Origin of the sequence: Paracoccus sp. MKU1 (assembly GCF_001447385.1) — a bacterium.
In the GTDB taxonomy this organism is placed as follows: Bacteria; Pseudomonadota; Alphaproteobacteria; order Rhodobacterales; family Rhodobacteraceae; genus Paracoccus.
Window position 1 is genome coordinate 1 of sequence record NZ_LLWQ01000154.1, and the last position, 55391, is coordinate 55391.

Below are 55391 nucleotides of genomic sequence, written 5' to 3' on the forward strand. Positions count from 1 at the left end.
AGGGGATAAAGGTCTGCATCCCGGGCCGGAAGTCTCGCAAGAAGGCGGTGAAATACGACAAGAGGCGCTACAAACGGCGCAACCGCATCGAGATCATGTTCGGCCGCCTGAAGGATTGGCCAATCGTCGGGAAAACAGTCCCCCGGACTGTTTTCTGATCCTCCTCATACGTCGCGACCCGATACGACCGGTGCCCGGAAACCTTCTTCTCTGCGATCATGCTAGCCGCAACCGTCTTGTTCTGGCCGTGAAACTCAATGAGCCTGGACGCTAATGCCTTCACCAGGATTGAAACGCGGCAACTTTGAAGCGTGACGGACATAGCGCTCCGGATCATCGGCAAACAGATTGAATACTTCGAAGCCCGTCTCTTCGATCACTTCTTGCGCGACAATCGTCCTGTGGCAGGTCTCCGGATCACGCTCGAAACAAAGCAGACAGGTTGGTGCAGACTGCACGAAATCTACCAAATCCCGCAGCGATTCCTGTGCAGCTGATGTTTCGATGTGCGCGCCATAGATGGCCCTAAAGCGGTCGAATTCTCCGGCCCGAGCGGCTTCACGCCCAGGCTTGGGATCACCCAGCGCGATGAAATGCGAATACTCGATGCCTTCCTCGGCCAGCCGCGATGCCAGCTTGGTCTTGGAAAAACCGGCCTTGCGTGACACGGCAACAGCGCGCACATCGGCCAACTTTTCGACCCCGACCGCCTTCAGTGTGCGGACGAACCGATCAATGTCCGTGCCTTCGTAGCCTACCGTGAATACAACGCTCATGCCTGCCTCATTTTCTGGAACCGTAGCATGTGACGGTTCGGACAGGAATCCCTTGATTCACTCGGGATTTAAGCAGCCCTGATCGACCGTGAGCATTCGCTTCTGCGCATCCCAGGCCTCCGGCAAAGGCTGCCGCAATGCTTCGAGCGTCAGGTGGCGCGGCTGGCGGCCTTCCAGGATAGCTTCCACGACATCCGGGGCAAGCTGGGCGAGCCGCATCGTTCGGGTCAGATATGGGGCGGCAATGCCTTCGTGTTCGGCCAGTTCGGCAATGGTGGCGAACTCCCCTGGGGGTATTCTCTGGTGAGCAGCTCACAGAATGGGTAGCGGATCGCTTACGCCGGTATCGAGCCGGGGAGGATCTTACGCTCGCCGATCTGGAAATTCCCGGCCTGAGTCCGGCCAAAATGGCCAGCAGGTAAAGACCTGACACCACCGCGCCCGGCCCCGGTCGGGCGCCTCCATCCCTTCATCCCATCTTCAACCGGCGCGAGGGCGCATCTGCATGGACACGGCCTATTCGATCAACCGGCACTGGTCGGATCGCTTCATCCCCGAGATCCGCCGCATCGTCGGTGCGCATCTCTTGCGGGTCGCGCCGGATTACCTCGATACCCGCCATGCCACCGATCTGCTGATGCTGGACGGCCGGGACATGCGTATTGCCGCCAGGGTGCGGCGCCATGGCTACGCCGGCCGCTATCCCTACGACTTCACCATCCGCTCGCGCCTGCCCTCGGGCAATCCGACCGAACTGGCCAAGATTGTGAACGGCGAGGGAGACTGGCTGTTCTACGGCCATGCCAATGCGGCCGGGACGGGCTTTGACCTGTGGTGGCTGCTGGACCTACGGGCGTTCCGGGCCGGGCTGATCCGCCACGCTTCGAACGGTTATCCCATTTCCTCGGGCGACCGGGTGAACACGGACGGCACCTGCTTCAAGTGGTTCGATATCCGGTCCTTTCCCAAGGAGCCGCCGCTGGTGCTGGCGACCTCGGGGCCGCGCAGCGCCGGGCCGTCGCCCTGGCATGCCTGACCGCTGACTTCTCGGCCCAACCCGGAAAGGGGGTGAACAAGAGCACATTGGCCGAAGCGAGCCCTCGCATCATGCGGGGGCTTTCGCTTGGGCCGGCGGTGACGCGCGATGCCCGGCGCTGTGGGGCTCGGTGCCCCTGCGGACAGCAGCCCGCAGGGGATGTCGCATCATCCGAGTAGCCAGTAAGCGCCAAGGGCAATGGCGCAGAAACCGACAAGCATGATGCACCAGTTCAGCAGCACGGTCTTGCCGGATTGGATCTCTCCGGCTGCCGGCGGCGCTGCGTGCTCGGGCGGCGTGTCGTCGGTCTTTGGTTTTTCGGCAAACGGCCTCCGGCACACGGCCGGTTCATCCTTGGGGAAGTTCATCTGTCGTCCTTCGTGAACGCAAGGGTCATGATCTGCCAGCCCGGTTCCGGGGGCAGAGCGAGGTCAGGCGGTCATGCGGAAGAACGGAGGCGCGCGGGCGCAGGGTGCGAGTCTGCCGGCGCAGACCCCGATTTGCGGTTGATAGGCATAGGTGACCAGTGCCGCGATACGCGGCAGCGGAGGCGGGGGTTCCGACGGCGGCAGCGCAGTTGCGGCCAGCGGGCGGATCTGCACCGCATCCTTGCGGGCGATCAGGTCGCGTCCATGGATTGCCGCCAGGGTCGGCGTCGGCGTGGTCAGCTGCTTGGACTGGCTGGCCGCTGCGGTGACCTGTGGTCCCGGCAACATGACGACCAGCAGGGCCAGCAGCAGGGCCAGCCATAGCCTTGCCGCATGCGATGGGTTCACCGTTTCAGGGGCCTGCGGGTCCGTCATGCTCCGACTGATCCATGTATTCTGGTGGGTGCACAAGGGCTGGAGCCGCCTCTCGGAAAGAATCGCAACCGAATAGCAGCAGATTGCGATTTCTGGCCGTCGCGAAAACCCAGCCAGAGAGCCCTTTCTGACGACTCGAGGGCCGAGAATCGCGGAATAGCGAAAATCGCAGGAGGACGCATGTCGGCCGCTACCGCTTTTTTAGTCGCCCTACCTGTGTCCAAGATGGACGCGATGGATAGCGACCTGGGTTTCGTGATGGTGACGCCCCATACATCTCTGAGTGGGCGTCTCGGCTCAGCCGCACGGCTCCCAGCGACAGATCGCGCGCGTGGGGCAGAGGCTGGCTCCAATCCATCCCAGCGCGTGGCGTATCCGCATCACTCACGACCGCAATCGGTAGCAGTCAACCGCAAACATAAAGGCGGGCGTGATGGCGGGTATGTCGCCTAATTAGAAATTTTTCATATAAATATCAATGGGGTGTGGCGGAGAGGGTGGGATTCGAACCCACGGAACCCGTGAAGGCTCAACGGTTTTCGAGACCGCCCCGTTCGACCACTCCGGCACCTCTCCGCGCTTTCGGGTGGTGGCGGCGATTTAGACGGGCGGGGGTTGAAGCGCAAGGGGCTTCGCGCGAAAACCGCGAAAAATTTGTCGCTTGGGTGGATCATGACAGGAACAGGCAAGGCCGGACGGATCGAAAGCATCAAAAGACCAGGCTCATGCCGCTGCTGATCGGGCCGCTCGCCCATCCGCTGATGCGTGCCCGCCTCGCTCCGGAGGCGGTCGAGGCCGAGCCGCTGCAAGGCAGGCTCATCGGCGGCGGCCTGGCCGGGATCGCATCCGATGGCTGGCCGCGGCTTGCCGCAGGCGAGGACGAGTTGCCGCTTTGGCGGACGGATTGGACGCCCGCCCTGCGCCGCTATGCCGAGATCTTCGGGCTGGTGCCGCAGAACCACCGTGCCGGGGAGTTGCTGGGCCTGGGCGAGCCGGCCAGCGACGCGCCCCGATGGCAGCCGGAGCTCGCCGCTGCCATGGCCGATTGGCTGCTGGGCCTGCCCAGGCACCGCCCGGTGGAAGCGATCCGCCGGCGCCTGCCGATGATCGCCAGTTGGGTGGCCTCGCGCCAGCGCGCCGGAGCCGAGACCGAGCACCTGCCGCATGTCGGCCCCGCCGCCATCGACCGGATCAGGATCGATTCGGTCGAGGAACCCTATGCCGAGTATTTCTCGGTCGAGGCGATCCGGCTCAGCCAGCACCGGAACGATGGCGGCTGGACCGAGCCGCTGCTGCGGGCGGTCTTCGTCTCGGGCGATGCGACGGTGGTGCTGCCCTGGGATCCGCTGCGCGACCGGGTCATGCTGATCGACCAGCTGCGGGCCGGGCCGCTGGCGCGCGGTGATGCGCAGCCCTGGCTCTACGAGACCGTGGCCGGCCGCGTCGATGCGGGCGAGACGCCGGAACAGGCCGCGCGCCGCGAGGCGGTCGAGGAAACCGGCATCACGCTTTCGCGCTTGTTCCCGGCGCCGCACAATTATCCCAGCCCCGGGGCGATGGCGGAATATCTCTATCTCTATGTCGGCATCGCCGACCTGCCCGACGATAGCGCGGGACTGGGCGGTCTGGCGACCGAGGACGAGGACATCCGTTCGCATCTGATCCCGCGGGCCGAGTTGACCCGCATGGCGCTGGCGGGCGAGATCCGCAACGGGCCGCTGCTGAACCTGGCGCTTTGGCTGGAGCTGCGCCATCAGGACATCCGGCGCGAATTGGGGCAGGGCACGTAGACCGCCCTGCCGGGGTTGCCGCCATCGGGCGGCGGCGTGTAAACCGGGCGGGAACATCCTGCGAAAGGCCAAGCCCATGCGCATCTGCCCCGACCTCGCCTCTGCCATCGGAAACACGCCCCTGATCCGGCTGCGCCGTGCCTCGGAAGAGACCGGCTGCGAGATCCTGGGCAAGGCCGAGTTCATGAATCCGGGCCAGTCGGTCAAGGATCGCGCCGCGCTCTACATCATCCAGGACGCGGTGGCGCGGGGCGAGCTGCGTCCGGGCGGCACCATCGTCGAGGGCACGGCCGGCAATACCGGCATCGGCCTGGCGCTGGTCGGCGCCTCGATGGGCTTCCGTTCGGTCATCGTCATCCCCGAGACGCAGAGCCAGGAGAAAAAGGACATGCTGCGTCTGGCCGGGGCCGAATTGGTCGAGGTGCCTGCCGCGCCCTACAAGAACCCCAACAACTACGTGCGCTATTCCGGCCGGCTGGCCGAGGAACTGGCGCGGACCGAGCCGAACGGCGCCATCTGGGCCAATCAGTTCGACAATGTCGCCAATCGCGCGGCGCATCTGGAAACCACCGGCCCCGAGATCTGGGAGCAGACCGGCGGCAAGGTGGACGGCTTCATCTGCGCGGTCGGCTCGGGCGGGACGCTGGCGGGGGTCGCCATGGCGCTGCAACCCAAGGGCGTCAAGATGGGCCTGGCCGATCCCGAAGGCGCGGCGCTCTACAGTTTCTATACCGAGGGCAAGTTCGAGGCACCGGGCTCGTCCATCACCGAGGGCATCGGCCAGGGCCGCATCACCGCGAACCTGGAAGGCTTCACCCCGGACTTCGCCTATCGCATCTCGGATGCCGAGGCGCTGCCGGTGATCTTCGACCTGCTGGAACATGAGGGGCTTTGCCTCGGCGGCTCCTCTGGGGTGAACGTGGCCGGCGCGATCCGCATGGCGAAGGACATGGGCCCCGGTCACACCATCGTGACGGTGCTTTGCGACTATGGCACGCGTTACCAGACCAAGCTTTTCAACCCCGAGTTCCTGCGGGCCAAGGGCTTGCCGGTGCCGGAATGGATGACGCGCAAGCCGGCGGACCTGCCCGAGGTCTATCAGGACTGACCGAACCATGCCCCGTCTTGCCGCGCTGCCCCGGCTCGCCTCGCTGATCTTCGTGCTGTTCCTGGCACTGAACCTGCCGGCCCTTGCCCAGCAAGAGCAGGAGGCGCCGGATTTCGCCGCCTGGAACAAGCTGGCCGAGCAGGCCGAGCAGATCCTGGAATCCGGCTCGGCCAATGATGCGCGGTTGCAGACCATCCGCGAGGAGGTGGTGAAATGGCGCGAGCGGCTGAAGGCGGGGCAGGGCGTCAACGCCACCCGCATCGCCACGCTCAAGGACCAGATCGCCGCGCTGGGGCCGCCCCCGGCCGAGGGCCAGACCGAACCCGAGGAAATCGCCGCCCGCCGCAAGGAGTTGAACGAGCAGCTTTCCACCCTTCAGGCCCCGGGCTTGCAGGCCGTCGAGGCCTATGGCCGCGCCGATGGCATCGTCGCCCAGATCGACCAGACCCTGCGCGCCCGCCAGACCTTTGCGCTGATCCGCAAGACGCCGACTCCGCTGAACCCGGCGAACTGGGGCCCGGCCATGGCCGAAGCGGCCCATGTCGCCGGACAGATCTATGCCGAGGCGCGGGCGCGCTGGGACAGCACCGGCGGCCTGTCCGGCTTTACCCAGCGGCTGCCGCTGATCGGGGGCTTCCTGCTGGTGGCGCTGCTGTTGCTGTCGCGCGGGCGGCGCTGGATCGATTCCCTGCCGTCGCGGCTGTCGGCACGAGCCAGCGAGCGGTCGCGGGCGGCGCTGATCTTCGGCGTCTCGCTGGGCCAGATCGCCATCCCGCTGATCGGCGTGATCCTGTTCGGGGCGGCGCTGGCCTCGACCGACCTGCTCGACGACTGGGGCCTGCCGCTTCTGCGTTCGGTGCCGGCGGCGGGGCTGTCCTTCTTTGGCGGCATCTGGCTGGCGCGCCGGTTGTTCCCGGCGCCCGATACCGCTGTCGAACCGCCGCTGCCGCTGGACGAGGAACGCCGCGCCAGGGCGCGCTTTCGCGCCACGCTGCTGGCCTCGGCCCTGGCGCTGCACCAGCTTGTCGCCCGTTCGATCCTGCCGCTTTCCGGCTTCAACAGCCAGAATGACAGCGATACCGTCCCGCAGCGCCTCAGCGAGGCTTCTGCCGGGGTCTGGCATTTCCTGCTGATCCTGTTCGGTGCCTTCTGCCTGTTCCGGCTGTGCAACCTGCTGCGCGGGCTGCGCCCGGCCGAAAACTCGGATACGCCCGATTACCGCATCCGCGTGGTAAGCTTCCTCGCCATGGTCGGGCGGATGGTGGCGCTGGTCGCGCCGGTCCTGGTGGCAGCGGGCTATGTCACGGCGGGCAACGCGCTGCTCTGGGCGCTGGTGCTGACGCTGGCGCTGGTCGGGCTGCTGATCATCCTGCAGGATTTCATCGCCGATCTTTACGCCCTGGCCAAGGGCGGCGACCAGTCGGCACGCGATGCGCTGATGCCGGTGCTGATCGGTTTTGCGCTGATCCTGCTGTCGCTGCCGCTTTTCGCGCTGATCTGGGGTGCGCGCGGCAGCGACCTGGTCGAGGCCTGGACCAAGGTGCAGCAGGGCTTTTCCATAGGTGGCGTGCGGCTGTCGCCCATGGCGCTCCTGACTTTCCTGATCGTCTTTGCCGTCGGTTATTTCCTGACCAATTTCGTGCAGGGCGCCTTCCGCAGCTCGATCCTGCCCAAGACGAAACTGGACGCGGGCGGGCAGAATGCGGTCGCCTCGATGATCGGCTATGTCGGACTGGCGCTGGCGGCGGTCTTTGCCGTGACCTCGGCGGGGATCGACCTGACCTCGCTAGCCTTCGTCGCCGGTGCGTTGTCGGTCGGCATCGGTTTCGGCATGCAGCAGGTGGTGTCGAACTTCGTCTCGGGCATCATCCTGCTGGTCGAGCGGCCCATCGCCGTCGGCGACTGGATCGAGGTCGGCGGCCAGCAGGGCGTCGTCAAGAAGATGGCGGTGCGTGCCACCCAGATCCAGACCTTCGACCGCACCCAGGTGATCGTGCCGAACTCGAACCTGATCACCCAGCCGGTGACCAACTGGACGCGCGGCAGCCTGGCGGGCCGCATCATCGTGCCGGTCACCGTCGCGCATGGTTCGGACAGCCGCCAGGTCGCCGAGCTGCTGCGCGGGATCGCCGAGGACCAGCCGACGGTGCTGATCAATCCGGCGCCCGCCGTGCTGTTGCGCAGCATCACCGCCGACGGGCTGAACTTCGAGTTGCGCGCGGTGCTTTCGGACATCAACGGCGGGGCCGGGGTCTCGTCCGAGATCAACCACCAGATCCTCGAGCGTTTCGCGGCGGCCGGTGTCGTCCTGCCCGGCAGCACCCGCCCTTCGCGCGACATCTTCCTGCATGGCGAGGCCGAGGTGCCCGAGCCTGCGCCGAAGACCGCGCCCCTCGCGGCGGCCGATCCGCACAAGACCACGCCGCAGGAGGCCGAGCCGCATGACGGCGGCGAATTCGGCCCCGCCGCCACGCAGGGCGACGACGGCGAGGATGGAAACCGCGCATGACCACGCCCGACGAGCCGCGCTTCCTGGCCGCCATCCCCGTCCTGCGCAGCTTCGACGAGACCAAGGCGCGGGAGTTCTACTGTGGCTTCCTGGGCTTCTCGGTCACCTTCGAGCACCGTTTCGCGCCCGGCCTGCCGCTTTACTTCGAGGTCGAGCGCGCCGGGCTGCGGCTGCACCTGTCCGAGCATCACGGCGATGCCTGTCCCGGCGCCACCGTCTTCGTGCCGATGCGCGGTGTCGCGGCCTTCCATGCCGGGCTGAGCGCGCGGCGTTATGCCTTCAACCGGCCGGGCCTTGAAGAGTTGCCCTGGGGCGTGCAAGTCGAGGTGATCGACCCCTTCGGCAACCGCATCCGCTTCTGCGAAAGACCGGGCGAAGGTTAACGGCGCAGGCCGCTGGCCGGCTCCTGCTCGGGCAGGCCCTCTTGCGACAGCATGATCGCCACCGGGCGCAGCCAGGGGATCTGGGCGCAGACGATCATGATCGCCACCATGATCGGCACCGCCAGGAAGGTTCCGGCGATGCCCCAGACCACGCCCCAGAAGGCCAGCGACAGCACGATCCCGAACGAGGACAGCCGCAGCGTCTGGCCCAGCAGCATCGGGTCGAAGACATTGCCGATGATGAACTGCACCGCCACGGTCAGCCCGCCCACGGTCAGCGTCACCGTCGGATCGCCGGTCTGCGCCAGCACCATGGCGATGGTGATGACCGTGGCCGCGATCGAGCCCAGCGTCGGGATGAAGTTCAGGATGAAGGTCAGCATGGCCACCGCCCCGGCCAGATCCAGCCCCTGCACCCGGAAGATCGCCCAGATCAGCGCCGCCGTGGCCGCGCTGATCGCTGCCTTGACCACCAGATAGCGGTTCACCCGGCGCATGATCTTGTGCACCGTCTCCAGCACCTGCCGGGCTTGGTCCGGGTCGCCGGTCAGCCGCTCGATCTTGATCGGGAACCAGATCCGCTCGCTGAACATGAAGCCGACGAAGGTCAGGATCAGCACCGAGCCCGAGATCAGGTTCGAGGCCTGCGCCGCGGCCGAGCGTATCCAGCCCGCGAAATCGATGCTGGCCATGAAGGTGCTGATCGCCTCCTGCACGTTCGGCCCCCAGCGCTGGCTGAGCCGCGCCAGCGCCGCCTGCGCCCGGTCGGCATAGGCGATCGAGATCGAGACCACCTCGTTCACCTGCGCCACCACCGCCGTCGCCGCCCAGAGCAGGCCGATGGCGATGGCGATCAGCGCCAGCGTGGTTGCCAGCCAGTTCGGCACCTTCAGCCGCGCGAAGGCAGAGATCGCGTCGCTGGTCAGCGAGAAGATGATGATGGCCAGCACCAGGCAGATCAGGATGAAGCGCGCCTGCACCAGCAGGAACAGGATCAGGCCAAAGGCGATCACGCCCAGAAAGCCGGTCTGCAACCGCTCGCTCAGATGCGAGTCCCGCCCGTCCAATCGCGTCCCCTCATGCTGCTGTCGTGGCCGGGTCGCGATCTGCGCCTCCCGGCCATGTCTCAGGCTTCGGCCTCATCCTCGCCATTCTCGGCGATGCGGGCAACAGAAACCACCTCCTCGCCCGGCGCGGTGTTGAAGACGCGCACGCCGCCGGCGGAACGCGAGCGGAAGCTGATGCCGTCGACCGGCACCCGGATCGACTGGCCGGTCGAGGTGGCCAGCATGATCTGGTCGTCGCGGTCCACCGGGAAGCTGGCGACCAGCGGCCCGCCGCGCATCGCCTTGTCCATGGCCATGACGCCCTGGCCGCCGCGGCCGCGCACCGGATAGTCATGCGACGAGCTGATCTTGCCGGCGCCGCGCGCGGTGATGGTCAGGATCAGGTCCTCGGCCGCCGACATCTCGGCATAGCGTTCCTGGCTGATCGCGGCCTCGGCGACGTTGTCCTCGTCCTCGTCGGCCTCGGCGCCGTCGTCCAGCGCGCCCTCGACGGCGCGGCGCATCTTCAGATAGGCGGCGCGCTCGCCCGCATCGGCCTCGAAATGCCGGATGACCGACATGCTGACCACGCGGTCGCCGGTGGCCAGGCGGATACCACGCACCCCGGTCGAATCGCGGCCCTTGAACACCCGCACGTCGGTGGTCGAGAAGCGGATCGCCCGGCCGGCGGCGGTGACCAGCATCACGTCGTCATTCTCGGTCGCCATGCGGGCGCCGATCAGCTCGACCCCCTCGGGCAGCTTCATGGCGATCTTGCCGTTGCGCATGACATTGGCGAAATCCGACAGCGCGTTGCGGCGCACGTCGCCCTCCGAGGTCGCGAAGATCACCTGGTAGTCGTCCCATTCGCTTTGCGGCGCATCCACCGGCATCAGCGCGGCGATGGAGACGCCGGGCTGGATCGGCAGGATGTTGACGATGGCCTTGCCCTTGGCGGTCCGCCCGCCCAGCGGCAGCCGCCAGGTCTTCATCCGATAGACCATGCCGTCGGTGGTGAAGAACAGCAGCTCGGTATGGGTATTGGCGACGAACAGCGTCGTCACCACGTCGTCCTCTTTCGTGGCCATGCCGGACAGGCCCTTGCCGCCGCGCCGCTGGGCGCGGAATTCGGCCAGCGCCGTGCGCTTGATATAGCCGCCCGAGGTGATGGTGACGACCATGTCCTCGCGCTCGATCAGGTCCTCGTCGTCCAGCTCGCCCGCCCAATCGGTGATCTCGGTCCGGCGCGGCACCGCGAACTGGCTTTTCACCTCGCGCAACTCGTCCGAGATGATGCCCATGATCCGCTCGCGCGAGGCGAGGATGGCCAGGAATTCCCGGATGGAATCGGCCAACGTCTTGAGCTCGTCGGTCACCTCCTGCACGCCCAGCTGGGTCAGGCGTTGCAGGCGCAGCTCCAGGATGGCGCGGGCCTGGGTCTCGGACAGGTTATAGGTGCCGTCCTCGTTCACCGGATGCAGCGGATCGTCGATCAGCTTCAGATATTCCACGATCTCATGCGCCGGCCAGCGCCGGGTCATCAGCCGCTCGCGCGCCTCGGCGGCATCGGCCGAGCTGCGGATCGTCGCCACCACCTCGTCGACATTCGAGACCGCGACGGCAAGGCCGCAGAGCACATGCGCGCGCTCGCGCGCCTTGCGCAGCTCATAGGCGGTGCGGCGGGCGACGACCTCTTCGCGGAAGGTGATGAAATGCGTCAGGAAGTCGCGCAGCGTCAACTGCTCGGGCCGGCCGCCGTTCAGCGCCAGCATGTTGGCGCCGAAGCTGGTCTGCATGGGGGTAAAGCGGAACAGCTGGTTCAGCACCACCTCGGCGGTGGCGTCGCGCTTCAGCTCGATCACCACCCGCACGCCGACGCGGTCGGATTCGTCCTGCACATGGGCGATGCCCTCGATGCGCTTTTCCTTGGCGAGTTCCGCGATCTTCTCGACGAGGCTGGCCTTGTTCACCTGGAAGGGGATTTCGTCCAGGATGATGGCCTGACGGCCGGCGCGGGTCTCCTCGATCCGGGTCTTGGCCCGCACGATGATGCTGCCGCGCCCTTCCAGATAGGCCTTGCGCGCGCCCGAGCGGCCCAGGATGATGCCGCCGGTGGGGAAGTCGGGTCCGGGCACGATTTCCAGCAGCCGCTCGGTCGGCAGGTCGGGGTTCTCGATCAGCGCCAGCGTGGCCTCCACCACTTCGCCCAGGTTGTGCGGCGGGATGTTGGTGGCCATGCCGACGGCGATGCCGCCGGCGCCGTTGACCAGCATGTTCGGGAAACGCGCCGGCAATACGGTCGGCTCGCGGTCCTTGCCGTCATAGTTGTCCTGGAAATCGACGGTGTCCTTGTCGATATCCATCAGCAGATAGGCCGAGGGCTTGTCCATCCGCACCTCGGTATAGCGCATGGCCGCCGGGTTGTCGCCGTCCATGCTGCCGAAGTTGCCCTGGCCGTCCAGCAGCGGCAGCGACATCGAGAAGGGCTGCGCCATGCGCACCAGCGCGTCATAGATCGAGGCGTCGCCATGCGGGTGATATTTACCCATCGTGTCGCCGACCGGGCGGGCCGACTTGCGATAGGGCTTGTCATGGGTGTTGCCGGTTTCGTGCATGGCGAACAGCACTCGGCGATGCACCGGCTTCAGTCCGTCGCGCAGATCCGGGATGGCCCGGCTGACGATGACCGACATGGCATAGTCGAGATAGGACGAGCGCATCTCATGCGCGATGTCGATCACCGGGCCGTCGTGATGCATCACGGCGCGTTCCGATCCGCCGTTCTCGGGGGTCTCGTCGTCGTTTTCAGGGATGTCAGCCACGGGGAAAACCTCAAGATCTTGTTGGGCATGGGTCTATCCCATACCCGCCTTGGGTGCAATCTTGACGGGCCGGTGCGTGGCGGGAAATCCGGCCTCAGGCCAGCCCGGCCTCGCGCCGGCGACCGCGGACCGAGGCCAGCCACAGCGCCGCAAGCCCGGCCGACAGGATGGCGTTCCAGCCGGCCATCGAGATGCCGAACAGGCTCCAGGCCACCTCGTCGCAGCGCACCACCGGGGCCTGCTCCAGCGCCGCCATCAGGTCCTGCGTGGACATGCTGGCCAGCCCCGACACGCCGCCCGAGCAATGCTGCGGCCCCTGCCAGATCTGCAATTCGACCCCGGCGTGATAGATGGCAAGGCCGGTGGCGCAAAGCGCGGCGATCAGCCCCAGCGCCGCCAGCCAGCGCCGCCAGCCCAGCCACCAGATCAGCCCGCCGATGATCGCGGCGACCAGATGCGGCCAGCGTTGCAGGATGCAGAGTTCGCAGGGCGCATAGCCGAGGCTCTGGAAGGTCAGCGCGGCAACCAGCAGCGCGGCGGAACCCGCGCCGGCGGTCACGGCGATATGCTTGCTCGAAAATCCGTTCATGGGCTTTCGGTTAGGACTGCGCGCGGCGGCCGGCAAGTGCCAATCGCGTGATCTCAACGCGGCTTCCAGGTGACGACACGGTAAAGGTAGATCACCACCACCGCGATCACCACCAGCTTGGACAGCGGATCGACGTAATCCGCGACCAGCGCATAGTTTTCATGCAGCATCAGCCCGGCAAAGGTCAGCACTCCGGTCCAGAGCGCGCTGCCGATCACGGTATAGAGCAGGAATTTCCACATCGGCATGCGCGCCAGCCCGGCGGGGACCGAGATCAGCGTGCGAATGGCCGGGATCATGCGGCCGAAGAACACCGCCAGGGCGCCGTGGCGCTGGAACCAGTCATGCGCCGCGTCGATATCCGAGGGCGAGAGGGTGAGCAGCCGGCCATGGCGCGCGGCGAAGCGCTTGAGCCGCTCCTCGCCGAACCAGAGGCCGATGTAATACCACATCAGCGTGCCCAGGACCGAGCCGATGGTGCCGACCAGGATGGTCAGCGTCAGCGACAGCCGGCCGCTGCCGGCCAGGAAGCCGGCAAGCGGCATGATCACCTCGGAGGGGATGGGCGGAAAGACGTTCTCGGCCACCATCAGCATCAGCACGCCGAGATAGCCCCAGCTCTCGATCGTCGAAACCACCCAGTCGAACATGCCTGCCCCTTTCGTTTCGGATCCTGCTGCGGGTTGGGGCCGGAACTGTCAAGCCTGCGCGGGTGTTGCGCCCTGCCGGGGTTGCGGTAACCTTGGCGTGAGGCGTCGGATCGCGGCGGGGAGGGTGGCGCAATGGAATGGCGGGGCAGACGCGGCAGCCGGAATGTCGAGGACCGGCGCGGCATGGGCCGGGCGGCGGGCGCGGGCGGCATGGGGCTGGTCGGCGTCCTGGTGGTCCTGGCGGTGGGCTATTTCTTCGGCATCGACATCTCGCCCATCGTCGGCGCCATCGACGATGGCGGCCAGCAAGGCGAGCCGCGCCAGCTGACGCAGGAAGAGCAGGAGATCGGCCAGTTCGTCTCGGTGGTGCTGGCCGATACCGAGGAGGTCTGGGCCGGCGTGCTGCCCGACCAGGCCGGCATGCGCTATCAGGACCCGGGGCTGGTGCTGTTCTCGGGTGCGGTGCAATCGGCCTGCGGCGGCGCCTCGGCGGCGATGGGGCCGTTCTATTGCCCGGGCGACCGCAAGGTCTATCTGGATACGGATTTCTTCCGGGTCATGGCCGGCAAGATGGGGGCGGGCGGCGATTTCGCCTATGCCTATGTCATCGCGCATGAGGTCGGGCATCACGTGCAGAACCTGCTGGGCACGCTTGGCGAGGTGAACGGGCTGCGCGCCCGGGTCGGCCAGCGCGATTCGAACCGGCTCTCGGTGCTGACCGAATTGCAGGCGGATTGCTATGCCGGGATCTGGGCGCGCCAGGCGAGCGAGCAGTTCGGCAGCATCGAGGAGGGCGATATCGACGAGGCGATCAACGCCGCCGCCGCGGTGGGCGACGACACGCTGATGGAAAGCGCCGGCCGGGCGGTGGTGCCCGACGCCTTCACCCATGGCTCGGCCGCCGAGCGCCAGACCTGGTTCAAGCGCGGCTTCGTCTCGGGGCAGATGGGGCAATGCGATACGTTCGGCGCGGCTGGGATGTAGGGCGGCCGCGGCGGTGCGATTGGCGCGGCCGCAGGAGTTTTGCAGAACGAAGACGCGCGGCGGTGTCCGAATCGGACAGGCCGGCGCGTACGGTGCGGGCGCGGGAGTATTTGGGAAACGGTGAATGGGCAGGGCGGCGCCCCGGGCGAGCCGCCGGCACCGGGGCGGCGGCTTACGGGCGTTGCAGTTGGAGGCCGCGCGGGCGTTCCATGGTGGCCCAGTCGGGCCAGAGGCCGAAATGTTCGAGCCCGGCGAGCAGCAGCCCCAGCGCGATGATGCCGAGCACCAGCTTGACCGTCCTGGCGCTAGGCGGGTTTCGCGCCCAGCGGGAGGCCCGGATCAGCCAGATGAGGTTGTTCATGCGCCCGTTCCTTTGCTAGTGCTGCCCCGAAACCGAATACGCCCCGGGACGACCTCTTGCCTCAGCACAGCGACAGCCGAATCCTGCCCTATACCGCCGACCAGATGTATGCGCTGGTGGCCGATATCGAAAGATATCCCGAGTTCCTGCCCTGGAACACCGCGGCCCGCATCCGCTCGCGCCGGCCCGGTGCCTCGGGCAGCGAGGTGATCGAGGCCGACCTGGTCATCAGCTTCAAGGTCTTCCGCGAGCGATTCGGCTCGCGCGTGACGCTGTGGCCCGAGACCAGGCGCATCGACACCGAATATCTCGATGGCCCCTTCAAGTATCTGCGCAGCGGCTGGAGTTTCGCCGATCTGCCGGAGGGCGGCTGCAAGGTCGATTTCTTCGTCGATTTCGAGTTCCGCAACGCCATTCTGGGCAAGGTGATCGGCGTGGTCTTCGGCGAGGCGATGATGCGCATCGTCCGCGCCTTCGAGGAGCGGGCCAGGGCGCTTTACGGCGCCTGACGCGCGGCCTGCCAGATCGTCTGATCCAGTGCCAGCGCCGCGCGCAGCCGCGCCTCGGCCTCCGGCGGCAGGTCCGTCGCGGCGGCGGGCGAGACATTGCTGCGCCGCAGGCTGATCGTGGTGCCCAGCCGCCGCGACAGGAAGTCGGTCAGCGCCGGCATCGCCTCGTAGCGGAAGATGTGATCGACGGCGATCTTGCCGTCGGGGCCGGCCAGGAACTCGGATTGCCGGCCCAGCCGGGCATAGGCCGGGCGGTCGCCGGGGCGCAGGTAGTCGTCCACGAAACGCGCGAAGCTGATCCGGGCGGTGCTGTTCGGATGGCCGATCAGCTCGTCCCGGGCGCGGAAGCGATACCAGCTGCGCAGCCAGTCCAGCGGCTCGCGGATCACCGCCACGGTTTCGAAGTCCGGTTCGCCCAGCGGGGCGAGCAGCGGCCGGATGCGGTGGAGATATTGCCGCAGGTTCAGGTGCTTGATCTCGGGGCGCGAGCGGAAGGCGATCTCGGCCCTGGGCGCCAGGGCCTGCTCCAGCGCGGTGGTCCCGGTCTTGGGCACCGACAGCAGCACGATGCGGGGCTGGAGAAAGATCAGCATGAGTAAGCCATGAATGCGGGCATACCGCCGATTAGCGGCCCGCACCCGGGCTGGCAAGGCGGGCCGCCGTCCGGCCCGCCCGCTGCGGCATCAGATCACGCCGAAGGCGCGCATCGGCTCGGCCACGCGGATGAAGCCGGCGATGTTGGCGCCGATGACGTAATCGCCCGGGGCGCCGAATTCCTCGGCCGTGCTGTAGCAGCTGTCATGGATGTCGCGCATGATCTCGGCCAGCTTCGCCTCGGTCTTTTCGAAGGTCCAGCGGTCGCGCGAGGCGTTCTGCTGCATCTCCAGCGCCGAGGTGGCGACGCCGCCGGCATTCGCTGCCTTGCCGGGGCCGAACTTGACGCCGGCCTGCTGGAAGGCGCGGATCGCCTCGGGTGTGCAGGGCATGTTCGCGCCCTCGCCGACCGCCGTGACGCCGTTCTTGACCAGCTTGGTCGCGTCCTTGCCGGTCAGCTCGTTCTGCGTGGCCGAGGGCATGGCGACCTCGCAGGCCACGTCCCAGATCGAGCCCTCGCCGGATTTCACGAAATAGGCGCCGTTGCCTTCGCCCTTCATGCGGACATATTGCGAAATGCGGCCGCGGCGCACTTCCTTGACCTCCTTGAGAAGATCGAGGTCGATCCCGGCTTCGTCCACGATATAGCCCGAGCTGTCCGAGCAGGCGAGGACCTTGCCGCCGAACTCCTGCACCTTCTCGATGGTGTAGATGGCGACATTGCCCGAGCCCGAGACCACGACGGTCTTGCCGTCGAAATCGGTGCCGCCGGTCTTCAGCATGGCCTGGGTGAAATAGGTGTTGCCGTAGCCGGTCGCTTCCTTGCGGGCCAGCGAGCCGCCGTAGAACAGCCCTTTGCCGGTCAGCACGCCCGCCTCGTAGCGGTTGGTCAGGCGCTTGTACTGGCCGAACATGTAGCCGATCTCGCGCGCGCCGACGCCGATATCGCCGGCCGGGACGTCGGTATATTCGCCCAGGTGGCGATAAAGCTCGGTCATGAAGCTCTGGCAAAAGCGCATGATCTCGCCGTCCGAGCGGCCCTTGGGATCGAAGTCCGAGCCGCCCTTGCCGCCGCCGATCGGCAGGCCGGTCAGCGCGTTTTTGAAGATCTGCTCGAAGCCGAGGAACTTGATGATGCCCACGTTCACCGACGGGTGGAAGCGCAGCCCGCCCTTGTAGGGGCCCATGGCCGAGGAGAACTGCACCCGGAAGCCGCGGTTGATCTGCACGCGGCCCTTGTCGTCGGTCCACGGCACGCGGAAGATGATCTGGCGTTCGGGCTCGCAGATGCGCTCGATCAGCGCGTCTTCCAGGTAGTCGGGGCGCTTGGCGACGACGCGGCCAAGGCTTTCCAGCACCTCGCGCACGGCCTGATGGAATTCGGGCTCGCCCGCGTTGCGGCGGACCACCTCCTCATAGATGGGGGCAAGTTTGTCGTCGATCTGCGGCATGTCGCGGAATCCTTCCCTTGGGGTCGGACGGCTCCTTAGCCCATGGTTCAGGCAGTTTGAATGGGCAAAGAGCAATATTTGGGCAAAATGCCGCAGTTTTCGGCGGAATGCCAAGATCGCCAGCGGGAAATTCATGAAAATCAGCGGCTAGCGCGATCTTTTTCTGCCCGTTCCGGGGGCAGCAAGCGGCTGCGGCAAAAAAAGACCGCCCGGCGCCTCCACTCGCCGGGCGGTCCGAATGCGCTGCGGTCGGGGTCAGCGGCGCCCCGCCTCCAGCGCGTCCTCGAAGGTGCGCAGGCCGGTGAGGGGCGCCTGGACCAGCACCGCCATGTTGCCGGGCTTGTGCTGGTTGCGCAGCATCTTCAGATGCGCCTGCGGGACTTCGGCCCAGGGAAAGACCTCGGACATGCAGGGATCGATGCGGCGCTCCAGCATCAGCTTGTTGGCTGCCGAGGCCTGCTTCAGATGCGCGAAATGGCTGCCTTGCAGGCGCTTCTGGTGCATCCACATGTAGCGCACGTCGAAGGTGCAGTTGAAGCCCGAGGTGCCGGCGCAGATCACCACCATGCCACCCTTCTTGCAGACGAAGGTCGAGACCGGGAAGGTCGCTTCGCCGGGATGCTCGAAGACGATGTCCACATTGTTGCCCTTGCCGGTGATGTCCCAGATCGCCTTGCCGAAGCGGCGGGCCTCGTTGAACCACTCCTTGTATTCGGGGGTGTTCACCGTCGGCAGCTGCCCCCAGCACTTGAAGTCCTTGCGGTTGATGACGCCCTTGGCGCCCAGCGACATGACGAAGTCGCGCTTGTCCTCGTCGCTGATGACACCGACCGCATTGGCCCCGGCGGCGTTGATGAGTTGGATCGCGAAGGACCCGAGCCCGCCCGAGGCGCCCCAGACCAGCACGTTCATGCCCGGCTTCAGCTCATGCGGCTCGTGCCCGAACAGCATCCGGTAGGCAGTCGCCAGCGTCAGCGTGTAGCAGGCCGATTCCTCCCAGGTCAGGTGGCGCGGACGCTTCATCAGCTGCTGGGCCTGCACCCGGGTGAACTGGGCGAAGGATCCGTCCGGCGTCTCGTAGCCCCAGATGCGCTGGCTGGGCGAATACATCGGGTCGCCGCCGTTGCATTCCTCGTCGTTGCCGTCGTCCTGGTTGCAATGGATGACGACCTCGTCCCCGACCTTCCAGTTCTTGACCTTGTCGCCCACCGCCCAGACGATGCCCGAGGCGTCCGAGCCGGCGATATGGTAGGGCGCGCCATGGCCGTCGAAGGGGCTGATCGGCACGCCCAGGCCCGCCCAGATGCCGTTGTAGTTGACGCCCGCCGCCATCACCAGGACCAGCACCTCGTTGCTGTCGATGGGCGGAGTTTCGACCACCTCGACCTGCATGGCCTTGTCGGGCTCGCCATGGCGTTCGCGGCGGATGGCCCAAGCGTACATCTGCTTGGGCACATAGCCCAGAGGCGGCATCTCGCCGATCTCATAGAGATCCTTTTCCGGAGCGTCATAGGGCGCGATCGGGGTCGGTTGATCCAGGGCCATCTCAGAGTCCTTTCTTGCCGCTTTCTTGCGCCCGGGGTTTCCGCCGCGGCGCAGAATCAGCGCGGGTTGCTGAGCCGGTTGTAAGATTGCTTGCGCAACATTGCAATATTCCTGATGAAGAAATTGTAATAATCTGTCGTCACGGATTTGCGATGCGCCGCAACGCAGCGGGGACTCATCCGGCCAGGTGCCGCATCAGGAAGGCGGCAAGCTGTTCCTGCGTCGTCGCGCCGGCAAGGCCGGCGCTGCCATGGCCCTCGTCCGGCAGCAGGGCGAAATCGACCTCTGCCGCGGGGTCGATCGCCTGCCATGCCTCGCGCAGGCGGCGCGCCTGTCCGGGCGGCACGATGCGATCTCGCATGCCGTGCCGGATCATCAGCGGCGGCAAGACGCTGCCGGGGCGCATGGCGCGCAACCGGCCAGCCGGGGACAGCGCCGTCGCCTCGGCCCGGCGTGCGCCTACGGCATAGCCGACCAACAGCGATTCGGCGCTTTGGGGCGAATCGGCGGGCAGGCGCTTCGGCTGGCCGTCCAGCCGCGCCATGTCGGCGTCCATGCTGCCGAAATCCATCGGCCCATAGAAATCCACCACCGCTCGCGGCGGCCTGCCGTCCTGCACCAGCGTCAGCGCCGCGGATACGGCCAGGAACGCCCCAGCCGAGCGCCCGCCCAGGGCCATCCGCCCCGGCGCCAGCCCCAGTTCCGGCCCGCGCTGGTTCAGAAAGGCGACGGCCGCCAGAACGTCCTGCTCCTGCGCCGGCCAGAGCGCCTGATTCGACAGCCGGTAATTCATCCGCACCACGGCGACGCCGCTTTCGCCAAGCTGCGGCGGCACCGGCAGCAGCCGCTTGTCGCCTGCCCGGAACCCGCCGCCATGCAGGTCCAAAAGCCAGGGAAACGGTCCACCGCCCCGGGGCAGGTGGATGTCCAGCAGGTTGCGGGGCGAGGCGTCCGCATAGGCCAGGTCGAGCAGTTCCGGCCGGGCCACCGCCGGTCCGGCGGCCAGCGCGGCCAGGATGGCAAGGGTCGAGCGGCGGGTCAGCGCCATGCGGGCGGTCCGTATCCCTGTCAGTCGCGCGGAGGCTAGCATCCGTCCCGGCTCCCGCCAACGCCGCATCTGCATTGCCGGACCGTGTCGGGCGATTTCCTGGCCGTTCTGCCGTTTTCCGGGGCATTGCCCATTGATCCGATGGGTAAATAAGACCCACATGACCTCGCATTTCCTGGGCTTTCGCGATCTGGCCCCGGAATCGGCGGCAAGTTTGCCCATTTGTCGGGGCCATTAGCGGGCATCGAAACTTGCCGAAAAACAACAAAAAGCCGCACGGAAGGGCGGCCTGACCGATGAAATGCTGCGATTGCTAACCAAAGATCCGCGAGACGATAGATTCCGCAATCGCGATTCGATCCGTGGAGGATCGACTGGATGCCGCGCCTCCCGGCGGAGAGGATAGGAACTGATGAGGTCCGGAGAGGGCGGGGGTCTGCTACATCTGCATTGCCGCCAGCCTGGAGGGCATGCTGCGATCTTCTTCGGCAAAGGCGGCTTCGTCAACGAGAGGGGTAGGAGGGTGGTCGCCAGGCAGGACGAGGACCGGTCCGAACTGCCGGTTTTATCGCGGTTTGGTAACTAATTGTAATAAATGAAATAACAGGCTGTGCTGATCGCATGGGCACTAGTTGTGACCATCGAAAATGGGCAGAAGGGTCCTATTTGCCTGACAGATCATCACACATCAAGCTGCGGGTCGGCCCATCGCGGTTTCTCTGCAATGCGGCGAATTGACCGGGCAGGATTATTACGCTATCGCTATGCCTGCTGTAATATTGTTGCGAGAGGAATCCCGTGGCCGAGAAAGACAAACCCTGGCTTTTCCGCACCTATGCGGGCCATTCGACCGCCGAGAAATCCAACGCACTCTATCGGGGCAACCTTGCCAAGGGGCAGACCGGCCTGTCGGTGGCCTTCGACCTGCCGACCCAGACCGGCTATGACAGCGACCACGTGCTGGCGCGGGGCGAGGTCGGCAAGGTCGGGGTGCCGATCTGCCACCTGGGCGACATGCGCATGCTGTTCGACCAGATCCCGCTCGAGCAGATGAACACCTCGATGACCATCAACGCGACGGCGCCATGGCTCTTGTCGCTCTATATCGCCGTGGCCGAGGAGCAGGGCGCCGACATTGCCAAACTGCAAGGCACGGTGCAGAACGACATCATCAAGGAATACCTGTCGCGCGGCACCTATATCTGCCCGCCGAAACCCTCGCTGCGGATGATTACCGACGTCGCGGCCTATACGGCGAAGCATCTGCCGAAGTGGAACCCGATGAACGTCTGCTCCTACCACCTGCAAGAGGCGGGGGCGACGCCCGAGCAGGAACTGGCCTATGCGCTGGCCACCGGCATCGCGGTGCTCGACGACCTCAAGGGCAAGGTCGAGCCGCAGGATTTCCCGGCGATGGTCGGCCGCATCAGCTTCTTCGTGAATGCCGGCATCCGCTTCGTGACCGAAATGTGCAAGATGCGCGCCTTCACCGAGCTCTGGGACGAGATCTGCCGCGAGCGCTACGGCATAGAGGAGGAGAAATACCGCCGCTTCCGCTATGGCGTGCAGGTGAACAGCCTGGGCCTGACCGAGCAGCAGCCGGAAAACAACGTCTATCGTATCCTGCTGGAGATGCTGGCGGTGACGCTGTCGAAGAACGCCCGCGCCCGCGCCGTGCAGCTGCCGGCCTGGAACGAGGCCCTGGGCCTGCCGCGGCCCTGGGACCAGCAATGGTCGCTGCGCATGCAGCAGATCGTCGCCTATGAGACCGACCTGCTGGAATATGGCGACCTTTTCGACGGCAACCCGGTGATTGCTGCCAAGGTCGAGGAATTGAAGGCGGGCGCGCGCGCGGAACTGGCGACGCTGGACGAGATGGGCGGCGCCATTGCCGCCATCGAATACATGAAATCGCGGCTGGTCGAATCCAATGCCGAGCGGCTGAACCGCATCGAGGCCAACGAGACCGTGGTGGTCGGCGTGAACCGCTGGCAGCAGGGCGAGCCCTCGCCGCTGACCGCGGGCGACGGCGGCATCATGGTCGTCGACCCGGCGGTGGAGCAGGACCAGATCGGCCGGCTCAATGCCTGGCGGCAGGCTCGCGACGAGGCGGCCGTCGAGGCCGCCCTCGCCGCGCTGCGCGATGCCGCGCAGAGGGGCGAGAACGTGATGCCGTTTTCCATCGTCGCCGCCAAGGCCGGTGCGACGACCGGCGAATGGGCGGCGGTGATGCGACAGGTGCATGGCGAATATCGCGGCCCGACCGGTGTCTCGGCCAGCCCGTCCAACCGCACCGAGGGGCTGGAGCCGATCCGCGAGGCGGTGGATGCCGTCAGCCGCCGCCTCGGCCGGCGGCTGAAATTCCTGGTCGGCAAGCCCGGCCTCGACGGCCATTCCAACGGCGCCGAGCAGATCGCCTTCCGCGCCCGCGACTGCGGCATGGACATCACCTATGAGGGCATCCGCCTGACCCCCGAGCAGATCGTGACCCGTGCCGCCGAGGACAATGCCCATGTCGTCGGGTTGTCGATCCTGTCGGGCAGTCACCTGCCGCTGATCGAGGAGCTGATGGAGCGCATGCGCGCCGCCGGCCTGACGCATGTTCCGGTCGTGGCCGGCGGCATCATCCCCGATGAGGACGCGGCCCGGCTGCTGAAGATGGGCGTGGCGCGGGTCTACACCCCGAAGGACTTCGAACTGAACCGCATCATGATGGACATCGTGGCCCTGGTCGAGCCCGAGGAAGCCGCCGCCTGAGCCGGTTGCGGCGTCGCATGGGTATTTGGGCAACGAAGAAGTCCGGAGCCGCGCCTTCGGCTTCTTCGTTGTTCAAATACCCAAATCGCAACCGCGCCGTCAGTCCTTCAGCAGCAGAAGCAGCGCGGCAATGGTTGCCAGCACCCCGGGCAGCACCGCGAGCGACGGCCCGCCGCGGGTCAATGCGGCTTCCAGCAGGATCACCCAGGCCGGCGTCAGATAGGTATAGGCCATCACCTTGGACGAGGGCAGGCGCATGGTGGCGAATTGCACCAGCGCCGTGGTCAGGGCGCTGGCGAAGATCGCGACATAGAGCAGCGTCACCCAGACGATGGCCGGCAGATGCGCCCAATCCGTGCTGAGGATCGCCTCTCCGCCCCAGATCAGCAGGATCAGCCCGCCGGCGCAGAGCGTGGCGAAGGTCGAGACGATCGGCGTCTCGCCCCGGTTCAGCCTGCGTACCATCGGCGTATAGAGCGCATGCGCCGCGCAGCCGACCAGATAGATCGCCTCGCCGCGCCCGAATTCCAGCCGCATCAGCGCCGCCGCGTCGCCGCCGAAGATCACCCAGAGCGAGCCCGCCGCCCCCAGCGCCAGTGCCAGGGCGATGCGCCCGGTCATGCGCTGCCGCATCAGGAGCCAGCCGAAGCCCGCCGACATCAGCGGCGTCAGCGTGAACACCGCTGCGGTCGAGACCGGCAGCGCGGTCTTGAGCCCCTCGAACATCAGCACGAAATAGGCGGCGAAGAGCCCGCCCAGCAGCAGATAGCGCCAGGGCGCGCGGAAACTCGTGCGCGGGATGCCGGGCCCGGCCATGGCGACGCCGCCGACCACGCCCGCGGCAATGGCGAAGCGCGCGGCCGAGATCGCCGCCGGGTCGATCAGGTTCGCCGCCCGCGCGCCCAGCGAGAAGGAGCCGGCGATCGCGGCCGAGAACAGCAGCATCGCCGCATGGCCCTGCAGTGCCTCGCGCCGCATCTGCGGCACCGCGGAAAGCTCGGCCATCAGCCGCGGCCCAGCATGTAGAATTCGTCATTCGGCCTGATGTCGCCGGCGTTCACCAGCCGGTTCGACATGCCGAAGAAGGCGGCGATGGCGCCGATGTCCCAGATCTCGTCCTGGTCGAAGCCGGCCTCTCGCAGCGCCTGGTGGTCCGCCTCGCCGATCTGCTGGGCGTTCAGCGCCACCTTCTCGGCATAGGCCAGCATGGCGCGTTCGCGCGGCGACAGGTCGGCCTTGCGCCAGTTCACCGCCACCTGGTCGGCGATGAAGGCGTTCTTCGCACGGATGCGCAGGATCGCGCCATGCGCCACCACGCAATACTGGCACTGGTTCAGCCCCGAGGTCGCGACCACGATCAGTTCGCGCTCGGCCTTGCTCAGACCCGACTCGCGCTCCATCAGCGCATCGTGATAGGCGAAGAAGGCGCGAAACTCGTCCGGGCGATGCGCCAGGGCCAGGAAGACGTTCGGCACGAAGCCGGATTTCTCGGCCACCTTGCGGACGCGCAGGGCGATGTCCTCGGGCAACTCGTCCAGCGAGGGCACGGGAAAGCGGCTGATGGGCTGGGTCATGGTCTGCACCTCCGGGGGCCGAGGTTTTCACCAAAGCCGGGGCAGGGTCAACCGGGCCGCGCTTGACTTTGGCGGCCGGCCGGCCTATCCACGCCGGGATTCCCGGAAGGTCTGCCCTTCCGGTCCCCGCGCCTTGCCGGGGATCGCCCCCCGTCAGCGCGTCGCGCCCACGGGGGCGTCACTGTTTATTCGCGCCCCTTGGGGCAACGGCAACCATTGGAGGGCCGCCGATGTTTGAAAACCTGTCCGACCGCCTTGGCGGCGTCTTCGACCGGCTGACCAAGCAGGGTGCCCTGTCCGAGGATGACGTCGCCGCCGCCATGCGCGAGGTGCGCGTCGCGCTGCTCGAGGCCGATGTCTCGCTGCCCGTTGCGCGCAGCTTCGTCAAGGCCGTGACGCAGAAGGCCACCGGCGCCGCCGTGACCAAGTCGATCACCCCCGGCCAGCAGGTCGTCAAGATCGTCCATGACGAGCTGATCAAGGTCCTGCAGGGCGAGGGCGAGCCCGACGCGCTGCGCATCGACAACGCGCCGGCGCCGATCCTGATGGTCGGGTTGCAGGGCTCGGGCAAGACCACCACCACGGCCAAGCTGGCGAAACGCCTCAAGGATCGCGAGAAGAAGCGGGTGCTGATGGCCTCGCTGGACACCAACCGCCCGGCCGCGATGGAGCAGCTGGCGATCCTGGGCCAGCAGATCGGCGTCGACACCCTGCCCATCGTGCCGGGCGAGAATGCGGTGCAGATCGCCAGGCGCGCCAAGCAACAGGCGACGCTGGGCGGCTATGACGTCTACATGCTCGACACCGCCGGGCGGCTGCATATCGACGAAGTGCTGATGGACGAGGTGCAGGCAGTCCGCGACGTGGCCAGCCCGCGCGAGACGCTGCTGGTCGTCGATGGCTTGACCGGCCAGGACGCGGTGAACGTCGCCAGCGAGTTCGACGGCAAGGTCGGCATCTCGGGCGTGGTGCTGACCCGGATGGACGGCGACGGCCGCGGCGGTGCGGCGCTGTCGATGCGCGCCGTGACCGGCAAGCCGATCCGCTTCGTGGGCCTGGGCGAAAAGATGGATGCGCTGGAGGTCTTCGACGCGCAGCGCATCGCCGGCCGCATCCTCGGCATGGGCGACATCGTCGCCCTGGTCGAGAAGGCGCAGGAGGTGCTGGAGGTCGAACAGGCCGAGCGCATGATGAAGCGCTTCCAGAAGGGCATGTTCAACATGAACGACCTGCGCAACCAGCTTGAGCAGATGCTCAAGATGGGCGGCATGCAGTCGATCATGGGCATGATGCCCGGCATGGGCAAGATGGCCAAGCAGGCCGAGGCCGCCGGCTTCGACGACAAGGCGATCAAGCGCCAGATCGCGCTGATCAACTCGATGACCAAGAAGGAACGCGCCAATCCCGACCTGTTGCAGGCCAGCCGCAAGAAGCGCATCGCCGCCGGCGCGGGCATGGAAGTGTCCGAGCTGAACAAGCTTTTGAAGATGCAGAAGCAGATGGCCGACACGATGAAGAAGCTCGGCAAGATGGGCAAGGGCGGGATGCTGAAACAGGCCATGCGCGCCATGACCGGCAAGGGCGGCGGGCTGCCCGACATGGCCAATGTCGATCCCGAGAAAATGGCCGAGGCCACCCGCATGCTGCAAGACCCCAAGGGGCTGGGCGGCCAGCTGGGCGGCATGAACCTGCCCGGCGGGCTCTCGGGCCTGTTCGGAAAGAAGTGAGCGCATGATCCAGCTCGCCGACACGCCGTTGCTTGCGACCGAGCGTCTGGTCCTGCGTGCTCCGCAGGCCGGCGACTGGCCGGCATGGCGCGATTTCGCGACCGGCGAGCGGGCGCGCTGGATCGGCGGGCCGATGGTCGAGCCCGGCCAAGCCTGGCGTGCTTTCGGCCATATCGTCGGGCATTGGGTGCTGCGCGGCTTCGGCTCCTTCGTGGTGACGGATCGCGACAGCGGCGCGCCGCTGGGTTCGGTCGGGCCCTGGTTCCCGGACGGCTGGCCCGAGCATGAGCTGGGCTGGACGCTCTGGACCGCCGAGGCCGAGGGCAGGGGCATCGCGCATGAGGCGGCGCTGGCCGCCCGCGACTTCGCGGCCCGCAGGCTCGGCTGGACCAGCGCCGTCAGCTACATCCTGCCCGCCAATACCCGCTCGGTCGCGCTGGCCGAACGGCTGGGCGCGCTGCGCGACCCGGATGCCGCGCATCCCGGCAAGGAGCCCTGCCTCGTCTATCGCCATCCCATGGGGGTCGCTGCATGAGCGATCACCCGTGCCCGCGCCCCGTGCAGCCAGTATTCCAGCCAGCGGAGACCAGCATGACCGACCCGACCGCCCGTGCCGCCGCCCTGCTCAGGGAGCATCGCGCCAGCATCGACCGGCTGGACGCCATCCTGGTCTATACGCTGGCCGAACGCTTCAAGCACACCCAATCCGTCGGCCGCCTCAAGGCCGAACACGACCTTCCTCCGTCCGATCCCGCCCGCGAGGCGCAGCAGATCGAGCGGCTGGAACGCCTCGCGCGCGAGGCCGATCTCGACCCGGAATTCGCGCGCAAATTCCTGAACTTCGTGATCGCCGAAGTGATCCGGCATCACGAGACCTTCCAGTCTTAGGCCGGGCTTAGACCCGCCGTAACTGCGCCATTTCAAAGGAGAAACGCAATGGCAATGAAAATCCGCCTGGCCCGTGGTGGCTCGAAGAAACGTCCCCACTACGCCATCGTCGCGTCCGATTCGCGCATGCCGCGCGACGGCCGCTTCATCGAGAAGCTGGGCACCTACAACCCGCTGCTGCCGAAGGATTCCGAGGAGCGCATCAAGATGAACCTCGAGCGCGTGCAATACTGGCTTTCGCAGGGTGCGCAGCCGACCGACCGCGTCGCCCGCTTCCTGGAAGCCGCCGGCGTCAAGGAAAAGGCCGAGCGCAAGAACCTGAAGAAGGGCGAGCCCGGCAAGGCCGCGAAAGACCGCGCCGAAAAGCGTGCCGCGCGTGAAGCCGCCGCCAACGCCCCGGCCGAAGAAGCCGCTTCGGAATAATGACCGAGCGGGTCTGTGTCGGCGCGATCGCCGGCGCCTTCGGCGTCCGGGGCGAGGTGAGGCTGAAAAGCTTCACCTCGCAACCCAACGATATTGCCGCATATGCCCCGCTTTATACCGAAGACGGCAACCGCTCGTTCACCATCCGCCTGACGCGGCCGGTGACGGGCGGGCTTGGCGCCCGGCTGTCGGGCGTCGAGACGCGGGAGCAGGCCGAGGCGTTGAAGGGCGTCACGCTCTGGGCCGACCGCGACAAGCTTCCGGCGCTGCCGGACGACGAATTCTATCATGCCGACCTGATCGGCCTGTCGGTTTATGACACCGGCGGGGCGCTTCTCGGCAAGGTCCGCGCGATCTATGACCATGGCGCGGGCGACATCCTGGAGGTCTTCGGGCCCGGCCGCCGGCAGGTGCTGCTCTTGCCCTTTACCCGCGCCTTCGTGCCCACGGTCGATCTGGCCGCCGGCCGCATCGTCGCCGATCCGCCGGAAGACCAGGAATGACCGACGGGGCGATGAAATCCCACGGCCGGCTGTCGATCCGCGCCAGCACGCAGCCGCGCGACCTGATGGCCGAGCCGCAGGTCAGGGGCGCCTGGACCGCCCAGGTCTTCACGCTTTTTCCCGAGGCTTTTCCAGGGGTTCTGGGTCTTTCCTTGACGGGAAGGGCGCTGTCCGAGGGGCTGTGGAACCTGCGCAGCATCGACCTGCGCCCCTTCGGCATCGGCAAGCACCGCAATGTGGACGACACGCCGGCCGGCGGCGGCGCCGGCATGGTGATCCGCGCCGATGTGATGGATGCGGCGCTGCGCGAGGCGGGCGGGGATCTGCCGGTGATCTATCTTTCGCCGCGCGGCAAGCCCTTCACGCAGGCCCGGGCCCGCGAACTGGCGCAGGGCCCCGGCATGACCTTGATATGCGGCCGGTTCGAGGGCGTGGATCAGCGCGTGCTGGACGCCCATGGCGTCGAGGAGATCAGCATCGGCGATTATGTCCTGACCGGCGGGGAACTGGCGGCTCAGGTCTTGATCGATGCGACGGTTCGCCTTATACCGCGCGTGCTGGGGAATCAGGACTCTCTGGCCGAGGAATCCTTTTCCCCGGACCATGGCGGCCTGCTGGAACATCCGCAGTACACGAAGCCCGCCCTTTGGGAAGGCCGCGCGATCCCGGAAGTGCTTTTGTCCGGCAATCACGCGGCTATTGCCAATTGGCGGCACGACATGGCCGAAAGGCTGACCAAGGAACGCCGCCCCGACCTGTGGCGGGCATATGAGGAAACTCGTATGGACCCGGCAAAGGACCGACAGCTCTCGGGCGCATCAGACCAATCGCGGGACTACCGCGAGCATCAAGAGGATCCAAAGCGATGAACCTGATCGCCCAACTGGAAGCCGAGCAGATCGCCACGCTCGGCAAAGACATTCCCGATTTCAAGGCCGGCGATACCGTGCGCGTCGGCTACAAGGTGACCGAGGGCACCCGCACCCGCGTGCAGATGTACGAAGGCGTGGTCATCTCGCGCAAGGGCGGCGGCATCGGCGCCTCGTTCACCGTGCGCAAGATCTCGTTCGGCGAGGGTGTCGAGCGCGTCTTCCCGCTCTACTCGACCAATATCGACTCGATCACCGTCGTGCGCCGTGGCCGCGTCCGCCGCGCCAAGCTGTATTACCTGCGCGATCGCCGCGGCAAGTCCGCCCGGATCGCCGAGGTCAGCAACTACAAGCCCAAAGCCGAAGCCAAGGCCTGAGGAGACGCGCCATGAAAGCAGACATCCATCCCGACTATCACCTGATCGAGGTCAAGATGACCGACGGCACCACCTATCAGGTGCGGTCGACCTGGGGCAAGGAAGGCGACACCATGTCGCTGGACATCGACCCGAACTCGCACCCCGCCTGGACCGGCGGCTCGGCCAAGCTGATGGACACCGGCGGCCGCGTGTCGAAGTTCAAGAACAAATACGCCGGCCTGGGCTTCTGATCCCGACGCCGACCGGAATTGCAAACGCCGCCCCGAAGGGCGGCGTTTTTCGTTGCGGCGGGCGGTGGGCGGCCCGAGGGGGGACGCAGCCGCGTAGGGCAGGCCGCGTCGGTGGCTCAATAGGCCAGGCCGAACATTGGCATCCAGGCCGGCATGCTCGGGGCCCGGTTCAACGCACGGCCGGTCAGCTCGCCCCGGCTGGTATCGATCACCACGCGGCCGTCGCGATACTCACGCAGCACCGGACCTTGCGCGCTCTGATAGGGCGACAGCATGATGGTGGCATAGCCGCGGTTCGGTTTGGGGAAAACGGCGTGGATCATTGGATCGCTCCTTTGCGGTCGAGGCGATGAATGGCGGTGTCCCAGCGCGCCGGGTCGCGGTCGCGCATCAGGTCGCGCGCGGTTTCAAAGGGGTCACAGGTAATCAGCCGCAGCGGAATGTCCGAGATGCGATGCGGCTTGCCCGTGCGCCGGTCGATCAGGCTGACGGCGTAGCGGGGCGGGACAGGCATGGCGGCCTGCCGCGCGCGACCGGCAAAGGCCGGCAGATGGTTCAGCATGGTCATCTTTGGCTCCTTCCCTTGGCTGACCCGGCCGGGAGGCCCGGCATGGCTATATAACGACATAGGTGATCGTGTTTTGCAAGATAAATATCGACCGACTTTATCGTGTTGAAAGAAGGAAGCGGGAACAATTGCTTGCGCGACCGGCTGCCGGGTGGTGTGCCGCCGCGGAAAGGCCGCAGCCGGCGTGTTTTCCCGCGGCCTCGGCGCTTTTCATCGCGGCGGGAGCGGCCTATGGTCCGGCGCGATACCGCGGGCATCGCAGGGGGATTCGTGGCGCATATCATCGTCGTCGGCAACGAAAAGGGCGGTTCGGGCAAGTCCACGACCTCGATGCATGTGGCGACCGCGCTGGCGCGCATGGGCCATCGGGTCGGGGCGCTGGATCTGGACGTGCGCCAGCGCAGCTTCGGCCGCTATCTGGAGAATCGCGCCGCCTTCGCCCAACGCGAGGGGCTGGACCTGCCCACGCCGCTGCTGGGCCGGCTGGAGCCCGAGACCCAGGGCGGCCCGGACCCGCTGTCGCAGGCGGTGGACGCGCTGGACCGGGAATGCGACTTCATCCTGCTGGACTGCCCCGGCTCGCATACCCGGCTCAGCCAGATGGCGCATACGCTGGCCGATACGCTGATCACGCCGATGAACGACAGTTTCGTCGATTTCGACCTGCTGGCCCGCATGTCGCCCGAGGGCAGGATTCTCGGCCCCTCGATCTATGCCGAGATGGTCTGGTCGGCCCGCCAGCTGCGCGGCGAGGCCGGGGCGGGGCCGATCGACTGGCTGGTGCTGCGCAACCGGCTGGGCACGCAGGCCATGCACAACAAGCGCAAGGTCGGCGGCGCATTGACCACTCTGTCCAAGCGCATCGGCTTTCGGGTGGCCCCAGGCTTTTCCGAGCGGGTGATCTTTCGCGAGCTGTTTCCGCGCGGATTGACGCTGCTGGATCTCAAGGACATCGGCACGGAACAGCTCAGCATATCGAATATCGCCGCCCGGCAGGAACTGCGCGACCTGATCGGCGAGTTGAACCTACCCGGCGTCAGCGTTTCCTTCTGAAACCCGGCTGGCATTGTTGCCGGGCACGGGCGCCATTATGTTGCGCCGCAGATTGGTTTGGAGGGGACGATGACGGCAGCCTGCCGGATCACCCGGATCGCGATGCTGGCGCTTGCCCTGTCCCTGGGACCGGCCGGCATGGCCATGGCCGAGACGGCGGGCGCGGTCGAGCAATCCGAACTGCCCATGGTGACTCTGGCCAGCGCCGAGCGCAGCTGGATCGAGGCGCGGGTGCCGGTCTCGGGCTCGCTGGTGGCGCGGCAGGAGGTGCAGGTCCATGCCCTGGTCTCGGGGCATGAGATCACCGGCATCGAGGCCGAGCTCGGCGACCGCGTCAGGGCGGGACAGGTGCTGGCGCGGCTGTCCGAGGACGTGCTGTCGGCGCAGCTGGCCCAGGCCGAGGCCGAATATCAACGTGCCGAGGCGGGGATCAGCCAGGCCGAAAGCCAGATCGCCAGCGCCCAGGCCAGCCTGACCCAGGCGGTGGCGACGCTGGAGCGCACCCGCAGCCTGCGGCAAAGCGGCAATGCCAGTCAGGCGGTGCTGGACCAGGCCATCGCCACCGAGGCCTCGGCGCGCGCGGCGGCGGCCTCGGCCGCGGATGGGCTGGGGGTGGCGCGGGCGGCGCTGGCGCAGGCCGATGCGGCGCGGCGCATCGCGCGGCTGAACCTGGACCATGCCCGCATCACCGCTCCGGTCGATGGCGTGGTCGTGGGCCGGACCGCGCGGCTGGGCGCGATTCCGGGCGGGGGCGGCGAGCCGCTGTTCACCTTGATCGCCGGCGGCGAGGTCGAGCTTGAGGCCGACGTGATCGAAACCGCGCTGAGCCAGCTCGAACCGGGCGATGCGGCCGAGATCGAGGTTGCGGGCCTGGGCCGCGTCGAGGGCAGGCTGCGGCTGGTTCCGGCGACGGTCGATCCGGTGACGCGGCTCGGCTCGGCGCGGATCGCGCTGGACCCGGACCAGCGCCTGCGCACCGGGCTTTTCGCCAGCGGCTGGATCGTCACCGACCGGCGGCAGGCGGTGACCGTGCCGGCATCGGCCATCCTGGCGGATGCCTCGGGCGAGCGGGTGCAGGTGGTCAGGGACGGCAGGATCGAGACGCGCAAGGTCCGCGGCGGGCTGCTCTGGCAGGGCCGGAGGGAGATCCTTGAAGGCATCGCGGCGGGCGAGCAGGTCGTGGCCCGGGCCGGCGCCTTCTTCCGCAGCGGCGATCAGGTGCGGGCGGCGCCATGAATTTCTCGGCCTGGTCCATCCGCCATCCGGTGCCGCCCATCGCGATCTTCCTCGTGCTGATGCTGATGGGATTTTACAGCTTCAGCCGGCTGGCGGTCACGGCCATGCCCAACATCGACCTGCCGCTGGTCAGCGTCGTGGTCAGCCAGCCCGGCGCCGCGCCCAGCGAGCTGACCCGGCAGGTGATCCAGCCCATCGAGGATTCCATCGCCTCGATCACCGGCGTGCGGCACATCACCTCATCCGCAACCGACAGTTCGGCGCGGATCTATGTCGAGTTCGAGCTGGAGACCGATACCGACCGGGCGGTGAACGACGTCAAGGATGCGGTGGCCAATGTCCGCGCCGACCTGCCCGAATCCATCGTCGAGCCGCTGATCCACCGCATTGATGTCAGCGGCATGGCGATCCTGACCTATGCCGTCAGCAATCCCGGCCTGAGCATCGAGGAACTGTCGGACTTCGTCGATGACGTGGTGTTGCGCGACCTGTCCACCGTGCCGGGCGTGGCCAGCATCACCCGCATCGGCGGCGCCGACCGCCAGATCAATGTCGAGCTGAACCCCGCCCGCATCCAGGCCTTCGGGCTGACGGCGGCCGAGATCTCGGACCAGCTCAGGGCCAAGAATATCGACATGGGTGGCGGCCGCGGCGATCTGGCCGGAACGGAATATTCCATCCGCGCGCTGGGATCGGCGGGCGACGTGGCCCGGCTGGCCGCGACGCCGATCCTGATCGGCGGCGGCGAGGCGGGCGGGCGCACGGTGCGGCTGGACCAGCTGGGCAGCGTGACCGACGGCGCCAGCGAGGAACGCAAGTTCGCCCTGCTCGACGGCCAGCCGGTGGTGGCCTTCGGCGTCTTTCGCGCCAGTGGCGAATCTGACCTGGAGGCCGGCGACGGCACCAAGGCCCGCATCGCCGAGATCGAGAAGCGCCATCCCGGCACCCGCATCACCCTGATTGACGATGCGACGACCTATACCTCGGGCAGCTACCATTCGACCATGGAGACGCTCTACGAGGGCGCGGCGCTGGCCGTGGTGGTGGTGTTCCTGTTCCTGAGGAACTGGCGCGCGACGCTGATCGCCGCCGTGGCCCTGCCCCTGTCGATCATTCCGACCTTTTTCGTGATGCATTGGCTGGGCTTCACGCTGAACGGCATCAGCCTGCTCGCCATCACGCTGGTCACCGGCATCCTGGTCGACGACGCCATCGTCGAGATCGAGAACATCGTGCGGCACATCAACATGGGGGTGCCAGCCTATCAGGCCAGCATGGAGGCCGCGAACGAGATCGGCCTGACCGTCATCGCGATCAGCCTTTCCATCGTCGCGGTCTTCGCTCCGGTCAGCTTCATGGGCGGGATTCCGGGGCAGTATTTCAAGCAGTTCGGGCTGACGGTCGCGGTCTCGGTGCTGTTCTCGCTGCTGGTGGCGCGGCTGATCACGCCGATGCTGGCCGCCTATTTCCTGCGCGACAACACCCGCCTGGCCGAGGAGCGCGACGGGCCGGTGCTGCGCGCGCTGATGGCGGTGCTGCGCTGGACGCTGCGCCATCGCGGGCTGACGCTGCTGATGGGGCTGGGGGTGTTCGCCGGCTCGATCTATTCCGCCACATTGCTGCCGACCGAGTTCATCCCGGCCTCGGATGTCGGCCGCAGCCAGATCAGCATCGAATTGCCGCCCGGCGCCACGGTTTCGGAAACCGAGGCGGCGGCGCGGATGATCTCGCAGCGCATCGGCGCGGTGCCCGAGGTGCGCTCGGTCTTCGTCAATGGCGGCGAGGACGACGTGACCAAGGCCAAGCTGATGGTCAATTACGGCCCCAAGGAAGAGCGCGAGCGGTCCAGCTTCGTGATCGAGGACGAACTGAAGCGCGACCTGTCGCAGATCCCCGACCTGCGGATCAATTTCCAGAACGAAGAGGGCAATGCCGACCTGTCGATCTCGGTCCTGGGCGATACCGAGGATGGTGCCGCCGAGGCGGCCGAGCGGCTGATGGCGGCCATGAAGCCGCTGCCGGTGCTGGAGGGGGTGACATCCTCGGCCAGCCTGCAACGGCCCGAGATCCAGATCCATCCCCGCCCCGAGGTCGCGGCCCAGCTTGGCGTGACCGCCAGCGCGCTGGCCACGACGCTGCGGGTGGCGACGCTGGGCGACACGGAATCGAACCTGGCCAAGTTCAACACCGGCGACAAGCAGATCCCGATCATGGTGCGGCTGGACGAGACCGCCCGGCGCGACCTGATGACGGTGCGCAACCTGCGGGTGCCAAGCTCGGCCGGGCAGGTGCCGCTGGAGGTGGTGGCGGATGTGTCGATCTCGGCCGGGGCGACCGAGATCGGCCGCTACGACCGGCGCTATCGCACCACGGTTTCGGCGAATCTGGCGGACGGCGCGCTGCTGGGGCCGGTCAATGCCCAGGTCACGGCCTTGCAGGGCCAGGTGGAACTGCCGGCGGGGACCGAGATCCAGCCCTCGGGCGATGCCGAGATCATGGCCGAGGTGTTCCAGGCCTTCACCGTGGCGATGATCTCGGGCGTGCTGTTGACCTATGTCGTGCTGGTGCTCCTGTTCCACAATTTCGTCACCCCGGTCTCGATCCTGATGTCGCTGCCGCTGGCCATCGGCGGCGCGATCCTGGCGCTGTTCCTGACCGGCAATTCCATCAGCATGGCGGTGGTGATCGGCTTCTTGATGCTGATGGGGATCGTGACCAAGAACGCCATCATGCTGGTGGAATTCGCGGTCAGCGCCATCGACCGCGGCGTGGAGAAGCGCGAGGCGATCCTGGATGCGGTGCACAAGCGCGCCCGGCCCATCGTGATGACCACCATCGCCATGACCGCGGGCATGGTGCCCTCGGCCCTGGGCACCGGCGAGGGGGCCGAGTTCAGCTCGCCCATGGCCATCGCGGTGATCGGCGGCCTGCTGCTGTCCACGCTGCTGTCGCTGCTGTTCGTGCCCTCGCTGTTCTCGGTCATCCATGGCGGGCAGGTGCGGGTGGCAGGCTGGCTGCGGCGGCGGATCGGGCTGAACGCGGCACCGGAGGCGGCCGGGGAGTGAGGCCGGACCGGGGGCTTCGCGCCCCCGGACCCCCGCGGGGTATTTGGGCAACAAAGAAGAAGGGGGCCGCGAGGCCCCCTTGTTCGTTCCGTTCGCCTTTGCTGGGGATCAGGCCAGCATGCCCATCGGGTTTTCCAGGTGCTTGACGATGGCTTCCAGCAACTGGGCGCCGAGCGCGCCGTCAATCACCCGGTGGTCGACCGAGAGGGTCATCGACATGACGTTGCGGATCACCACCTCGCCATTCTCGACCACCGGGGTCTGGATGCCGGCGCCGACGGCGAGGATCGCGCCATGCGGCGGGTTGATCACCGCGTCGAAGTTCTCGATCCCGAACATGCCGAGGTTCGAAATGGCGAAGCTGCCGCCCTGGTATTCATGCGGCGCGAGCTTCTTGGTCTTGGCGCGGTTGGCCAGGTCCTTCATCTCGGCGGACAGCGCCGACAGGGTCTTTTGCTGCGCGTCCTTAAGCACCGGGGTGAAGAGGCCGCCCTCGATGGCCACGGCGACGGCCACGTCCGAAGGCTTCAGCTTCAGGATGCGGTCGCCGGCCCAGACCGCGTTGGCATCCGGCACCTCTTGCAGCGCCAGCGCGCAGGCCTTGATGATGAAGTCGTTGACCGACAGCTTCACGCCCCGCGATTCCAGCTGCTTGTTCAGCATGGCCCGGAACTTCATCAGCTCGTCGAGCCTGGCGGACCGGCGCAGGTAGAAATGCGGGATGGTCTGCTTGGCCTCGGAAAGCCGCGCGGCGATGGTGCGGCGCATGCCGTCGAGCGCCACTTCCTCGGTCTCGCGGTCGGCATACATCCTGAGGATGGTTTCCGCGGACGGTCCGGCCGGGGCGGCGGCCGCCGGGGCCGGGGCGGCTTTCGGGGCCTCGGCGGCGGCAGGCTTGGCCGCGCCGGGTTTCGCGTCCTCGACATCCGCCTTCACGATGCGGCCATGCGGACCCGAGCCGACGACCGAGGCGAGGTCGATGCCCTTTTCCGCCGCGATGCGCCGGGCCAGCGGCGAGGCGAAGATGCGCCCGCCATCCGCCGGTTTCGGCGCCGCCGGGGCAGGGGCGGTGGGCGGTGCTGCCGGGGCAGCCTCGGCTTTCGGAGCCTCGGGCTTGGCTTCCGTCTTGGGTGCCGGCGCCGCGCCGATGTCACCGGCGGATTCGCCTTCCTCCAGCAGCACGGCGATGGGGGTGTTGACCTTGACCCCGGCGGTGCCCTCGGCGATCAGGATCTTGCCCAGCTTGCCTTCGTCCACGGCCTCGAATTCCATCGTGGCCTTGTCGGTCTCGATCTCGGCGATGATGTCGCCGGATTTGACCTCGTCGCCCTCTTTCACCAGCCATTTGGCCAGCGTGCCCTCTTCCATGGTCGGAGAAAGCGCGGGCATCAGGATTTCTGTCGGCATCTCGCTCGCTCCTTAACGGTAGGTGACTTTCTTGACCGCCGCCACCACCTCGTCGGAGGTGATCAGCGCGTGCTTTTCAAGGTTTGCGGCATAGGGCATGGGCACGTCCTTGCCGGTGCAGTTGATCACCGGCGCGTCGAGATAGTCGAAGGCGTTCTCCATGATATGGGCCGAGAGGTGGTTGCCGATCGAGGCGACCGGGAAGCCCTCCTCCACCGTCACGCAGCGGTTGGTGCGTTTCACCGATTCGATCAGCGTGGCGTAGTCGATGGGGCGCAGGGTGCGCAGGTCGATCACCTCGGCCTCGATGCCCTCGGCGGCCAGCTTCTCGGCGGCCTCCAGCGCATGGACCATGCCGATGCCGAAGCTGATGATGGTCACGTCGCGGCCGGGGCGCACGATCCTGGCCTTGCCGAAGGGGATGGTGAAGTCCTCGAGATCCGGCACCTCGAAGCTGCGGCCGTAGAGGATCTCGTTTTCCAGGAAGATCACCGGGTTCGGGTCGCGGATCGCGGTCTTGAGCAGGCCCTTCGCATCGGCGGCCGAATAGGGCATCACCACCTTGAGGCCGGGGATCTGCGCATACCAGGCCGCGTAATCCTGGCTGTGCTGGGCCGCCACCCGCGCGGCGGCGCCGTTCGGGCCGCGGAAGACGATGGGGCAGCCCATCTGGCCGCCGGACATGTAGAGCGTCTTGGCCGCCGAGTTGATGATATGGTCGATGGCCTGCATGGCGAAGTTGAAGGTCATGAACTCGACGATGGGGCGCAGCCCGGCCATGGCGGCGCCGGTGCCGATGCCGGCGAAGCCGATTTCCGAGATCGGCGTATCCACGACGCGGCGCGGGCCGAACTTGTCCAGGAGGCCCTGGCTGATCTTGTAGGCGCCCTGGTATTCGCCGACTTCCTCGCCCATCAGGAAGACGGTCTCGTCGCGGGTCATTTCCTCTTCCATGGCCTCGCGCAGGGCCTCGCGCACGGTCATGGTCTTCATCGGTGTGCCTTCCGGCCAGTCGGGCGACTGGTCCGCGACCGGGGCGGAGGCAGGGATCGCGGCCTCAGCCGGGGCGGCCGGAGCCTCTGCCCGGGCTTCGGCGGGTGCGGGTTCGGCCTTCGGCGCCGGGGCGGCATCGGCGGATTCGCCCTCCTCGACCAGCACGGCGATGGGGGTGTTCACCTTCACCCCCTGGCTGCCCTCGGCGATCAGGATCTTGCCGAGGACGCCCTCGTCGACGGCCTCGAATTCCATCGTGGCCTTGTCGGTCTCGATCTCGGCGAGGATGTCGCCGGATTTCACGTTATCGCCTTCCTTGACCAGCCATTTGGCCAGCGTGCCTTCCTCCATGGTCGGCGACAGGGCGGGCATCAGGATTTCGGTTGCCATGGTTCCCTCCCCTCAGGCGTTCTGTTCCGCGCCGCCCTGCGGCACTTCCTTGGCGTAGATATCGGTCCAGAGCTCTTCCAGCGGCGGCTCGGGGCTTTCCTTGGCGAATTCGGCCGAGTCGTTCACGATATCCTTGATCTCCTTGTCGATGGCCTTGAGGTCCTCCTCGGAGGCGTGCTTGCCGGTCAGCAGCAGTTCGCGCACATGCTCGATGGCGTCGCGCTCGTCGCGCATCTTCTGCACTTCCTCGCGGGTGCGGTATTTCGCCGGGTCGGACATCGAATGGCCGCGATAGCGATAGGTCATGACCTCGAGGATGTAGGGGCCCTTGCCGGCGCGGCAATGCGCCACCGCCTTTTCGCCTGCGGCCCTGACCGCCAGCACGTCCATGCCGTCCACCTGCTCGCCCTTGATGCCGAAGGCTTCGCCGCGGCCATAGAGCGTGGTCGATTTGGTCGAGCGTTTCATCGAGGTGCCCATGGCATACTGGTTGTTCTCGATGACGAAGACGACCGGCAGTTCCCAGAGCTCGGCCATGTTGTAGGTCTCGTAGACCTGGCCCTGGTTCGAGGCGCCGTCGCCGAAATAGACGAAGGTGACGTTGTCGTTGCCCAGATACTTGTCGGCAAAGGCCAGGCCGGCGCCCAGCGGCACCTGGGCCGCGACGATGCCATGGCCGCCGTAGAAATGCTTTTCGCGGCTGAACATGTGCATCGAGCCGCCCTTGCCCTTGGAATAGCCGCCGATCCGTCCGGTCAGCTCGGCCATCACGCCGCGGGCTTCCATGCCGCAGGCCAGCATGTGGCCGTGGTCGCGATAGCTGGTGATGCGCTTGTCGCCTTCCTTGGCGATGGATTCGAGGCCGACGACCACGGCTTCCTGGCCGATATAGAGGTGGCAGAAGCCGCCGATCAGACCCATGCCGTAAAGCTGGCCGGCCTTTTCCTCGAATCGCCGGATCAGCAGCATGTCGCGGTAGTATTTGAGCAGCTCATCCTTGGACACGTTGGGCGTGCTTTGCTTGGCTGCGGGCTTTCTGACCATGGGCCTCCTCCTCGGGGCGGGGATAGTTCAGCGTTAAACTAATTCTAGGCGAAGCTTTCGGGGGAAGTAAACCGGCCTCGTGCATCCGTCCAGAGGGCAGATGCGAAAAGCCGCCTGCGCGGCGGCGATAGTTGGGGCGCGCAGGGGCATCGCCGCGTCCTGGGGCGCGGTCGCATGGGTATTTGGGCAACGGAGAAGGCGCGGCCGGACCCTGCGGGAGGGCTCAGCGGATGATGACTTCGTCGGCGCGCACCAGGCCCAGTACGTCGCGGGCGCGTTCGTCCAGAAGGTCGAGATCGAGAAACTCGTCCGAGAGCCGTCGGGTCAGGTTGCGCATCCGGTCCACCTCGGCTTGCAGCTTGTCGCGCTGTTGGATCAGCTCCTGCGTCTCGGCCTGCAATTGCACTCGGCGCAGGATCCCCGAGGGGCCCTGCACCGCCGCATAGGCGAAATAGACGCCCAGGAGGATCATCACGACGAAGAAGATGAGGGCGCTGATCGACAGGCGTTGGGTCATGGGCTTCTCGGCTGTTTCGGGCGATCATGCCACAGGCGGCCGGCCGGGGGAATCCCCCGATGCGCCGCGCAGGATGTCATCGAGCACCAGGGCCATGACGCGGGCGGAATCCTGCATATCCTGCACGCCGACCCATTCGTCGGGCTGATGCGCCAGATCCAGCACGCCGGGGCCGTAGGCGATGCAGTTCTTCAGCTTGCCGATGCGGTCGATATGTTTCTGGTCATAGGTGCCGGGGCTGACCACATAGCCGGCCTCGCGGCCCAGCACCCGCTGGATGGCGGCGGCGGTCGAGCGCACCACCGGGGCCTCGCGGTCGGTCATGCTGGGGATCACCTCGAACAGGTCGCGGATCTCATAGGAGAAGCTGGGCCTTTGCGCCTTGACCTTTTCCAGGAGCGCGGTGATCTCGCGCTTCACTTCCGACAGTTCCTCCTCGATCAGGAAGCGGCGGTCGATGGTGATGCGGCAGCGGTCGGCGACGCAGGGCGCGGGCAGGCCGGTGAAGTCCGGGCCGAGATCCGGCTCGCCGCCATGGATCGAGTTGATGTTCAGCGTCGAGTTCCGCGCGCCCTCGGGGATCACCGGCATCTGGGTCCGCTTGGTCATCAGCAGCGGGAACAGCGTGCGCTCCATCTCGTCGAGCACCGCGCCCATGTGGCGGATGGCGCTGTCGCCCAGGAAGGGCATCGAGCCATGGGCGATGCGGCCATGCGTCTCGATCTCGGCCCACCAGACGCCGCGATGGCCCAGGCAGATGCGGTCCTTGTGCAGGGGCTCGGGGATGATGACATGGCCGACATGGGCGAAGGCGCCCTGTTCGGCAAGATAGGCCACGCCGCCGAAGCCGCCCGATTCCTCGTCCGCGGTGGCGCTGATCTCGATCTGGCCGGGATGGTCGGGGTAAAGCGCGACGAAAGCCTCGGCCGCGATGATGCTGGCGGCCAGCCCGCCCTTCATGTCGCAGGCGCCGCGGCCATAGATGCGGCCACCCTCCAGTTCGGCCGCGAAGGGATCGCGGCTCCAGCCATGGCCGACCTCGACCACGTCGTGATGGCTGTTGAAATGCACGCATTCGCCGGGCGGGCCGCCGCGATGGCGGGCGACCAGGTTCCAGCGCGGAAAGGCCTCGCTGTCGCCGGGTGCGCCATGGGCGCGGATCAGCTCGCAGGCCCAGCCCTGCGGCGTCAGCCGCGCCTGCAGGTATTCGCAGATCTCGCGATAGTGGCGGCCCGGCGGGTTCAGCGTCGGAATGCGGATCAGATCCTGCGTCAGGCGGATCAGATCGTCGCGGCGGTTTTCGATCTCGAGGGCAAGGGCGTCCATGGCGCAAGGCTAGGCCGGGCGCGGCGGCGCGGCAATGGGGTCATTGACAGTCGCGGCGCGGGGGCCTTCCATGGGGCAGGCTTTTCGCAACCAGGGTCGGCCCGATGATCGCCTTTCTTCGCCTGATCGGCATGGTCCTGATCGTCGAGCTGATCTTTTACGCGCTGATCTGGGTCTATATCCGCAGCCTGCGCCGGGAAGAGCTTGAAAAGGAATGGGATCGCCGCCATCCCGAGCGCGCGGGCCCGTCCCTGGAACGCGCCGAGTTCGTGCGGCGTTCGATGGTGGGTTTCAGCAGGACCCTGCGGGCGCGGCTCGTCGGGCTGGTGCTGGTGCTGCCGGTGGTCGCGATCATCGTGATCATCGTGATCGTGAACTACAATTGAGGGGGCGCCGATGCGCTGGTTCCTGACCGTCCTTGGGGTGATCTTCGGGATCGTGGTCTTTCTGTTCCTGGACTACACGCTGCCCTCGAAGCAGACGGTCCGCATCACCAACACCTATAACCGGCTGACGGATATCGGCGCGAATGCCTTCTTCTATGCCTCGCCCGATACCGGCACGGTGCAGAACGCCCAGGGCCAGCGCGACGTGCGTTTCATCGACACGGTGCGTCCGAACGGCAAGCCCTATGTCTATCGCAACGAGGATACCGGCTGGATCTGGCCGCCCTATTTCAAATACGACAGCTCGAACCTGCATGCGCAGGCGACCGATCTGCGCTCGACCGCGGCCAGCCCGCAATGGGTCAGCGTGACCTCATACGGCTGGCGCATCGCCTGGCTCTCGGTCTATCCCAACGCCATCTCGATCAAGCCGGTGGCGGGGCCGGAGGTGCGGCCGTTCAACTGGGCGGCGCAGATCATCCTGCTGATCCTGGGGGCGCTCTTGTTCCTGATCTGGCGGATGTGGAACCAGTTCCGCGAGCGCACCATCGACCCCGCCGTGCGTTCCGCCGACGAGGCATGGGACCGGCTGGACGCCCGGGCGGACGCGGCCCGCGACCGGGCGCGCGGGCGCATGCGGCGCTGGTGGGACGGGCTGCGGGGGCGCTGAGCGATGGAGCGCAAGAACCCCGGCACCGACTTCCGCCTCGACTGGTTCGAGAACATCCAGGTCAACACCCCGGCAGCCGAGCGCCGCGCCGCCAGCCTGGCCGCACGCCGCAGCCTGAAAAAGGAATGGCAGGCGGCCTGGCTGCTGAACGCGGTGCGCTGCATCGACCTGACCACGCTGTCGGGCGACGACACGCCGGACCGGGTGGCGCGGCTTTGCGCCAAGGCGCGCCAGCCGGTCGATGCCGGCCAGCTTGCCGCGCTGGGGGTCGATCACCTGACCACCGGCGCGGTCTGCGTCTATCCGACCATGGTGGCGGCGGCGAAGCGGGCGCTGCGGGGAACGGCGATCCCCGTCGCCTCGGTCGCGACCGGCTTTCCCGCCGGGCTGATGCCGCTGGACCTGCGGCTGGCCGAGATCCGCTATGCGCTGGACCAGGGCGCGGACGAGATCGACATCGTGATCTCGCGCGCGCTGGTGCTGCGCGGCGAATGGGCGGCGCTTTACGACGAGATCTGCGAGATGCGCGAGGCCTGCGGTTCGGCGCGGATGAAGGCGATCCTGGCGACGGGCGAGCTGAAGACCCTGTCCAATGTCGCCAAGGCCAGCCATGTCGCCATGCAGGCCGGCGCCGATTTCATCAAGACCTCGACCGGGAAGGAGCCGGTGAACGCCACCTTGCCGGTGTCGCTGGTCATGCTGCGCGCGATCCGCGACTATCGCCACCAGACCGGCTTTGCCGTGGGCTTCAAGCCGGCCGGCGGGTTGCGGACGGCCAAGGACGCGCTGAACTGGCAGGTGCTGATGGCCGAGGAGCTGGGCCGCGACTGGCTGCGGCCGGATCTGTTCCGCATCGGCGCCAGTTCGCTGCTGGCCGATATCGAGCGGCAGATTTCCCATCACGTCACCGGGCGCTACGCTGCCGCCCATCGTCTGGCCGCGGGGTGAACATGCCGAAGGTAAGCGAGATCATGGAAAGCATGGAATACGGCCCCGCGCCCGAGGATGCCTCTGCCGTCCGCGACTGGCTGCGCGAACGCGGCCGCTTCGGCCATTTCATCGCCGGGCGCTTTACCCGGCCGGGCGAGACCTTCGCCAGCCGCGATCCCTCGACCGGCGAGGAACTGGCGCAGGTCACGCAGGGCACCCCCCGCGACGTGATGAAGGCGGTGCGCGCCGCGCGCCGGGCGCAGCGCGGCTGGGGCGCCATGCCCGGCCACGACCGGGCGCGCTTTCTCTACGCCATCGCCCGGACCATCCAGAAGCGCGAGCGGTTCCTGGCGGTGCTGGAGAGTCTGGACAACGGCAAGCCGATCCGCGAAAGCCGCGACATCGACGTGCCGCTGGTGGTGCGGCATTTCTACCACCATGCCGGCTGGGCCGAACTGGCCGAGACCGAGTTTCCCGGCCACGGCCCCCTGGGCGTCTGCGGCCAGGTCATCCCCTGGAACTTTCCGCTGCTGATGCTGGCCTGGAAGGTGGCGCCGGCGCTGGCCGCCGGCAATACCGTGGTGCTGAAGCCTGCCGAATACACGCCGCTGACCGCACTGGCCTTTGCCGAGATCTGCGCCCATGTCGGCCTGCCCGCCGGGGTGGTCAACATCGTCACCGGCGACGGCGAGACCGGTGCGGCGTTGGTCGGGGCCCCGGTGGACAAGATCGCCTTCACGGGTTCCACCGAGGTCGGGCGCGGCATCGCCCGCGCCGTCGCCGGCTCGGGCAAGCGGTTGACGCTGGAACTGGGCGGCAAGTCGCCCTTCGTGGTCATGGAAGATGCCGACCTGGACGCCGCGGTCGAGGGCGTGGTTGATTCGATCTGGTTCAACCAGGGCGAGGTCTGCTGCGCCGGCTCGCGCATCCTGGTCGCCGAATCGGTCGCCGCGCGGTTCGAGGCGCTGCTGCGGGCGCGGATGGAGAAGCTGCGGCTCGGCGCGCCGCTCGACAAGTCAACCGATGTCGGCGCCATCGTCGATCCCGTGCAAAAGGACCGCATCCTGCGGCTGATCGACCGGGCCACCGCCGCCGGGGCGGAACTGGTCGGCGGCGCGGCGGCGCCGGGCTGCTTCATCGCGCCGGGTTACCTGAAGAATATCGCGCCCGCCAATCCCGGCATGATCGAGGAAATCTTCGGTCCCATCGCCACGCTTTCGACCTTCCGCACCCCGGACGAGGCGGCGGACCTGGCGAACAATACCCGCTATGGCCTTGCGGCCTCGGTGTGGTCGGAAAGCGCCACGGTGGCGACGGATCTTGCCGCGCGGATCAAGGCCGGCGTGGTCTGGGTGAACTGCGCGAACCTGTTTGACGCGGCCGCACCCTTTGGCGGCATGCGCGATTCGGGCTATGGCCGCGAGGGCGGGCGCGAGGGGATGCTGGACTATCTCGCCGCTCCGCTCGCCCCGCAGCGCGATCCGGTGCCGTCCGAAATCGTCCCGGCCGAGGGCTCGGGGATCGACCGCACGGTCAAGCTCTATATCGGCGGCGCGCAGAAGCGCCCGGATGGCGGCGCCAGCTACCTCGCGCAGGACGAGCTGGTGCCGCTGGGCAATCGCAAGGACATCCGCAACGCGGTCGAGGCCGCGCAATCGGCGCTCGCGAAATGGCAGGGCCTGGGCGGCCATGGCAGGGCGCAGGTGCTGTATTTCCTGGCCGAGAACCTGGCGCAGCGCCGCGCGGAATTCGCCGGCTTCGCCAGTCCGTCCGAGGTCGATGCCGCCATCCGCCGCTGCTTCTTCTATGCCGGTTTCGCCGACAAATACGACGGCGCGACGGTCTCGGCCAAGCCCGGCCACCTGTGCCATGTCCAACCCGAACCGCATGGCGTCATGGGGCTGGTCGCGCCCACGGCCGCGCCTCTGGCAGGCTTCATGGCGCTGGTGCTGCCGGCCATCGCCATGGGCAATGCCGTGGTGGCGATCCCGTCGCAGGACCGGCCGATGGCGGCGCTGACGCTGGCGCAGGTCCTGGCCTGTTCGGACGTGCCGGGCGGCGTGGTCAACATCGTCACCGGCCCGCGCGACGATCTGGGCCGCACGTTGGCCGCGCATGACGGCGTCTCGGCGATCTGGCATGCCGGGCAGGGCGAGGGGCTGGCCGAGGTGCAGCGCGCCGCTGCCGAAACCCTGATCCCGGTCTGGACCCCCGCGTCGCGCGACTGGAGCGGTCCGCAGGCGCAGGGCCGCGAATTCCTGCGCGCGGCCTGCCGCACCAAGACCATCTGGTTGCCCTATGGCGCGCTTCCCGCCGGCACCGGCAGCGCGGCCTATTAGCGGCGCTGGCCCGGTCGCGGACGGTGCATGGCGTTGTCATCACGGCGCCCGGTGGGTACAATCAGCCCGCCTCAGCATCGGAATCGCGCATGTATATCCCCCCGCATTTCCACGAGATCGACCCCAGGGAGATCGCTGCGCTCATCGAGGCCGCGCCTCTGGCCTGCATCGTGGCGCAGACCTCCGAAGGGCTGATCGCCAACCATGTCCCGCTGCTGGCCGGCCCGGATGGCACGCTGATCGGCCATGTGGCGCTGGCCAACGACATGCACCGGCTGATCGCCGAGGAGCAGGAGGTGCTGGCGATCTTTCGCGGCGAGGACGGCTATGTCTCGCCCAATTTCTACCCGAGCAAGCCCGAGCATCACCGGCATGTCCCGACCTGGAACTATCGGGTGGTGCATGTCTATGGCAGCATCAGCTTTCAGCATGACGAGCGGGCCAAGCGTGCCGCGGTCGGCCTGCTGACCCGCAGCCACGAGCGGCGGCTGAACGGCGCCGGGGCTTGGCGCATGGCCGATGCGCCGGCCGATTACATGGAGCAGATGCTGGGCGGCATCGTCGCCTTTCGGATCGCGATGCGCCGGACGCTGGCCAAGTCGAAGCTGAGCCAGAACCGCGAGACCCGCAACTATCTGGGCGCCATTGCGGGGCTGCGGGCCAGCGGGCAAGAGGCGATTGCCGAGCAGATGGTCAAGCGCCTGCCCAGCGACGGCTAGCCGAGAGCCGGCTGAGCCGCCTTGCCGGCCCGGCCTTAGCCGGCGCGCAGGCGACGGAGCCGCCCGGCCGATTTCGCCCGGGGCCGATCTGGTCCGGCTTGCCGGCGCGGCTGGCCGTCCGGCATCGGCGCTGCGGCAGCCCGAGCCAGCCGGATAACAGGCCCTTCCCGGGCAGGGCGGCGAGTCGCCCGGGCTTGGGCCATGAAGGCCCGTTCGCGCCGCCCCTGTCAGGCGGGGCGCAGCCAGCGCAGCCCGGCCTCGGTCGAGCTGCGGGGGGTGTATTCCGCGCCCACCCAACCGCGATAGCCGGCAATGTCGATGGCGCGGAACAGCCCGGCCAGGTCGATGTCGCCCTGCCGCGGCTCGTGCCGGCTGGGCCAGTCGGCGATCTGGACATGCCGCACCCGCCCGGCATGGCGCTGCCAGACCGCCAGCGCATCGCCATGGATCATCTGCGCGTGATAGACGTCGAATTGCAGCCCCAGGTTCGGGGCGTCGACCTCCTCGACGATCTCGGCCGCGAGGTCGAAACTGTCGAGGAAATATCCCGGCATGTCCGCGTGGTTCATCGGCTCGATGGTCAGGCTGGTCTGCGGCGCGCGCTGACCGGCCCAGCGGAGGTTCTCGACAAAGGTGCGTCGCGCCAGCCCGCCGCTGGCCTTGCCGGCCATCACATGCAGATGCCGAACCCCCAGCGCCCGGGCAAAGCGCAGCGCGCGGTCGAAGTCGCTGCGAAAGCGCGATTCGTTGCCCGGCTCGGCGGCAAAGCCGCGCGGGCCGCCGGCCCAGTTCGGCGGCGGCGTGTTCATCAGCACGAACTCTACCCTCGCAGCCTGCGCGGCCTGCACCAGCTCCTTGACCGCAAGGTCATAGGGAAACAGGATCTCGACCCCGTCGAAACCCGCGCGCCTTGCCGCGGCGAAGCGTTGCAGCATGGGCAGTTCGGTGAACAGATAGGTCAGGTTGGCGGCGAATTGCGCCATGGTCAGGGCTCCAGAGGAAAGGCCGTCCCTCCCGATCGCACTTCCATACGCCCGTTTTCGCCGGGCATAGCCGCATCGGCCAGTCGGTAGAATGTCTTGCGGTCGATCAGCGCCCAAAGACCGCGGCGGATATGGACATAGGGACGGGGTTCCTCGGCCGTCCCGCGCAGCTCGATCGCATGCTCGGGGCCGGCCGTCACCCGGTCGCCGACATTGGTGGTGAAGGCGATGTCCTGGCCGATTTCGGCATCGACGGCGATGAAGGGCGCATCGACCACGCGGATGCCGACCTTTTCGACCGGGGTGACCAGGAAGTAATCCTCCCCCTCGCGCTTCAGGATCGAGGCGAACAGCCGCACCATCTCGGGCCGGCCGATGGGCGTGCCGTTGTAGAACCAGCTGCCGTCGGCGCGGATCTCCATGTCCAGATCGCCGCAGAAGGGCGGGTTCCACAGATGCACCGGCGGCGGCCCCTTTTTCGAGGCGCGGCTGGCCGCGGCGGCGATTCCGGTCGCATCGCTCACGGCATTGTCAGTCTTTTCCACCATTCCCTGTGGACCCCGTCACCCCTGCCTTTATGTTGTCCTAGAACAGAAACGGGGCATTGTCATGGCCGAGAATGAGAAACTGGTTTCCGAAGTCCTGACGCTGACCGACCGCCTCGCGCAGGCCCGCGCCAGCGTCGAGCACCGCTTCGTCGGCCAGCATGCCGTGGTCGAGCAGGTTCTGGCGGCGATCCTGTCGGGGGGGCATGCGCTGCTGGTCGGCCAGCCGGGCCTGGGCAAGACCATGCTGGTCGATACGCTGGCCACCGTGCTGGGCCTTGATACCGCGCGCATCCAGTTCACCCCCGACCTGATGCCGGCCGACATCCTGGGCTCCGAGGTGCTGGACATCCGGTCCGACGGCACCCGCGCCTTCCGCTTCATCGAGGGGCCGGTCTTTACCCAGCTCTTGATGGCCGACGAGATCAACCGGGCCAGCCCCCGCACGCAATCCGCGCTGCTCCAGGCCATGCAGGAGGGCGAGGTCACCATCGGCGGCGAGCATCGGCCGCTGGGCCGGCCCTTCCACGTGCTGGCGACCCAGAACCCGATCGAGCAGGAGGGTACCTATCCGCTGCCCGAGGCGCAGCTCGACCGTTTCCTGTTGCAGATCGACGTGGACTATCCCGACCGCGACACCGAACGCGCCATCCTGCTGGCGACGACCGGGGTCGAGCAGGGCCGCGCCCATGCGGTCTTCGACGCGGCGGGGCTGGTCGCGGCGCAGGCGCTGATCCGGCGCATGCCGGTGGGCGAGACGGTGCTGAACGCCATCCTCGACCTGGTGCGCGCGGCCCGTCCCGGCGCGCCCGAGGCGCCGGGCTGGATGGCCGACACGCTGGTCTGGGGGCCGGGGCCGCGCGCCGCGCAGGCGCTGACGCTGGTCACCCGCGCCCGCGCGGCGCTGAACGGCCGCTTTGCGCCGACACTCGACGATGTCGAGGCCATGGCCGCCCCGGTGCTGCGCCACCGCATGGCGCTGAGCTTTGCCGCCCGCGCCCGGGGCGAGACCATCGAGGGCGTGATCGCGCGCCTGCTCGACGACCGGATGCGGGCGGCGGCGTGAGACCCTCGGCCGATCAGCTTCGCGCCCGGGCCGAGGCCGCCTCGGCGGCATTGCCGGCGCTGATGCTGTCGGCCGAGCGGCTGGCGGCGGCGCTGGTGCCCGGCGCGCATGGCCAGCGCCGCGCCGGCATGGGCGAGGATTTCTGGCAATACCGCCCCGCCACGGCGGGCGACACGGCGCGCAGCATCGACTGGCGCCGCTCGGCCCGCTCGGACGCGCAATTCGTCCGCGACCGCGAGGCGCAGGTGGCGCAATCGGCGGCGATCTGGGTCTCGGCCGCGGCGGGCATGGATTACACCGGCGGCCCGAACCGGCCCAGCAAGCGCGACCGCGCCGACCTGCTGGCGCTGGCGCTGGCCATGGCGCTGCTGGCCGGGGGCGAGCGCGTCGCCTTGGCCGGCCAGCCGCCGCGCCCCGGCCGTCTTCAGGCCGAGCGCATGGCCCAGGCGCTGGTTGCCCGCCCGGCGCTGGACCGCGACGAGGACGCACCGCCGGCCGAGGCTTTGCGCCCCGGCCAGCGCGTCATCCTGTTCGACGATTTCCTGGGCGATCCGCAGCCGGTGCTGGACTATCTTGGCCGTGCCGCCAGCCTTGGCGTGCAAGGCGCGCTGATGCAGGTGCTGGACCCGGACGAGGATGGCTTTCCCTGGCGGGGCGCGGTGCTGTTCCGCTCGGCCTCGGGGGCATTGCGCCACGACACGCGCGATGCGGGCGGGTTGCGCTCGCCCTATCTGGCGCGGCTGGCCGAGCGGCGCGAGTTGCTGGCCAGCGCTGCGCGCGTGGCGGGCTGGCATTTCGGCATGCATGACACCGGGGCGCCGCCCTCGCAGGCGCTGCTCTGGCTCTGGACGGTGCTGGAGGGCTGATGCTGCTCATTGGTCCCATCGGTTTCCTGACGCCCTGGATCCTCGCGGCGCTGGCGGCGCTGCCGGTGCTGTGGCTGATCCTGCGCGCCATGCCGCCTTCGCCCAAGCTGGTGCGTTTTCCGGGCACGCGGCTGCTTCTGGGGCTCAAGGATCCGCATCCGGTGGCGCGGCACACGCCCTGGTGGCTGCTTCTCTTGCGGGTGCTGGCGATCGCGGCGCTGATCCTGGGCTTTGCCGGGCCGGTCTGGAAGCCCTCGCCGGATCAGGTCGGGCAGGGGCCGCTGCTGATCGTGATGGATGCCGGCTGGGCCGCCGCGCCCGACTGGCCGCAGCGCCAGGCCCGCGCCCTGCGCGCGCTGGACCAGGCGGGGGCCGAGGGCCGGCCGGCGGCGCTGCTGGTCGGCGACGGCCGGGACGAGGGGGCGCTGCCCTTTCTGCCGGCGGCCGAGCTTGCCGCGCAGCTGCGTGCCCTGCGCCCCGCGGCGTGGGAGACGCGCTATCCCCCCGACCCCGAGCCGGTGCTGGCCGGGGCGCCCTCCGGCCTGTCGGTGCTGTGGCTCAGCGATGGGCTGGACCATCCCGGCCGGGCGGAATGGCTGGCCGCCTTGTCCGGGCGCGGCAGCGTGACCGTGGTGCCGCCCGAGGGACCGCGCCAGTCGCTGGAGCTGGTGCCGGGCGACCAGCCGGCGCTGCGGCTGCGCTCGACCGGGGCCGCCGCCCCCGATGTGCTGGCCATCGGCCTCGACCCGCAGGGCACGCCGCGCGAACTGGCGCGGCTGCAACCCGGCGAGGGCGCGGACGACGAGGCGGGCGTGATCAGCCGGCTGATTCCCATCGCGCTGCCCTCGGAATTGCGCAACCGCATCACCCGCTTCGAGATCGAGGGCCATGCCTCGGCCGGGGCGGTGCTGCTGGCCGACGATTCCCTGCGCCGGCGCAAGGTGGCGCTGGTCGGCGACGACCGCGCCAGCGAGGGCCAGAGGCTGCTGTCGCCGCTGCATTATCTGCGCCGGGCGCTGTCGCCGACCACCGACCTGATCGAAGGCGGCCTGGGCGATGTGCTGCAAGCCTCGCCCGACGTGATCGTGCTGGCCGACCAGTTCGGGCTGGCCGAGGCGGCGGCTCTGCGCGACTGGGTCGAGGGCGGCGGGCTGCTGATCCGCTTTGCCGGGCCGCGCATGGCCGCGTCCGAACGGCTGAGCGAGGAACCGCTCTTGCCCGTGCGCCTGCGTGCCGGCGGGCGCGACATCGGCGGGGCGCTGGCCTGGGGCGAGCCGCGCAGCGTCGCGCCCTTCGCCGCCGACGGACCCTTTGCCGGGCTTTCGGTGCCGGGCGACGCGACGGTGCGCGCCCAGCTTCTGGCCGAGCCAGCGCCCGATCTGGGCGAGCGCACCATCGCCCAGCTTTCCGACGGCACGCCGCTGGTGACGCGGGCGCCCTTGGGGCAGGGGCAGCTGGTGCTGTTCCACACCACGGCCAATGCGGAATGGTCGAGCCTGGCGATCTCGGGCCTGTTCGTCGAGATGCTGGACCGGCTGGTGCGCAGCGCCCGGGTCAGCGCCCAGGCGCCCGAGGCGGATCGCGCCGAACAGCCCTTCTGGCTGCCGGAACTGGTGCTGGACGGCTTCGGCCGCACGACCGAGCCGCAGGACACCGCCCCGGTCGCCGCCGCCGATTTCGCGCGCGGACCGGCGCCGGGTGCCCCCGCCGGACTTTACCGCGGCGGCGAGCGCATGGCGGCGCTGAATGCGGGCGGGCCGATGGCGCTGGCCGACTGGCCCGGCGCCCCCATCGAACGCGCGGCGCAGGCCCCGGGCCTCGACCTGCGTGGCTGGCTGATCGCGCTGGCGGCGCTGCTGTTCGCGCTGGATGCGCTCGGCAGCGCCTGGCTGGCGCGCGGCAGGCAGAGGGCGATGGCATGACGAGATGGCTTCTGACCTTCGCCGCGCTGTTCTGGGCCACCGCGCTTTGGGCGCAGGACGAGCCCGACCCCCGGCTGGTGCGCGCTGCCGACGAGGTCGCCCTGGCCTATCTCGTCACCGGCGATGCCGAGGTCGATGCCGCCTCCGAGGCCGGGCTGCGCGGCTTGTCGCAGGTCCTGACCGCCCGCACCACCGTCGAGCCGGGCGAGCCTATCGGCATCGATCCCGAGCAGGACGACCTGTCGCTGCTGACCTTTCTCTATTGGCCGGTGACCGAGACGCAGGCGCCACCCTCGCCGCAGGCCTATGTCCGGCTAAACCATTTCCTGCGCTCCGGCGGGATGATCCTCTTCGACACCCGCGACGGCGACATCGCGGGCCTGGGCGGCCCGGACGGCGGCGCGGCGCTCCAGGCGCTGGCGGCGCCGCTGGACATCCCGCCGCTGGCGCCGATTCCCGCCGATCACGTCATCACCCGCAGCTTCTACCTGCTCCGGGATTTCCCCGGCCGCTACCAGGGCCGCGAGGTCTGGGCCGAGGCGCCGCCCGCCGATGCCCAGGCGGCCGAGGGCGTGCCCTTCCGCAATCTCAACGACGGCGTCTCGCCGGTCATCATCGGCGGCAATGCCTGGGCCGAGGCCTGGGCGCTGGATGAGAACGGCCTGCCCATGTTCAGCATCGGCTCGGGCTTCGAGGGCGAGCGCCAGCGCGAGATGGCCTATCGCTTCGGCGTCAACCTGGTCATGTATGTGCTGACCGGCAACTACAAATCCGACCAGGTGCATGTGCCCGCCCTGCTGGAGCGGCTGCGGCAAGAGGAGGTCGTGCAATGAGCGGGCTCGCCTTCGATCCGCTGCTGCCCTGGCCCCTGGTCGGCGGGCTGGCGGCGCTGGCGCTCTTGGTGGCGCTGTGGTCGCTGTGGCGCGGTCTGCGCGGCTGGGCCTGGCGCGGCATCGCCGGGCTGGCGGCGGTGGCGGCGCTGGCCGGGCCGGCGCTGGAATCGGGCATCCGCAACAAGCTGTCCGACATCGTGATCCTGCTCGACGACCGCAGCGCCAGCCAGTCCTTGCCGGGCCGTGCCGAGCAGACCGATGCGGCCGTCGAGGAGCTGACCCGCCAGCTCTCTGGCCTGCCCGATACCGAGATTCGCCGCGTGACCGTCGCCGACGACCCCGACGGCACGCTGATGGGCACGGCGCTGACCCGGGCGCTGGCTGCCGAGCCGCAGGCCCGTCTGGCCGGCGTGGTCGCCGTCACCGACGGGCTGGCCCATGACGCGCCGATGGTCCCGGCCTCGGCCCCCGCCCCGGTGCATGTGCTGCTGACCGGGCAGGCGCAGGACTGGGACCGCCGGCTGGTGATCGAGGAGGCCCCGGCCTATGGACTGATCGGCAAGCCCGTCACCATCCGCCTGCGCGTCGAGGATCAGGGCGCTGTCCCCGAGCAGGTGGCGCAGACCCCCGCCCGGCTGCGCATCCTGCTGGACGGCGAAGAGATGCGCCGCCTCGACCTGCCGCCGGGCGTGACGCTGGACCTGCCGGTGGTGCCGGAACATGCCGGGCAGAACGTGGTCTCGATCGAATTCGATGCGCCCGAGGCCGAGGTGCCGGAACTGACCGACCGCAACAACGCGGCCGCCGTGCAGATCCAGGGCGTGCGCGACCGGCTGCGGGTTCTGCTGGTCTCGGGTGCGCCGCACGCAGGCGAAAGAACCTGGCGCAACCTGTTGAAATCGGATGCGAACGTGGACTTGATCCACTTCACCATCCTGCGGCCGCCGGACAAGATGGATGCGGTTCCCGTCGATGAGCTGTCGCTGATCGCCTTTCCGACCCAGGAACTGTTCATGGAGCGGATCCGGGATTTCGACCTGATCATCTTCGACCGCTACCGGGTGCGCGGCATCCTGCTGCCGCAATATTACGACAATATCCGGCGCTATGTCGAAGAAGGCGGCGCCATCCTGGTCTCGGCCGGGCCCGAGATGTCCTCGGTGGAAAGCCTGAACCTGTCGCCCCTGGGCGCGATCCTGCCCGCCCGCCCCACCGGCCGGGTCTATGACGACCCCTTCTTGCCGAGCCTGACCGAGGATGGCGAGCGCCACCCCGTCACCTCCGACCTGCCCGGTGCCCCGGCGGAGGGTTCGGAAAGCCATTGGGGCCGCTGGCTGCGCATGTCGCAGGTAATCCCCGATCCGCGCGCCCAGGTGGTGCTGAGCGGTGCGCGGGACGAGCCGCTGCTGCTGCTCAGCCGCGTGGGCGAGGGGCGGGTGGCGATGCTGACCTCGGACCAGGTCTGGCTCTGGGGCCGCGGCTTCGAGGGCGGCGGGCCGCAGCTCGAGCTGCTGCGCCGCATCGCGCATTGGTCGATGCAGGAGCCGGAACTGGAGGAGGAGACGCTGTTGGCCGATGTCAGCGGCGAGCTGACGGTGACCATCACCCGCCGCACCATGAACGTGACCGCCGGCCCGGTCCGCATCACCCGCCCCGACGGCGAGACCGAAGAGCTCGCGCTGACCGAAGCCGGCCCGGGCCGCTTCACCGCGCGCTGGACGGCGCCGGGGCCGGGGCTCTACCGGCTGGCGGATGGCGAGATCCGCCGCGTCCTGGCGCTCGGCCCCGCCGCGCCGCGCGAATTCGAGGAAACCGTCGCCTCGGGCGCCGTGCTGGGGCCGCTGGCCGAGGCGACGCAGGGCGCGGTGCTGCCGCTTTCCGAGGGCATGCCCGGCCTGCGCACGGTGCGCGAGGGACGGCCGGCGCATGGCCAGGGCGTGGGCGGGCCGTGGATCGCCATCACCCCGCGCGACGCGGCCTCGGTCAGCGGGATGACGCATCGGCCGCTGCTGCCGGGCTGGACGTGGCTGGCGCTGATCGCTGGGCTGGCGCTGGCCGGCTGGCTGGCCGAGGGCCGCGGCCGGCTGCGCGGCACCTGACGCCGCGAAACTTGCCAAGATCGCGCCCCGTTGCTAGGCAAATGAAAACATTCCAAGAGGACCGCATGGCCGCCGCCCCGAACGATGACCAGACCGCCTATATCCCGCCGACCGAAGTCGATCTGGGGATGATCAAGCGCATCCTGCCGCATCGCTATCCTTTCCTCTTGGTGGACCGGGTCCGCGACATCGTGCCGGGCGAAAGCTGCGTCGGCGTCAAGAACGTGACCGCGAACGAGCCGCATTTCGAAGGGCATTTCCCGCAGGAGCCGGTGATGCCCGGCGTGCTGATCATCGAGGCCATGGCGCAGTCGGCGGCGGTGCTGGTCGGCGTCACGCTGGATCTCGCCGGCAAGGGCATGGGCACCTATTTCATGTCCATCGACAAATGCCGCTTCCGCCAGAAGGTGGTGCCGGGGGACGTGCTGGAACTGCACATGAAGACCCTGCGCGGCGGCGGCAAGATCTGGAAATTCGAGGGCCGCGCCATCGTCAACGGCCAGCTCGCCGCCGAGGCCGAGGTCATGGCCATGCTGAACCGTGGCGACAATGGCTGAAACCCGCATCCATCCCTCGGCCGTCGTGGACCCCGCCGCGAAGATCGGCGAGGGATGCGAGATCGGCCCGTTCTGCGTCATCGGCCCCCAGGTCGTCCTGGGCCGCGACGTGGTGCTGAAATCGCATGTTGTCGTGGCGGGCGAGACCACGATCGGCGGTGGCACCACGGTCTTTCCCTTCGCCTCGCTGGGCGAGGTGCCGCAGGACCTGAAGTTCCGCGGCGAGCTTACCCGGCTGGAGATTGGTGCCCGCAACCGCATCCGCGAATATGTCACCATGAATCCCGGCACCGAGGGCGGCGGCGGCGTCACCCGCATCGGCGATGACGGGCTGTTCATGGCCGGCAGCCATGTCGCGCATGACTGCCAGATCGGCAACCGGGTGATTCTGGTCAACAATGCCTCGGTTGCCGGCCATTGCGTGCTCGAGGACGACGTGATCGTCGGCGGCCTGTCGGGCGTGCACCAGTTCGTGCGCATCGGCCGCGGCGCGATGATCGGCGCGGTGACCATGGTGACGGC

At 68.0% G+C, this 55391-nt stretch carries 55 protein-coding genes, 1 tRNA gene and 1 pseudogene (1 of these 57 running past the window's edge); 32 read left to right on the forward strand and 25 right to left on the reverse strand.

Annotated elements, in window-relative coordinates; genetic code table 11:
• Positions 1-251 (forward strand): annotated as a pseudogene (locus AQY21_RS10610) (hypothetical protein); the annotation flags it as partial.
• A 3-nt stretch (positions 252-254) separates the two neighbouring features.
• On the opposite strand, the gene AQY21_RS10615 reads toward AQY21_RS10610, so the two are convergent.
• Together AQY21_RS10615 and AQY21_RS29010 are read right to left on the reverse strand one after the other, a co-directional pair.
• Positions 255-776, reverse strand: a complete 522-nt coding sequence (locus AQY21_RS10615) for a DUF488 family protein (RefSeq protein WP_058097635.1) — start codon at positions 774-776, stop codon at positions 255-257.
• Between the two features lie 57 nt (positions 777-833).
• Positions 834-995 (reverse strand): hypothetical protein, encoded by a 162-nt coding sequence (locus AQY21_RS29010; RefSeq protein ID WP_161905995.1) that lies wholly within the window; start codon positions 993-995, stop codon positions 834-836.
• A 286-nt stretch (positions 996-1281) separates the two neighbouring features.
• On the opposite strand from AQY21_RS29010, the gene AQY21_RS10620 reads away from it, so the two are divergent.
• A complete protein-coding gene (locus AQY21_RS10620; RefSeq protein ID WP_058097636.1) occupies positions 1282-1812 on the forward strand; it encodes a hypothetical protein in 531 nt (176 codons plus the stop codon).
• A 167-nt stretch (positions 1813-1979) separates the two neighbouring features.
• Here the strand turns inward: AQY21_RS10620 and AQY21_RS10625 are convergent, their stop codons facing one another.
• The 3 genes from AQY21_RS10625 to AQY21_RS10635 form a co-directional block, all read right to left on the reverse strand.
• Positions 1980-2180 carry a hypothetical protein gene (locus tag AQY21_RS10625; protein WP_058097637.1) on the reverse strand — a complete coding sequence of 67 codons (201 nt, stop codon included), beginning with the start codon at positions 2178-2180 and terminating at the stop codon, positions 1980-1982.
• 63 nt (positions 2181-2243) lie between these two features.
• Complete coding sequence (locus AQY21_RS10630) at positions 2244-2615, reverse strand: hypothetical protein (RefSeq protein ID WP_058097638.1); 372 nt, start codon at positions 2613-2615, stop codon at positions 2244-2246.
• Between the two features lie 486 nt (positions 2616-3101).
• A tRNA-Ser gene (locus AQY21_RS10635) sits at positions 3102-3191 on the reverse strand.
• Between the two features lie 149 nt (positions 3192-3340).
• Between AQY21_RS10635 and AQY21_RS10640 the strand changes: the two genes are divergently transcribed.
• The 4 genes from AQY21_RS10640 to AQY21_RS10655 all read left to right on the forward strand — a co-directional run bounded on the left by AQY21_RS10640 (position 3341) and on the right by AQY21_RS10655 (position 8405).
• Positions 3341-4405, forward strand: a complete 1065-nt coding sequence (locus tag AQY21_RS10640) for an NUDIX domain-containing protein (protein ID WP_058097639.1) — start codon at positions 3341-3343, stop codon at positions 4403-4405.
• A 76-nt stretch (positions 4406-4481) separates the two neighbouring features.
• The gene (locus AQY21_RS10645; RefSeq protein WP_058097640.1) at positions 4482-5513 is read left to right on the forward strand and encodes a cysteine synthase A; all 1032 of its coding nucleotides are present in this window, start codon (positions 4482-4484) and stop codon (positions 5511-5513) included.
• Between the two features lie 7 nt (positions 5514-5520).
• The gene (locus AQY21_RS10650) at positions 5521-8022 is read left to right on the forward strand and encodes a DUF3772 domain-containing protein (RefSeq protein WP_058097641.1); all 2502 of its coding nucleotides are present in this window, start codon (positions 5521-5523) and stop codon (positions 8020-8022) included.
• Positions 8019-8405: a glyoxalase superfamily protein gene (locus AQY21_RS10655; RefSeq protein WP_058097642.1), complete on the forward strand. Its 387-nt coding sequence runs from the start codon at positions 8019-8021 to the stop codon at positions 8403-8405. The genes AQY21_RS10650 and AQY21_RS10655 overlap by 4 nt, the downstream gene beginning before the upstream one ends.
• Here the strand turns inward: AQY21_RS10655 and AQY21_RS10660 are convergent.
• The 4 genes from AQY21_RS10660 to AQY21_RS10675 form a co-directional block, all read right to left on the reverse strand.
• On the reverse strand, positions 8402-9472 hold the full coding sequence (locus AQY21_RS10660; RefSeq protein ID WP_058097643.1) for an AI-2E family transporter: 1071 nt from the start codon (positions 9470-9472) through the stop codon (positions 8402-8404). The genes AQY21_RS10655 and AQY21_RS10660 overlap by 4 nt on opposite strands.
• Positions 9473-9531: 59 nt before the next feature.
• Positions 9532-12210 carry a DNA gyrase subunit A gene (gene gyrA, locus AQY21_RS10665; protein ID WP_058097769.1) on the reverse strand — a complete coding sequence of 893 codons (2679 nt, stop codon included), beginning with the start codon at positions 12208-12210 and terminating at the stop codon, positions 9532-9534.
• A 157-nt stretch (positions 12211-12367) separates the two neighbouring features.
• Positions 12368-12862 carry a disulfide bond formation protein B gene (locus AQY21_RS10670; RefSeq protein WP_058097644.1) on the reverse strand — a complete coding sequence of 165 codons (495 nt, stop codon included), beginning with the start codon at positions 12860-12862 and terminating at the stop codon, positions 12368-12370.
• Positions 12863-12915: 53 nt separating this feature from the next.
• Positions 12916-13512 (reverse strand): DedA family protein, encoded by a 597-nt coding sequence (locus AQY21_RS10675; RefSeq protein ID WP_058097645.1) that lies wholly within the window; start codon positions 13510-13512, stop codon positions 12916-12918.
• Between the two features lie 132 nt (positions 13513-13644).
• Between AQY21_RS10675 and AQY21_RS10680 the strand changes: the two genes are divergently transcribed.
• Positions 13645-14496, forward strand: coding sequence for a neutral zinc metallopeptidase (locus AQY21_RS10680; protein ID WP_058097646.1), 852 nt, complete (start codon positions 13645-13647; stop codon positions 14494-14496).
• Between the two features lie 172 nt (positions 14497-14668).
• Here AQY21_RS10680 and AQY21_RS10685 read toward each other — a convergent pair whose 3' ends face one another.
• Complete coding sequence (locus AQY21_RS10685) at positions 14669-14857, reverse strand: hypothetical protein (protein WP_058097647.1); 189 nt, start codon at positions 14855-14857, stop codon at positions 14669-14671.
• 56 nt (positions 14858-14913) lie between these two features.
• Here AQY21_RS10685 and AQY21_RS10690 point away from each other — a divergent pair, with 56 nt between their 5' ends.
• Complete coding sequence (locus AQY21_RS10690) at positions 14914-15366, forward strand: type II toxin-antitoxin system RatA family toxin (protein WP_058097648.1); 453 nt, start codon at positions 14914-14916, stop codon at positions 15364-15366.
• Here the strand turns inward: AQY21_RS10690 and AQY21_RS10695 are convergent.
• The 4 genes from AQY21_RS10695 to AQY21_RS10710 form a co-directional block, all read right to left on the reverse strand.
• Entirely contained in the window at positions 15354-15959 is a 606-nt protein-coding gene (locus tag AQY21_RS10695; protein ID WP_058097649.1) for a hypothetical protein, read from the reverse strand. The two genes, AQY21_RS10690 and AQY21_RS10695, sit on opposite strands and share 13 nt — an antisense overlap.
• Positions 15960-16049: 90 nt before the next feature.
• Positions 16050-17411, reverse strand: coding sequence for an NADP-specific glutamate dehydrogenase (gdhA, locus tag AQY21_RS10700; protein WP_058097650.1), 1362 nt, complete (start codon positions 17409-17411; stop codon positions 16050-16052).
• Positions 17412-17666: 255 nt separating this feature from the next.
• A complete protein-coding gene (ccrA, locus tag AQY21_RS10705) occupies positions 17667-18956 on the reverse strand; it encodes a crotonyl-CoA carboxylase/reductase (RefSeq protein WP_058097651.1) in 1290 nt (429 codons plus the stop codon).
• A 175-nt stretch (positions 18957-19131) separates the two neighbouring features.
• Positions 19132-20004, reverse strand: a complete 873-nt coding sequence (locus AQY21_RS10710; RefSeq protein ID WP_058097652.1) for an alpha/beta hydrolase — start codon at positions 20002-20004, stop codon at positions 19132-19134.
• 798 nt (positions 20005-20802) lie between these two features.
• Here AQY21_RS10710 and AQY21_RS10715 point away from each other — a divergent pair.
• Positions 20803-22761 (forward strand): protein meaA, encoded by a 1959-nt coding sequence (locus AQY21_RS10715; RefSeq protein WP_058097653.1) that lies wholly within the window; start codon positions 20803-20805, stop codon positions 22759-22761.
• A gap of 99 nt (positions 22762-22860) precedes the next feature.
• On the opposite strand, the gene AQY21_RS10720 is transcribed toward AQY21_RS10715, so the two are convergent.
• Positions 22861-23766: a DMT family transporter gene (locus AQY21_RS10720; protein ID WP_058097654.1), complete on the reverse strand. Its 906-nt coding sequence runs from the start codon at positions 23764-23766 to the stop codon at positions 22861-22863.
• Positions 23766-24335, reverse strand: coding sequence for a peroxidase-related enzyme (locus AQY21_RS10725; protein ID WP_058097655.1), 570 nt, complete (start codon positions 24333-24335; stop codon positions 23766-23768). The genes AQY21_RS10720 and AQY21_RS10725 overlap by 1 nt, the downstream gene beginning before the upstream one ends.
• A 230-nt stretch (positions 24336-24565) precedes the next feature.
• Here AQY21_RS10725 and ffh point away from each other — a divergent pair, with 230 nt between their 5' ends.
• Genes ffh through rpmE form a run of 8 tightly spaced genes read left to right on the forward strand, consistent with a single transcriptional unit; the run spans position 24566 to position 29355 of the window.
• Positions 24566-26062, forward strand: coding sequence for a signal recognition particle protein (ffh, locus tag AQY21_RS10730; protein WP_058097656.1), 1497 nt, complete (start codon positions 24566-24568; stop codon positions 26060-26062).
• Between the two features lie 4 nt (positions 26063-26066).
• Positions 26067-26597: a GNAT family N-acetyltransferase gene (locus tag AQY21_RS10735; RefSeq protein ID WP_058097657.1), complete on the forward strand. Its 531-nt coding sequence runs from the start codon at positions 26067-26069 to the stop codon at positions 26595-26597.
• A 56-nt stretch (positions 26598-26653) separates the two neighbouring features.
• Complete coding sequence (locus tag AQY21_RS10740; RefSeq protein WP_058097658.1) at positions 26654-26950, forward strand: chorismate mutase; 297 nt, start codon at positions 26654-26656, stop codon at positions 26948-26950.
• 48 nt (positions 26951-26998) lie between these two features.
• Complete coding sequence (rpsP, locus tag AQY21_RS10745; RefSeq protein ID WP_058097659.1) at positions 26999-27373, forward strand: 30S ribosomal protein S16; 375 nt, start codon at positions 26999-27001, stop codon at positions 27371-27373.
• The gene (gene rimM / locus AQY21_RS10750) at positions 27373-27876 is read left to right on the forward strand and encodes a ribosome maturation factor RimM (protein ID WP_058097660.1); all 504 of its coding nucleotides are present in this window, start codon (positions 27373-27375) and stop codon (positions 27874-27876) included. Before rpsP ends, rimM begins: the two co-directional genes overlap by 1 nt.
• Complete coding sequence (gene trmD, locus AQY21_RS10755) at positions 27873-28745, forward strand: tRNA (guanosine(37)-N1)-methyltransferase TrmD (protein ID WP_058097661.1); 873 nt, start codon at positions 27873-27875, stop codon at positions 28743-28745. The genes rimM and trmD overlap by 4 nt, the downstream gene beginning before the upstream one ends.
• Positions 28742-29122, forward strand: coding sequence for a 50S ribosomal protein L19 (gene rplS / locus AQY21_RS10760; RefSeq protein WP_058097662.1), 381 nt, complete (start codon positions 28742-28744; stop codon positions 29120-29122). The genes trmD and rplS overlap by 4 nt, the downstream gene beginning before the upstream one ends.
• Positions 29123-29133: 11 nt before the next feature.
• A complete protein-coding gene (gene rpmE, locus AQY21_RS10765; protein WP_011750118.1) occupies positions 29134-29355 on the forward strand; it encodes a 50S ribosomal protein L31 in 222 nt (73 codons plus the stop codon).
• Positions 29356-29471: 116 nt separating this feature from the next.
• Here rpmE and AQY21_RS10770 read toward each other — a convergent pair whose 3' ends face one another.
• Together AQY21_RS10770 and AQY21_RS10775 are read right to left on the reverse strand one after the other, a co-directional pair.
• Positions 29472-29678: a hypothetical protein gene (locus tag AQY21_RS10770; protein WP_058097663.1), complete on the reverse strand. Its 207-nt coding sequence runs from the start codon at positions 29676-29678 to the stop codon at positions 29472-29474.
• Positions 29675-29923: a hypothetical protein gene (locus AQY21_RS10775; protein ID WP_058097664.1), complete on the reverse strand. Its 249-nt coding sequence runs from the start codon at positions 29921-29923 to the stop codon at positions 29675-29677. Before AQY21_RS10775 ends, AQY21_RS10770 begins: the two co-directional genes overlap by 4 nt.
• A gap of 270 nt (positions 29924-30193) precedes the next feature.
• On the opposite strand from AQY21_RS10775, the gene AQY21_RS10780 reads away from it, so the two are divergent.
• The 3 genes from AQY21_RS10780 (at position 30194) to AQY21_RS10790 (ending at position 35277) form a co-directional block, all read left to right on the forward strand.
• A complete protein-coding gene (locus AQY21_RS10780) occupies positions 30194-30976 on the forward strand; it encodes a division plane positioning ATPase MipZ (RefSeq protein WP_058097770.1) in 783 nt (260 codons plus the stop codon).
• A gap of 69 nt (positions 30977-31045) precedes the next feature.
• Positions 31046-32212: an efflux RND transporter periplasmic adaptor subunit gene (locus tag AQY21_RS10785; RefSeq protein WP_058097665.1), complete on the forward strand. Its 1167-nt coding sequence runs from the start codon at positions 31046-31048 to the stop codon at positions 32210-32212.
• On the forward strand, positions 32209-35277 hold the full coding sequence (locus AQY21_RS10790) for an efflux RND transporter permease subunit (protein WP_058097666.1): 3069 nt from the start codon (positions 32209-32211) through the stop codon (positions 35275-35277). Before AQY21_RS10785 ends, AQY21_RS10790 begins: the two co-directional genes overlap by 4 nt.
• Positions 35278-35385: 108 nt before the next feature.
• Here AQY21_RS10790 and AQY21_RS10795 read toward each other — a convergent pair whose 3' ends face one another.
• The 5 genes from AQY21_RS10795 to AQY21_RS10815 all read right to left on the reverse strand — a co-directional run bounded on the left by AQY21_RS10795 (position 35386) and on the right by AQY21_RS10815 (position 40954).
• Positions 35386-36684 (reverse strand): pyruvate dehydrogenase complex dihydrolipoamide acetyltransferase, encoded by a 1299-nt coding sequence (locus AQY21_RS10795; RefSeq protein ID WP_058097667.1) that lies wholly within the window; start codon positions 36682-36684, stop codon positions 35386-35388.
• 12 nt (positions 36685-36696) lie between these two features.
• Positions 36697-38067, reverse strand: a complete 1371-nt coding sequence (locus AQY21_RS10800) for a pyruvate dehydrogenase complex E1 component subunit beta (protein WP_058097668.1) — start codon at positions 38065-38067, stop codon at positions 36697-36699.
• Between the two features lie 12 nt (positions 38068-38079).
• A complete protein-coding gene (gene pdhA, locus AQY21_RS10805) occupies positions 38080-39111 on the reverse strand; it encodes a pyruvate dehydrogenase (acetyl-transferring) E1 component subunit alpha (protein ID WP_058097669.1) in 1032 nt (343 codons plus the stop codon).
• A 223-nt stretch (positions 39112-39334) separates the two neighbouring features.
• A complete protein-coding gene (locus AQY21_RS10810; RefSeq protein WP_058097670.1) occupies positions 39335-39628 on the reverse strand; it encodes a septum formation initiator family protein in 294 nt (97 codons plus the stop codon).
• A gap of 24 nt (positions 39629-39652) precedes the next feature.
• Complete coding sequence (locus tag AQY21_RS10815; protein ID WP_058097671.1) at positions 39653-40954, reverse strand: acetylornithine deacetylase/succinyl-diaminopimelate desuccinylase family protein; 1302 nt, start codon at positions 40952-40954, stop codon at positions 39653-39655.
• A 104-nt stretch (positions 40955-41058) separates the two neighbouring features.
• Here AQY21_RS10815 and AQY21_RS10820 point away from each other — a divergent pair, with 104 nt between their 5' ends.
• The 5 genes from AQY21_RS10820 (at position 41059) to AQY21_RS10840 (ending at position 45998) form a co-directional block, all read left to right on the forward strand.
• Positions 41059-41340, forward strand: a complete 282-nt coding sequence (locus AQY21_RS10820) for a hypothetical protein (RefSeq protein WP_058097672.1) — start codon at positions 41059-41061, stop codon at positions 41338-41340.
• A 10-nt stretch (positions 41341-41350) separates the two neighbouring features.
• On the forward strand, positions 41351-42010 hold the full coding sequence (locus tag AQY21_RS10825) for a DUF1523 family protein (protein WP_058097673.1): 660 nt from the start codon (positions 41351-41353) through the stop codon (positions 42008-42010).
• Between the two features lie 3 nt (positions 42011-42013).
• Positions 42014-42958: a deoxyribose-phosphate aldolase gene (gene deoC / locus AQY21_RS10830; protein WP_058097674.1), complete on the forward strand. Its 945-nt coding sequence runs from the start codon at positions 42014-42016 to the stop codon at positions 42956-42958.
• A 2-nt stretch (positions 42959-42960) separates the two neighbouring features.
• Positions 42961-45279 (forward strand): aldehyde dehydrogenase family protein, encoded by a 2319-nt coding sequence (locus AQY21_RS10835; RefSeq protein WP_058097675.1) that lies wholly within the window; start codon positions 42961-42963, stop codon positions 45277-45279.
• A gap of 89 nt (positions 45280-45368) precedes the next feature.
• The gene (locus tag AQY21_RS10840; protein WP_058097676.1) at positions 45369-45998 is read left to right on the forward strand and encodes an FMN-binding negative transcriptional regulator; all 630 of its coding nucleotides are present in this window, start codon (positions 45369-45371) and stop codon (positions 45996-45998) included.
• A 227-nt stretch (positions 45999-46225) separates the two neighbouring features.
• On the opposite strand, the gene AQY21_RS10845 is transcribed toward AQY21_RS10840, so the two are convergent.
• Positions 46226-46981 (reverse strand): hydroxypyruvate isomerase family protein, encoded by a 756-nt coding sequence (locus tag AQY21_RS10845; protein ID WP_058097677.1) that lies wholly within the window; start codon positions 46979-46981, stop codon positions 46226-46228.
• A 2-nt stretch (positions 46982-46983) separates the two neighbouring features.
• Positions 46984-47529, reverse strand: a complete 546-nt coding sequence (locus AQY21_RS10850) for a DUF1285 domain-containing protein (RefSeq protein ID WP_058097678.1) — start codon at positions 47527-47529, stop codon at positions 46984-46986.
• 61 nt (positions 47530-47590) lie between these two features.
• Here AQY21_RS10850 and AQY21_RS10855 point away from each other — a divergent pair, with 61 nt between their 5' ends.
• The 7 genes from AQY21_RS10855 to lpxA form a co-directional block, all read left to right on the forward strand.
• The gene (locus tag AQY21_RS10855; RefSeq protein ID WP_058097679.1) at positions 47591-48592 is read left to right on the forward strand and encodes a MoxR family ATPase; all 1002 of its coding nucleotides are present in this window, start codon (positions 47591-47593) and stop codon (positions 48590-48592) included.
• Positions 48589-49458, forward strand: a complete 870-nt coding sequence (locus tag AQY21_RS10860) for a DUF58 domain-containing protein (RefSeq protein ID WP_058097680.1) — start codon at positions 48589-48591, stop codon at positions 49456-49458. Before AQY21_RS10855 ends, AQY21_RS10860 begins: the two co-directional genes overlap by 4 nt.
• Positions 49458-51380: a BatA domain-containing protein gene (locus tag AQY21_RS10865; RefSeq protein ID WP_152988196.1), complete on the forward strand. Its 1923-nt coding sequence runs from the start codon at positions 49458-49460 to the stop codon at positions 51378-51380. Before AQY21_RS10860 ends, AQY21_RS10865 begins: the two co-directional genes overlap by 1 nt.
• Entirely contained in the window at positions 51377-52213 is an 837-nt protein-coding gene (locus AQY21_RS30180) for a DUF4159 domain-containing protein (protein WP_369807756.1), read from the forward strand. Before AQY21_RS10865 ends, AQY21_RS30180 begins: the two co-directional genes overlap by 4 nt.
• On the forward strand, positions 52210-54312 hold the full coding sequence (locus tag AQY21_RS10870; RefSeq protein ID WP_058097681.1) for a hypothetical protein: 2103 nt from the start codon (positions 52210-52212) through the stop codon (positions 54310-54312). Before AQY21_RS30180 ends, AQY21_RS10870 begins: the two co-directional genes overlap by 4 nt.
• 65 nt (positions 54313-54377) lie before the next feature.
• The gene (gene fabZ / locus AQY21_RS10875; RefSeq protein WP_058097682.1) at positions 54378-54869 is read left to right on the forward strand and encodes a 3-hydroxyacyl-ACP dehydratase FabZ; all 492 of its coding nucleotides are present in this window, start codon (positions 54378-54380) and stop codon (positions 54867-54869) included.
• On the forward strand, positions 54862-55391 hold the 5' portion of the coding sequence (gene lpxA, locus AQY21_RS10880; RefSeq protein ID WP_058097683.1) for an acyl-ACP--UDP-N-acetylglucosamine O-acyltransferase. 256 nt of this gene lie beyond the right edge of the window; the window shows 530 of its 786 coding nt (coding positions 1-530); the start codon lies at positions 54862-54864; its stop codon lies off the right edge, out of view. The genes fabZ and lpxA overlap by 8 nt, the downstream gene beginning before the upstream one ends.

Coding starts and splice junctions, on each gene's coding strand:
- AQY21_RS10850 (WP_058097678.1), bottom strand. CDS start 47,529: ATGGTGGAAAAGACTGACAATGCCGTGAGCGATGCGACCGGAATCGCC.
- gdhA (WP_058097650.1), bottom strand. CDS start 17,411: ATGCCGCAGATCGACGACAAACTTGCCCCCATCTATGAGGAGGTGGTC.
- AQY21_RS10770 (WP_058097663.1), bottom strand. CDS start 29,678: ATGATCCACGCCGTTTTCCCCAAACCGAACCGCGGCTATGCCACCATC.
- fabZ (WP_058097682.1), top strand. CDS start 54,378: ATGGCCGCCGCCCCGAACGATGACCAGACCGCCTATATCCCGCCGACC.
- AQY21_RS10650 (WP_058097641.1), top strand. CDS start 5,521: ATGCCCCGTCTTGCCGCGCTGCCCCGGCTCGCCTCGCTGATCTTCGTG.
- AQY21_RS30180 (WP_369807756.1), top strand. CDS start 51,377: ATGACGAGATGGCTTCTGACCTTCGCCGCGCTGTTCTGGGCCACCGCG.
- AQY21_RS10835 (WP_058097675.1), top strand. CDS start 42,961: ATGCCGAAGGTAAGCGAGATCATGGAAAGCATGGAATACGGCCCCGCG.
- AQY21_RS10695 (WP_058097649.1), bottom strand. CDS start 15,959: ATGCTGATCTTTCTCCAGCCCCGCATCGTGCTGCTGTCGGTGCCCAAG.
- AQY21_RS10775 (WP_058097664.1), bottom strand. CDS start 29,923: ATGACCATGCTGAACCATCTGCCGGCCTTTGCCGGTCGCGCGCGGCAG.
- AQY21_RS10735 (WP_058097657.1), top strand. CDS start 26,067: ATGATCCAGCTCGCCGACACGCCGTTGCTTGCGACCGAGCGTCTGGTC.
- rimM (WP_058097660.1), top strand. CDS start 27,373: ATGACCGAGCGGGTCTGTGTCGGCGCGATCGCCGGCGCCTTCGGCGTC.
- ffh (WP_058097656.1), top strand. CDS start 24,566: ATGTTTGAAAACCTGTCCGACCGCCTTGGCGGCGTCTTCGACCGGCTG.
- AQY21_RS10815 (WP_058097671.1), bottom strand. CDS start 40,954: ATGGACGCCCTTGCCCTCGAGATCGAAAACCGCCGCGACGATCTGATC.
- AQY21_RS10615 (WP_058097635.1), bottom strand. CDS start 776: ATGAGCGTTGTATTCACGGTAGGCTACGAAGGCACGGACATTGATCGG.
- gyrA (WP_058097769.1), bottom strand. CDS start 12,210: ATGCATCACGACGGCCCGGTGATCGACATCGCGCATGAGATGCGCTCG.
- AQY21_RS10795 (WP_058097667.1), bottom strand. CDS start 36,684: ATGCCGACAGAAATCCTGATGCCCGCGCTTTCTCCGACCATGGAAGAG.
- AQY21_RS10725 (WP_058097655.1), bottom strand. CDS start 24,335: ATGACCCAGCCCATCAGCCGCTTTCCCGTGCCCTCGCTGGACGAGTTG.
- AQY21_RS10855 (WP_058097679.1), top strand. CDS start 47,591: ATGGCCGAGAATGAGAAACTGGTTTCCGAAGTCCTGACGCTGACCGAC.
- AQY21_RS10740 (WP_058097658.1), top strand. CDS start 26,654: ATGACCGACCCGACCGCCCGTGCCGCCGCCCTGCTCAGGGAGCATCGC.
- AQY21_RS10810 (WP_058097670.1), bottom strand. CDS start 39,628: ATGACCCAACGCCTGTCGATCAGCGCCCTCATCTTCTTCGTCGTGATG.
- rpsP (WP_058097659.1), top strand. CDS start 26,999: ATGGCAATGAAAATCCGCCTGGCCCGTGGTGGCTCGAAGAAACGTCCC.
- AQY21_RS10870 (WP_058097681.1), top strand. CDS start 52,210: ATGAGCGGGCTCGCCTTCGATCCGCTGCTGCCCTGGCCCCTGGTCGGC.
- AQY21_RS10645 (WP_058097640.1), top strand. CDS start 4,482: ATGCGCATCTGCCCCGACCTCGCCTCTGCCATCGGAAACACGCCCCTG.
- AQY21_RS10785 (WP_058097665.1), top strand. CDS start 31,046: ATGACGGCAGCCTGCCGGATCACCCGGATCGCGATGCTGGCGCTTGCC.
- AQY21_RS10720 (WP_058097654.1), bottom strand. CDS start 23,766: ATGGCCGAGCTTTCCGCGGTGCCGCAGATGCGGCGCGAGGCACTGCAG.
- AQY21_RS10685 (WP_058097647.1), bottom strand. CDS start 14,857: ATGAACAACCTCATCTGGCTGATCCGGGCCTCCCGCTGGGCGCGAAAC.
- AQY21_RS10625 (WP_058097637.1), bottom strand. CDS start 2,180: ATGAACTTCCCCAAGGATGAACCGGCCGTGTGCCGGAGGCCGTTTGCC.
- rpmE (WP_011750118.1), top strand. CDS start 29,134: ATGAAAGCAGACATCCATCCCGACTATCACCTGATCGAGGTCAAGATG.
- AQY21_RS10820 (WP_058097672.1), top strand. CDS start 41,059: ATGATCGCCTTTCTTCGCCTGATCGGCATGGTCCTGATCGTCGAGCTG.
- AQY21_RS29010 (WP_161905995.1), bottom strand. CDS start 995: ATGCGGCTCGCCCAGCTTGCCCCGGATGTCGTGGAAGCTATCCTGGAA.
- deoC (WP_058097674.1), top strand. CDS start 42,014: ATGGAGCGCAAGAACCCCGGCACCGACTTCCGCCTCGACTGGTTCGAG.
- rplS (WP_058097662.1), top strand. CDS start 28,742: ATGAACCTGATCGCCCAACTGGAAGCCGAGCAGATCGCCACGCTCGGC.
- AQY21_RS10670 (WP_058097644.1), bottom strand. CDS start 12,862: ATGAACGGATTTTCGAGCAAGCATATCGCCGTGACCGCCGGCGCGGGT.
- AQY21_RS10800 (WP_058097668.1), bottom strand. CDS start 38,067: ATGGCAACCGAAATCCTGATGCCCGCCCTGTCGCCGACCATGGAGGAA.
- AQY21_RS10710 (WP_058097652.1), bottom strand. CDS start 20,004: ATGGCGCTGACCCGCCGCTCGACCCTTGCCATCCTGGCCGCGCTGGCC.
- AQY21_RS10790 (WP_058097666.1), top strand. CDS start 32,209: ATGAATTTCTCGGCCTGGTCCATCCGCCATCCGGTGCCGCCCATCGCG.
- AQY21_RS10840 (WP_058097676.1), top strand. CDS start 45,369: ATGTATATCCCCCCGCATTTCCACGAGATCGACCCCAGGGAGATCGCT.
- AQY21_RS10675 (WP_058097645.1), bottom strand. CDS start 13,512: ATGTTCGACTGGGTGGTTTCGACGATCGAGAGCTGGGGCTATCTCGGC.
- AQY21_RS10655 (WP_058097642.1), top strand. CDS start 8,019: ATGACCACGCCCGACGAGCCGCGCTTCCTGGCCGCCATCCCCGTCCTG.
- ccrA (WP_058097651.1), bottom strand. CDS start 18,956: ATGGCCCTGGATCAACCGACCCCGATCGCGCCCTATGACGCTCCGGAA.
- pdhA (WP_058097669.1), bottom strand. CDS start 39,111: ATGGTCAGAAAGCCCGCAGCCAAGCAAAGCACGCCCAACGTGTCCAAG.
- trmD (WP_058097661.1), top strand. CDS start 27,873: ATGACCGACGGGGCGATGAAATCCCACGGCCGGCTGTCGATCCGCGCC.
- AQY21_RS10845 (WP_058097677.1), bottom strand. CDS start 46,981: ATGGCGCAATTCGCCGCCAACCTGACCTATCTGTTCACCGAACTGCCC.
- AQY21_RS10640 (WP_058097639.1), top strand. CDS start 3,341: ATGCCGCTGCTGATCGGGCCGCTCGCCCATCCGCTGATGCGTGCCCGC.
- AQY21_RS10865 (WP_152988196.1), top strand. CDS start 49,458: ATGCTGCTCATTGGTCCCATCGGTTTCCTGACGCCCTGGATCCTCGCG.
- AQY21_RS10680 (WP_058097646.1), top strand. CDS start 13,645: ATGGAATGGCGGGGCAGACGCGGCAGCCGGAATGTCGAGGACCGGCGC.
- AQY21_RS10630 (WP_058097638.1), bottom strand. CDS start 2,615: ATGACGGACCCGCAGGCCCCTGAAACGGTGAACCCATCGCATGCGGCA.
- AQY21_RS10825 (WP_058097673.1), top strand. CDS start 41,351: ATGCGCTGGTTCCTGACCGTCCTTGGGGTGATCTTCGGGATCGTGGTC.
- AQY21_RS10620 (WP_058097636.1), top strand. CDS start 1,282: ATGGACACGGCCTATTCGATCAACCGGCACTGGTCGGATCGCTTCATC.